Origin of the sequence: Stakelama flava, from assembly GCF_019351405.1 — a bacterium.
Lineage (GTDB): Bacteria > Pseudomonadota > Alphaproteobacteria > Sphingomonadales > Sphingomonadaceae > Sphingomonas > Sphingomonas flava_A.
Map to the genome: position 1 here is coordinate 114,080 of NZ_JAHWZX010000008.1, position 51,225 is coordinate 165,304.

Annotated in this window: 47 protein-coding genes and 1 pseudogene (1 of these 48 running past the window's edge); 27 read left to right on the plus strand and 21 right to left on the minus strand. The window is 62.6% G+C overall.

The genetic code is table 11. The features are described from left to right. From KY084_RS10105 to KY084_RS10115, 3 genes are all read left to right on the plus strand, one after another. Nucleotides 1-610, plus strand: the 3' portion of a protein-coding gene (locus KY084_RS10105) for a DsbA family protein (protein ID WP_219238333.1). It extends 134 nt beyond the left edge of the window; the window shows 610 of its 744 coding nt (coding positions 135-744); its start codon lies off the left edge, out of view; the stop codon is at nucleotides 608-610. A gap of 76 nt (nucleotides 611-686) precedes the next feature. Continuing rightward, entirely contained in the window at nucleotides 687-1,625 is a 939-nt protein-coding gene (locus KY084_RS10110; RefSeq protein ID WP_219238334.1) for an ABC transporter ATP-binding protein, read from the plus strand. Next, nucleotides 1,622-2,398 (plus strand): ABC transporter permease, encoded by a 777-nt coding sequence (locus KY084_RS10115; RefSeq protein WP_219238335.1) that lies wholly within the window; start codon nucleotides 1,622-1,624, stop codon nucleotides 2,396-2,398. Before KY084_RS10110 ends, KY084_RS10115 begins: the two co-directional genes overlap by 4 nt. On the opposite strand, the gene KY084_RS10120 is transcribed toward KY084_RS10115, so the two are convergent. The 5 genes from KY084_RS10120 to KY084_RS10140 form a co-directional block, all read right to left on the minus strand. Next, the gene (locus KY084_RS10120; RefSeq protein ID WP_219238336.1) at nucleotides 2,388-3,125 is read right to left on the minus strand and encodes a CPBP family intramembrane glutamic endopeptidase; all 738 of its coding nucleotides are present in this window, start codon (nucleotides 3,123-3,125) and stop codon (nucleotides 2,388-2,390) included. The two genes, KY084_RS10115 and KY084_RS10120, sit on opposite strands and share 11 nt — an antisense overlap. Next, nucleotides 3,122-4,090: a class II fructose-bisphosphatase gene (gene glpX, locus KY084_RS10125; protein WP_219238337.1), complete on the minus strand. Its 969-nt coding sequence runs from the start codon at nucleotides 4,088-4,090 to the stop codon at nucleotides 3,122-3,124. The genes KY084_RS10120 and glpX overlap by 4 nt, the downstream gene beginning before the upstream one ends. A gap of 74 nt (nucleotides 4,091-4,164) precedes the next feature. Further along, nucleotides 4,165-5,457 (minus strand): homoserine dehydrogenase, encoded by a 1,293-nt coding sequence (locus KY084_RS10130; RefSeq protein WP_219238338.1) that lies wholly within the window; start codon nucleotides 5,455-5,457, stop codon nucleotides 4,165-4,167. A gap of 189 nt (nucleotides 5,458-5,646) precedes the next feature. Beyond that, nucleotides 5,647-6,600 (minus strand): isopenicillin N synthase family dioxygenase, encoded by a 954-nt coding sequence (locus tag KY084_RS10135; RefSeq protein ID WP_219238339.1) that lies wholly within the window; start codon nucleotides 6,598-6,600, stop codon nucleotides 5,647-5,649. 77 nt (nucleotides 6,601-6,677) lie between these two features. After that, complete coding sequence (locus KY084_RS10140; RefSeq protein ID WP_219238340.1) at nucleotides 6,678-7,199, minus strand: hypothetical protein; 522 nt, start codon at nucleotides 7,197-7,199, stop codon at nucleotides 6,678-6,680. Nucleotides 7,200-7,312: 113 nt separating this feature from the next. Here KY084_RS10140 and KY084_RS10145 point away from each other — a divergent pair, with 113 nt between their 5' ends. The 4 genes from KY084_RS10145 (at nucleotide 7,313) to KY084_RS10160 (ending at nucleotide 10,622) form a co-directional block, all read left to right on the plus strand. After that, nucleotides 7,313-8,545, plus strand: a complete 1,233-nt coding sequence (locus KY084_RS10145) for a multidrug effflux MFS transporter (protein ID WP_219238341.1) — start codon at nucleotides 7,313-7,315, stop codon at nucleotides 8,543-8,545. Between the two features lie 80 nt (nucleotides 8,546-8,625). Then, nucleotides 8,626-8,967 (plus strand): DNA primase, encoded by a 342-nt coding sequence (locus tag KY084_RS10150; protein ID WP_219238342.1) that lies wholly within the window; start codon nucleotides 8,626-8,628, stop codon nucleotides 8,965-8,967. Between the two features lie 109 nt (nucleotides 8,968-9,076). Further along, entirely contained in the window at nucleotides 9,077-9,727 is a 651-nt protein-coding gene (locus KY084_RS10155) for a hypothetical protein (RefSeq protein WP_219238343.1), read from the plus strand. A gap of 82 nt (nucleotides 9,728-9,809) precedes the next feature. After that, nucleotides 9,810-10,622 (plus strand): MliC family protein, encoded by an 813-nt coding sequence (locus KY084_RS10160; protein ID WP_219238344.1) that lies wholly within the window; start codon nucleotides 9,810-9,812, stop codon nucleotides 10,620-10,622. Nucleotides 10,623-10,689: 67 nt separating this feature from the next. Here the strand turns inward: KY084_RS10160 and KY084_RS10165 are convergent, their stop codons facing one another. The 5 genes from KY084_RS10165 to KY084_RS10185 all read right to left on the minus strand — a co-directional run bounded on the left by KY084_RS10165 (nucleotide 10,690) and on the right by KY084_RS10185 (nucleotide 15,626). Beyond that, nucleotides 10,690-11,049, minus strand: a complete 360-nt coding sequence (locus KY084_RS10165; RefSeq protein ID WP_343227997.1) for a glycine zipper 2TM domain-containing protein — start codon at nucleotides 11,047-11,049, stop codon at nucleotides 10,690-10,692. A gap of 519 nt (nucleotides 11,050-11,568) precedes the next feature. After that, nucleotides 11,569-14,244 carry a phosphoenolpyruvate carboxylase gene (ppc, locus tag KY084_RS10170; protein WP_219238345.1) on the minus strand — a complete coding sequence of 892 codons (2,676 nt, stop codon included), beginning with the start codon at nucleotides 14,242-14,244 and terminating at the stop codon, nucleotides 11,569-11,571. Between the two features lie 74 nt (nucleotides 14,245-14,318). Next, complete coding sequence (locus tag KY084_RS10175; protein WP_246587045.1) at nucleotides 14,319-14,747, minus strand: septal ring lytic transglycosylase RlpA family protein; 429 nt, start codon at nucleotides 14,745-14,747, stop codon at nucleotides 14,319-14,321. A gap of 84 nt (nucleotides 14,748-14,831) precedes the next feature. Then, nucleotides 14,832-15,407, minus strand: a complete 576-nt coding sequence (locus tag KY084_RS10180) for a septal ring lytic transglycosylase RlpA family protein (RefSeq protein ID WP_246587046.1) — start codon at nucleotides 15,405-15,407, stop codon at nucleotides 14,832-14,834. A gap of 33 nt (nucleotides 15,408-15,440) precedes the next feature. Continuing rightward, nucleotides 15,441-15,626 (minus strand): hypothetical protein, encoded by a 186-nt coding sequence (locus KY084_RS10185; protein WP_219238346.1) that lies wholly within the window; start codon nucleotides 15,624-15,626, stop codon nucleotides 15,441-15,443. 35 nt (nucleotides 15,627-15,661) lie between these two features. Here KY084_RS10185 and KY084_RS10190 point away from each other — a divergent pair, with 35 nt between their 5' ends. Genes KY084_RS10190 through KY084_RS10200 form a run of 3 tightly spaced genes read left to right on the plus strand, consistent with a single transcriptional unit; the run spans nucleotide 15,662 to nucleotide 19,516 of the window. Next, nucleotides 15,662-16,810, plus strand: a complete 1,149-nt coding sequence (locus KY084_RS10190; RefSeq protein WP_219238347.1) for an aldose epimerase family protein — start codon at nucleotides 15,662-15,664, stop codon at nucleotides 16,808-16,810. Then, nucleotides 16,810-18,630 (plus strand): IlvD/Edd family dehydratase, encoded by a 1,821-nt coding sequence (locus tag KY084_RS10195; protein WP_219238391.1) that lies wholly within the window; start codon nucleotides 16,810-16,812, stop codon nucleotides 18,628-18,630. The genes KY084_RS10190 and KY084_RS10195 overlap by 1 nt, the downstream gene beginning before the upstream one ends. A 10-nt stretch (nucleotides 18,631-18,640) precedes the next feature. After that, nucleotides 18,641-19,516, plus strand: coding sequence for an SMP-30/gluconolactonase/LRE family protein (locus KY084_RS10200; protein ID WP_219238348.1), 876 nt, complete (start codon nucleotides 18,641-18,643; stop codon nucleotides 19,514-19,516). A 5-nt stretch (nucleotides 19,517-19,521) separates the two neighbouring features. On the opposite strand, the gene KY084_RS10205 is transcribed toward KY084_RS10200, so the two are convergent. The 4 genes from KY084_RS10205 to araD1 are packed head-to-tail and all read right to left on the minus strand — an operon-like array spanning nucleotide 19,522 to nucleotide 25,373. Beyond that, nucleotides 19,522-21,864 carry a glycoside hydrolase family 127 protein gene (locus tag KY084_RS10205; RefSeq protein ID WP_246587047.1) on the minus strand — a complete coding sequence of 781 codons (2,343 nt, stop codon included), beginning with the start codon at nucleotides 21,862-21,864 and terminating at the stop codon, nucleotides 19,522-19,524. After that, the gene (locus KY084_RS10210; protein WP_219238349.1) at nucleotides 21,864-23,417 is read right to left on the minus strand and encodes an alpha-N-arabinofuranosidase; all 1,554 of its coding nucleotides are present in this window, start codon (nucleotides 23,415-23,417) and stop codon (nucleotides 21,864-21,866) included. Before KY084_RS10210 ends, KY084_RS10205 begins: the two co-directional genes overlap by 1 nt. A gap of 43 nt (nucleotides 23,418-23,460) precedes the next feature. After that, nucleotides 23,461-24,381, minus strand: a complete 921-nt coding sequence (locus KY084_RS10215; protein WP_219238350.1) for a Gfo/Idh/MocA family protein — start codon at nucleotides 24,379-24,381, stop codon at nucleotides 23,461-23,463. After that, a complete protein-coding gene (gene araD1, locus KY084_RS10220; protein WP_219238351.1) occupies nucleotides 24,378-25,373 on the minus strand; it encodes an AraD1 family protein in 996 nt (331 codons plus the stop codon). Before araD1 ends, KY084_RS10215 begins: the two co-directional genes overlap by 4 nt. A gap of 405 nt (nucleotides 25,374-25,778) precedes the next feature. On the opposite strand from araD1, the gene KY084_RS10225 reads away from it, so the two are divergent. The 3 genes from KY084_RS10225 to KY084_RS10235 all read left to right on the plus strand — a co-directional run bounded on the left by KY084_RS10225 (nucleotide 25,779) and on the right by KY084_RS10235 (nucleotide 31,215). Further along, on the plus strand, nucleotides 25,779-28,661 hold the full coding sequence (locus KY084_RS10225) for a TonB-dependent receptor (RefSeq protein WP_219238352.1): 2,883 nt from the start codon (nucleotides 25,779-25,781) through the stop codon (nucleotides 28,659-28,661). A gap of 97 nt (nucleotides 28,662-28,758) precedes the next feature. Continuing rightward, nucleotides 28,759-29,850: an arabinan endo-1,5-alpha-L-arabinosidase gene (locus KY084_RS10230; RefSeq protein WP_219238353.1), complete on the plus strand. Its 1,092-nt coding sequence runs from the start codon at nucleotides 28,759-28,761 to the stop codon at nucleotides 29,848-29,850. Nucleotides 29,851-29,877: 27 nt separating this feature from the next. Further along, the gene (locus tag KY084_RS10235) at nucleotides 29,878-31,215 is read left to right on the plus strand and encodes a sugar MFS transporter (RefSeq protein WP_219238354.1); all 1,338 of its coding nucleotides are present in this window, start codon (nucleotides 29,878-29,880) and stop codon (nucleotides 31,213-31,215) included. Between the two features lie 40 nt (nucleotides 31,216-31,255). On the opposite strand, the gene KY084_RS10240 is transcribed toward KY084_RS10235, so the two are convergent. Next, nucleotides 31,256-32,038, minus strand: coding sequence for a FadR/GntR family transcriptional regulator (locus KY084_RS10240; protein ID WP_219238355.1), 783 nt, complete (start codon nucleotides 32,036-32,038; stop codon nucleotides 31,256-31,258). A gap of 175 nt (nucleotides 32,039-32,213) precedes the next feature. Between KY084_RS10240 and gyrB the strand changes: the two genes are divergently transcribed. Both gyrB and KY084_RS10250 read left to right on the plus strand, forming a co-directional pair. Then, the gene (gene gyrB, locus KY084_RS10245) at nucleotides 32,214-34,691 is read left to right on the plus strand and encodes a DNA topoisomerase (ATP-hydrolyzing) subunit B (protein ID WP_219238356.1); all 2,478 of its coding nucleotides are present in this window, start codon (nucleotides 32,214-32,216) and stop codon (nucleotides 34,689-34,691) included. A 42-nt stretch (nucleotides 34,692-34,733) separates the two neighbouring features. Then, a complete protein-coding gene (locus KY084_RS10250) occupies nucleotides 34,734-35,657 on the plus strand; it encodes a DUF4886 domain-containing protein (RefSeq protein ID WP_219238357.1) in 924 nt (307 codons plus the stop codon). A gap of 194 nt (nucleotides 35,658-35,851) precedes the next feature. On the opposite strand, the gene dnaN is transcribed toward KY084_RS10250, so the two are convergent. Then, a complete protein-coding gene (gene dnaN, locus KY084_RS10255; protein WP_219238393.1) occupies nucleotides 35,852-36,964 on the minus strand; it encodes a DNA polymerase III subunit beta in 1,113 nt (370 codons plus the stop codon). A 151-nt stretch (nucleotides 36,965-37,115) separates the two neighbouring features. Further along, on the minus strand, nucleotides 37,116-37,772 hold the full coding sequence (locus KY084_RS10260) for an outer membrane protein (RefSeq protein ID WP_219238358.1): 657 nt from the start codon (nucleotides 37,770-37,772) through the stop codon (nucleotides 37,116-37,118). A 138-nt stretch (nucleotides 37,773-37,910) separates the two neighbouring features. On the opposite strand from KY084_RS10260, the gene KY084_RS10265 reads away from it, so the two are divergent. Genes KY084_RS10265 through KY084_RS10280 form a run of 4 tightly spaced genes read left to right on the plus strand, consistent with a single transcriptional unit; the run spans nucleotide 37,911 to nucleotide 40,722 of the window. Beyond that, nucleotides 37,911-38,552 (plus strand): histidine phosphatase family protein, encoded by a 642-nt coding sequence (locus tag KY084_RS10265; protein WP_219238359.1) that lies wholly within the window; start codon nucleotides 37,911-37,913, stop codon nucleotides 38,550-38,552. Then, nucleotides 38,549-39,052 (plus strand): hypothetical protein, encoded by a 504-nt coding sequence (locus KY084_RS10270; RefSeq protein ID WP_219238360.1) that lies wholly within the window; start codon nucleotides 38,549-38,551, stop codon nucleotides 39,050-39,052. Before KY084_RS10265 ends, KY084_RS10270 begins: the two co-directional genes overlap by 4 nt. A 54-nt stretch (nucleotides 39,053-39,106) precedes the next feature. Beyond that, the gene (gene rlmN, locus KY084_RS10275) at nucleotides 39,107-40,291 is read left to right on the plus strand and encodes a dual-specificity RNA methyltransferase RlmN (protein ID WP_246587048.1); all 1,185 of its coding nucleotides are present in this window, start codon (nucleotides 39,107-39,109) and stop codon (nucleotides 40,289-40,291) included. Next, nucleotides 40,288-40,722, plus strand: coding sequence for a lysozyme inhibitor LprI family protein (locus KY084_RS10280; protein WP_219238362.1), 435 nt, complete (start codon nucleotides 40,288-40,290; stop codon nucleotides 40,720-40,722). Before rlmN ends, KY084_RS10280 begins: the two co-directional genes overlap by 4 nt. A 21-nt stretch (nucleotides 40,723-40,743) precedes the next feature. Here the strand turns inward: KY084_RS10280 and KY084_RS10285 are convergent, their stop codons facing one another. Continuing rightward, nucleotides 40,744-40,902: a hypothetical protein gene (locus tag KY084_RS10285; RefSeq protein WP_219238363.1), complete on the minus strand. Its 159-nt coding sequence runs from the start codon at nucleotides 40,900-40,902 to the stop codon at nucleotides 40,744-40,746. A 190-nt stretch (nucleotides 40,903-41,092) separates the two neighbouring features. Here KY084_RS10285 and KY084_RS10290 point away from each other — a divergent pair, with 190 nt between their 5' ends. Next, nucleotides 41,093-41,848, plus strand: coding sequence for a sulfite exporter TauE/SafE family protein (locus tag KY084_RS10290; protein WP_219238364.1), 756 nt, complete (start codon nucleotides 41,093-41,095; stop codon nucleotides 41,846-41,848). Here the strand turns inward: KY084_RS10290 and KY084_RS10295 are convergent. Then, complete coding sequence (locus KY084_RS10295) at nucleotides 41,839-43,110, minus strand: DUF2254 family protein (protein WP_219238365.1); 1,272 nt, start codon at nucleotides 43,108-43,110, stop codon at nucleotides 41,839-41,841. The two genes, KY084_RS10290 and KY084_RS10295, sit on opposite strands and share 10 nt — an antisense overlap. A gap of 16 nt (nucleotides 43,111-43,126) precedes the next feature. Continuing rightward, a complete protein-coding gene (locus KY084_RS10300) occupies nucleotides 43,127-43,732 on the minus strand; it encodes a flavin reductase family protein (protein ID WP_219238366.1) in 606 nt (201 codons plus the stop codon). A 144-nt stretch (nucleotides 43,733-43,876) separates the two neighbouring features. Here KY084_RS10300 and KY084_RS10305 point away from each other — a divergent pair, with 144 nt between their 5' ends. The 7 genes and pseudogenes from KY084_RS10305 to KY084_RS10335 all read left to right on the plus strand — a co-directional run bounded on the left by KY084_RS10305 (nucleotide 43,877) and on the right by KY084_RS10335 (nucleotide 50,873). Next, nucleotides 43,877-44,593: a cytochrome b/b6 domain-containing protein gene (locus KY084_RS10305; protein ID WP_219238367.1), complete on the plus strand. Its 717-nt coding sequence runs from the start codon at nucleotides 43,877-43,879 to the stop codon at nucleotides 44,591-44,593. Continuing rightward, on the plus strand, nucleotides 44,590-45,357 hold the full coding sequence (locus tag KY084_RS10310) for a molybdopterin-dependent oxidoreductase (protein ID WP_219238368.1): 768 nt from the start codon (nucleotides 44,590-44,592) through the stop codon (nucleotides 45,355-45,357). The genes KY084_RS10305 and KY084_RS10310 overlap by 4 nt, the downstream gene beginning before the upstream one ends. Before the next feature lie 49 nt (nucleotides 45,358-45,406). Next, nucleotides 45,407-46,669 (plus strand): SAM-dependent methyltransferase, encoded by a 1,263-nt coding sequence (locus KY084_RS10315; protein ID WP_219238369.1) that lies wholly within the window; start codon nucleotides 45,407-45,409, stop codon nucleotides 46,667-46,669. A 93-nt stretch (nucleotides 46,670-46,762) separates the two neighbouring features. Beyond that, complete coding sequence (locus tag KY084_RS10320; protein WP_219238370.1) at nucleotides 46,763-48,100, plus strand: MATE family efflux transporter; 1,338 nt, start codon at nucleotides 46,763-46,765, stop codon at nucleotides 48,098-48,100. A gap of 38 nt (nucleotides 48,101-48,138) precedes the next feature. After that, on the plus strand, nucleotides 48,139-49,371 hold the full coding sequence (locus KY084_RS10325; RefSeq protein WP_219238371.1) for an argininosuccinate synthase: 1,233 nt from the start codon (nucleotides 48,139-48,141) through the stop codon (nucleotides 49,369-49,371). Between the two features lie 81 nt (nucleotides 49,372-49,452). Beyond that, complete coding sequence (locus tag KY084_RS10330; protein WP_219238372.1) at nucleotides 49,453-49,710, plus strand: hypothetical protein; 258 nt, start codon at nucleotides 49,453-49,455, stop codon at nucleotides 49,708-49,710. A gap of 146 nt (nucleotides 49,711-49,856) precedes the next feature. Continuing rightward, nucleotides 49,857-50,873, plus strand: a pseudogene (locus tag KY084_RS10335) (IS110 family RNA-guided transposase). A 127-nt stretch (nucleotides 50,874-51,000) separates the two neighbouring features. Here KY084_RS10335 and KY084_RS10340 read toward each other — a convergent pair. After that, nucleotides 51,001-51,225, minus strand: a 225-nt coding sequence (locus KY084_RS10340; RefSeq protein ID WP_219238373.1) for a hypothetical protein, incomplete at its 5' end; no start/stop codon positions are given.

Consider the following 51,225-nt stretch of genomic DNA (forward strand, 5'->3'; position numbering starts at 1 on the left):
GCACGTCGTCCACGACTATGTCATGGCGCACCCCGAAATCATTCCCGACGCGATGGATGTCCTGCGAGCGCGCGAAGCGGCGCAGGCGGTGGCGGACAATCACGATGCGATCTTCCATCCCTTTGCATCGGCCTGGCGCGGCGCGAAGAACCCGGCGGTCGATGTCGTCGTGTATATGGATTATGCCTGCGGCTTCTGCCGGGCGAGCCTTCCCGAAATCGACAAGCTGGTTAAGGCCGAGCCCGATATCCGGATCGTGTATCGCGAACTGCCCATATTGAGCGAGGAGAGCCGCACCGCCGCGCTGTGGAGCCTGGCGGCGGCGCAGCAGGGCAAGTTCCAGACGTTCCACGACACATTGTTCGCGGCGGGCGCGCTGACCGATGCCAATGTGCAGCAGGCCGCGCAAAAGGCGGGACTGGACATGGATCGGGCGCGTACCTTCGCCGCCTCTGACGCTGCGGCGGCCGAGGTGCGCAAGAACCTATCGGTCGCGCAGCAGATCGGGGTGACGGGTACGCCCGCCTGGGTGATCGGCGACGAGGTGCTGTCGGGCGCGCAATCGTTCGACATGCTGAAGGACGCGGTGGCGCAAGCGCGCGCGGGTTGACGCCGTCCGCGCTTGTTCGGCGCGGCCACGCTTCCTACCTTACCGGTTCCGTTTCCTCCCGCCGGAGCGCACCCCCATGGACACCATCCTTTCGCTTGCCGGTGTCGGCAAGACCTACAAATCCGGCCATCAGGCGCTGCGTTCGGTCGATCTGAACATTCGCCGTGGGGAAATTTTCGCGCTGCTCGGCCCCAATGGCGCGGGCAAGACGACGCTGATCGGCATTGTGTGCGGCACCATTTCGCCGACCAGCGGCACGATCACCGTCGACGGGCATGACGCGGTGCGCGACTATCGCCCCGCGCGCGCAAAGCTGGGCCTCGTCCCGCAGGAACTGTCGACGGACCAGTTCACCTCCGTCCGCCATACGATGGAATTCAGCCGCGGCCTGTTCGGTCGCGCGCCCGATCGCGCCTATATCGACCAGTTGCTGAAAGACCTGGCGCTGTGGGACAAGCGCGACAACAAGCTGCGCGAACTGTCCGGCGGCATGAAGCGGCGCGTGCTGATCGGCAAGGCGCTGGCGCACGAACCCGACATCCTGTTTCTCGACGAACCCAGTGCTGGCGTCGATGTATCGCTGCGCCGCGACATGTGGCGGCTGATCGCTCGGCTGCGCGAACGCGGCACCACGATCATCCTCACCACCCATTATATCGAGGAAGCAGAGGAGATGGCCGACCGGGTGGGCGTCATATCGAAGGGCGAATTGCTGCTGGTCGAGGAAAAACAGGCATTGATGAAAAAGCTGGGCAAACGCGAAATGGACATCCTGCTGGTCGAACCGCTTGCCGCCATCCCGCCCGAACTGTCCGAATGGGATTTGTCGCTTGAGGAAGAAGGCCACAGCCTGCGCTATGCCTTTGACGCGCAGGCGGAGCATACCGGCATCCCGTCGCTGCTGCGCAAGCTTCCCGAACTGGGGATTGCGTTCAAGGATCTGGAAACGCGCAAAAGCAGCCTGGAGGATATTTTCGTCGGACTGGTGTCCGATCAGCGGGAGCAGGCGGCATGAGCGTGGGCGCGTTTAACGGCCATGGCGTCTGGGCCATCTATAAATTCGAAATGGCGCGCGCGCTTCGCACGATCTGGCAATCCGTCGCGACCCCGGTAATCACCACATCGCTGTATTTCATCGTGTTCGGCGGTGCGATCGGCAGCCGTATGCAGCAGGTAGGCGGCGTCGATTACGGCAGCTTCATCGTACCAGGGCTGATCATGCTGACGCTGCTGACGCAAAGCATCGCCAATGCCTCGATCGGCATCTATTTTCCCAAATTCACCGGCACGATCTATGAATTGCTTTCCGCACCGGTTTCGGCGCTGGAAACCGTGATCGGCTTTGTCGGCGCGGCGGCCACCAAATCGCTGGTGATCGGCCTGATCATCCTTGGCACGTCAACGCTGTTCGTCGATCTTCATGTCGATCATCCGGCGGCGATGATCGCATTCCTGCTGTTAACCGCGCTGACGTTCAGCATGTTCGGGTTCATCATCGGGATATGGGCCGACGGGTTCGAACAGCTCAACATCGTGCCCGCGCTGCTGGTGACGCCGCTCACCTTTCTGGGCGGCGCATTCTATTCGATCGACATGCTGCCCGAACCGTGGCGCACGGTCAGCCTGTTCAATCCGGTCGTCTATCTGGTGAGCGGGTTCCGCTGGAGCTTTTTCGGCCAGGGCGATGTCAGCATCGGGGTGAGCCTGGGCTTTATCGGTGCGCTGCTGCTGCTGTGCCTCGGCGCGATCACCTGGATCTTCAGGACGGGCTACCGGCTCAAGCCCTGATGCCGAGAACGAACGGGCGGATCACCAGCCCGTTCAGATCGACCGCGGCGTGGAGCAGCATCGTCATCCACAGGCTGCCCGTCATCCAGTAAAAGCCGGTGAAGACCAGCGCCAGCGCGGTCGATCCGATCATACCGATCGCACCCTGATAGCGATGGGCGAGCACGAACAGCAGCGCCGACAGGACAAAGCCGAGCAGCGCCGATCCGCTGACCAAGGCGATAAGCAACGGAAGCAGGAGGCGGAAGAACAGCTCTTCGCTCACCCCCGCCGCCAGCGCCACGGCAGCGGCGGCGGGCAGGTCACCTCGCTTTCCCGGCAGGACCGCGCGCAGATTGCCCATCATCCATGGCGCACGACCGCGCCTGCGCCGCCATTGCGCCATTAGCGCGCCCAGCAACGCCCCGCCGAACAGGCCGCCAGCGACCGTCAGCAGAAAGGCAGTATCGCGGGCGAGGCCGCCTGGCACCAAGCCCAGCGTGCCAGCCGCCACGGCGAATATATCGGGCATCGCGAACAGCGCCTCGCCCCGACCGAGGATCGCGAGAATGACCAGCGCCGGCGCGATGAACAACACCGCGCTCTTCACAACCCAGAAGCGATAGAGCGCACGCCGCCCGCGCGCGCTCACCCCGAACCGGTCGGCAAGACGGCCCTTCAGGAACAGCCAGTAACAGCCGAGCGCGGCGAAGAGCAGCAGCCAGTCGAGCACCGGCGAACGCGTCAATCGATCCGGTGTTCGCCCTTCACCCAGCGAACGGTGCCCGAACTGGCGCGCATGACGACGCTGTCGGTGGTCATCTTGCCATGCACGCGCTTCACCCCTTCGAGCAGCGACCCGTCGGTCACGCCGGTCGCCGCAAAGATGCAATCGCCGCGCGCCAGATCGTCGAGCGTATAGACGCGGTCGAGATCATCGATTCCCCATTTGCGCGCGCGTTCGCGCTCATCATCATTGCGGAACAGCAGCCGACCCTGAAACTGCCCGCCGACGCAGCGCAACGCGGCGCAGGCGAGTACGCCTTCGGGCGCGCCGCCGATGCCCATATAGATATCGATCGTGGTGTCGGGATCGGTGGTGGCGATCACGCCTGCGACATCGCCATCGGGGATCAGTACGATGCCGCACCCGATTTCGCGCAGTTCGGCAACGATCTTTTCATGCCGCGGCCGATCGAGAACGCACGCGATGATCTCGTTGGGCTTCACGCCCTTCGCCTTTGCCAGCGAACGGACATTCTCGCCCGGCGATTTGGCAAGGTCGATCACACTGTCGGGATAGCCCGGCCCGACCGCGATCTTTTCCATGTAGACGTCAGGCGCATTGAGCAGGCAGCCCGCTTCCGCCGCCGCCAGTACGGCCAGCGCGTTCGGCCCCGCCTTGGCGGTGATCGTGGTGCCCTCCAGCGGGTCGAGCGCGATGTCGATCTTCGGTCCCTTGTCAGGTGCGCCCCCGACCTTTTCGCCAATATACAGCATCGGCGCCTCATCGCGCTCGCCTTCCCCGATCACGACCGTGCCGTCGATATACAGCGTGTCGAACGCTTCGCGCATCGCGCCGACCGCAGCCGCGTCGGCGGCCTTTTCATCGCCGCGTCCGACCAAGCTTGACGCCGCGATCGCCGCCGCTTCGGTGACTCGCACCATTTCAAGGACGAGAACGCGATCGAGAATCTTGCTCGGGGACGTCATGAACCTGGCACCTCTTCCGGTTGACTGCTCATCCGGCGATAAGCGAGCGGCATGACGTTGTCGAGGCAGCACGCCTATTCGCCCAGAATATGCATCCACATCGCATCGCCGATCAGGCTGGAAGAGCCGCTCAACGTTTTCAGCGCCTGCGCGACGCATCGTTCCGGCCCGTTATGCGTGACGATGACGACCATCACGCTGCCGTCGACCGCCGCGCCGCGCTGAATCAGGCTTTCGATCGAAACGCCAGCATCGCGCATCGCCGCCGCGATCTCGGCAAGCACGCCGACCTTGTCGACCACATTCAGCCGGACATAGGCGCGCCCCGTGCGTTCGCCGCTGTCGGCGCGCCGCTGATCGGCGAGCGATTCGGCGGGCATTGCGTAGGGCGGCCCGAATTCACCGCGCGCAATGTCGATCAGGTCGGCCACGACCGCGCTCGCCGTCGGGCCGTCGCCCGCGCCAGCGCCCTGAAAGAACAGTCGGCCGACATAATTGCCCTCCGCCACCACGGCGTTAAGCGAATCCTGCACATGCGCGAGCGGATGGCGCATCGGCACCAGATAGGGGTGGACACGCTGGAACAGCCCGCTTTCGTCCGCTTCAGCAATGCCGACCAGCCGGATGCGATAGCCCAGCGCCGCGGCCTCGGCGATGTCGGCGGCGATGACGTGGCGCACCCCGCCGATCGCGACATCATCGAAACTGGGCCGCGTGCCAAAGGCCAGGCTGGCGAGGATCGACAGCTTATGTGCGGCATCGACGCCGTCAATGTCGAACCCCGGATCGGCTTCGGCATAGCCCAGCGCCTGCGCCTCGGCGAGAACCGCGTCGAAATCGCTGCCTTCGCTTTCCATCTTTGACAGGATGTAATTGCAGGTGCCGTTAAGGATGCCGTAGACGCGCGCGATTTCGTTCGCCGCCGCGCCTTCGCGCAACCCCTTGATGACCGGCACGCCGCCAGCGACTGCCGCTTCGAACTTCATCGCCGCATGCTGCGCCTCCGCCTGCCGCGCGAGTTCCAGGCCGTGATGCGCGATCATCGCCTTGTTGGCGGTGACGAACCCCTTGCCCGCTTCCAGCGCGGCGCGCGCCAGCGCCAGTGCAGGGCCGTCCGATCCGCCGACGAGTTCGAGGACGACATCGGCGCGCGGATGCTGCGCCAGTTCGACCGGATCGTCGACCCAGTCGAACCCCGATATATCAATGCCGCGATCCTTTGCCCGGTCGCGCGCAGAAACCGCGACCACCTCGATCGGGCGGCCCGCGCGGCGGGTAATCAGCGGGCCGTTCGATTCGAGCAGGCGAATGACGCCCGCTCCCACGGTTCCCAGCCCAGCAATCGCCACGCGCAATGGTTCGCTCATCAGCTACTCCCGATCGGTTTCCCACAGGCCGCTGGTCACCAATGCAGTCGAAGGGCGCGTGTCTCCCTGACGCGAACGAGCAGGAACGGCGCTTCGACCGCCCCGGCACCAGCGGCGGTTACCGGCCGCTGTAGCGGGACGATGCCTGTCGAAACAAGCGCGCGGGGGCGAAAGAATACTTTGCCGCGATCAAGCCTTGATCAGGCCGATTTCGACCAGCCGTTCGTGCAGATAGTCATGCGCGGTGATCGGATCAGGATAGCGGTCGGGATTTTCCTCGCTTTTACAGGACGGCAGCGTCTTGATCAGGAAATCGGGTGCTGGATGCAGGAAAAACGGCATCGAATAGCGCGATTGCCCGCGCCGTTCGGCCGGGGGATTAACCACCCGGTGGGTGGTCGATGGCAGGACATGGTTGGTCAGCCGCTGAAGCATGTCGCCGACATTGACGGCGAGCGCGCCTTCCGGCGGCTTGACGGGCAGCCAGCGCCCGTCGCGGTCGAGCAGCTCCAGCCCCGCTTCCTCCGCCCCCAGCAGCAGCGTGATGAGGTTGATATCTTCATGCGCGCCCGCGCGGACATTGGGCGCGTCCTCCGCGATCGGCGGATAGTGCAGCAGGCGCAGGATCGAATTGCCGTCCTTGATCGCACTGTCGAACCAGTTCGGCTCCAGCGCCAGATAGCGCGCGATCGCGCTGAGCAGGCGGCTGCCGGTATCCTCGAACGCAGCGAACAGCGTGGTAAAGGTTTCGCGAAAGCCCTCCGGCCGGTCGGGCCAGATATTGTCGGGCATGTCGGCGGCATAGGGATGCCCCTTCGCCAAATCACGACCGACATGCCAGAATTCCTTCAGGTCGACATGCTCCGCACCCTTGGCGATTTCGGTCTTGAACGGGGTATAGCCGCGCTGGCCCGCGCCGCCTTCGACGAAATAGCGGCGCTTTTCATCCTCGGGCAGCGCAAACAATGCTTCGGTCTGCGTCCAGGCACGATCGATCAGCGCTGGATCGATGCCGTGATCCTTTACCAGCGCGAAGCCATATCGTTTGAACGAATCGCCAAACGCCTGCGCAAATCCGTCGGGATCGCTCTGCGCCTGTTTCAGCGAAACGAGGGGGACTTCGGCAATCGAGGTATCAAGCATCGCAACGGCCTTTGGCAAAATTAAAAAAATCCTGCCACCCCAGATAAGGGTTTGCGCGCCCGAGTAACAGACGCGCCTTATCCGCGGATGTCGAGCTCACCATGCGTTCGGCCCGCCGCCGCCTGCGACAGCCGCAGGTCGAACCGGTCGCCGTCGCTGGTCGTGCCGGTGATGCGATCGCCGTCCTGACGGAAGTCGAAGCCGCGATTTTCGAATTTTCCGGTGAACCAGTCGCGGACAGTCGCAACCGGTGCGGGGCTGGTGAAACCGATATGCACCAGCCCCTTTTTCTCGTTGAGCGCGCCTGCGCTGGCATCGATATTCATGCTGTCGACCGACGAGCCGGGATACAGATTGACGCCATCAAGGTCGAAATCGTCCGAATCGAGCTGAATCCTGGGAAGTTTCACCTTGCCTTCAAACCCTGGCAGTTTGAGCGACATCTGCCCGCTATTGCCGTCCGCCCGCGCGATGGTGGTCTGACCGTTGTCATTCGAACTGCGGATCGCAATCGACGTGCCGTTTCCGCCCTCGCCGCTGCCATCGCCCCCGCACGCGGCGAGCAGACCGAGCGCGGGCAGGATGATCAAAGCGCGCATGTTAAACCGCTCCTTCGTGTGTTATTTACATAAGTCACTACCACGCCACTCGACATGGTCAAGCGAAAGCTGCGTGACGCGGACGCAAACTTCGTTCATGGGCGCGGTCAGCCATGGAACACCGGACCCAGCCCGCCCCCGATGCGCCGCCCATCGCGCTGCCCGAATTCGTCGCGCTCGTCGCGGCGATGATGGCGCTGACCGCGCTCGGCATCGATTCGATGCTGCCAGCGCTGCCCGCGATCGGCGCGACGCTGAACGTGGCGCAGGAAAATGACCGGCAGTTCGTCATCACCGCCTTCCTGCTCGGCTTTGCCGTCGCCCAGCTTGCGCATGGCCCGCTTTCCGATCGCTTCGGCCGCCGCCCCGTGCTCGCCTGCGGCCTGATCGCCTATGCGATTACCAACATCGTCGTCGCGCTGTCGGGCAGCTTCGCGCTGCTGCTGATCGGCAGGTTCGCCGCCGGAACGGCGGTAGCGGCCGCACGGGTCGTCACCATCGCGCTGGTGCGCGACTGTTTTTCCGGCCGGGCGATGGCGCGGGTGATGAGCCTCGCCTTCATCGTGTTCATGGCGGCTCCGGTGCTTGCCCCCAGCTTCGGCGAACTGGTGCTGCTGTTCGCGAACTGGCGCTTCATTTTCGGCGGCGTTGCGCTGGTCAGCCTGATCATCACGATCTGGTTCGTGCTTCGCATGCCCGAAACCTTACCCCCCGAAAAACGCCTGCCGCTCAGCCTCAGACGCCTGTTCGCCGGCTATCGCTTCATGCTCGCCGACCGCTATGCCGTGGGCTACACGCTTGCCGCGGCGCTGCTGACGGGGGGATTGTTCGGCTTTATCGGATCGGTTCAGCAGATCGTGTTCGAGGTGCTTCGCGTGCCGCATCTGCTCGTCGTCATCTTCGCCTCTATCGCAGGCACGATGGCGGTCGGGTCCTATTTCAATTCACGCATCGTCATGCATTTCGGCACCCGGCTGATCTCGCATTCGGCGCTGACCGGGTTTTTCCTGATTTCGGCGGTTCACCTGGCAGTCGCCTGGACAGGGCACGAAAATATCTGGACCTTCGCCGGGTTGCAGGCGCTGGCCATGGCGTGCTTCGGGCTGGCATCCTCCAATTTCTCGTCGATGGCGATGGAGCATATGGGAGAGATCGCAGGCACGGCGTCCAGTCTGCAGGGATTTACCGCGACGATGGGCGGGGCGTTGATCGGCGCTGCGATCGGACAGCAATATGATGGCTCGACCGTTCCGCTCTACACCGGATTCCTGATCACCAGCGGCCTTGCCTTTGTGGTCATTCTTGTCGCCGAGCGCGGCAGGCTGTTCCGTCCGGCCGAGCAATAACGGGAACGCTGTCGGTGCCTTCGCCGTTCAAGCGGGTGACAGCGATGTTGCTGCCGTACGAGACGGAAAAGAGGCATATCATGGGCGGCCACAGAGTACCCGAACAAGGCCCCGAGGACGATGGCTATGACGAGCGCGGCTATGATGAAAGCCAGCGCGCCGAGATATTGGAAACGACGCGCGGCGGCCCGCGCGACGGGTCGCTGGTCACCGATCTCGACCCCGATCGCAAAACCGCCTTCGAGGACGAAGAGGATGAGGACGCCATCGACATGACCGATGACGATATCGGCGATGTCGACGAACGACGGCGACAAACCCGCGCCGATCGCGATGAGGACGAGGCGCAGGACGACTGGGATGCCGGTCGCACCGGCGATGCAGGCCGCACCGATTCGGAAAGCGAAGCGATGAAGCCCTGACCTGGTCGGGCAAGTACCATCCTTTGCGCCGCAGAACCGCGCCGCACCGGGAACAGCCCGGCGCGGTGCGGCGTTTTTGCATGACCGGTTGACTGAAGGAGTTTGCGCCTTGCCCCCGATATCCGCCCGTTCGACGCTGTTTCTCGCGCTGCCCGCGCTGCTGCTTGCCGGATGCGAGGTGCGCGACGCCCCCGCCGACAATGCGCAGGGAAATTCCGATCCGTCCGCGGCGAACGACAGCGTCACGTTGACCGAAAACGTTATCGCGCCGGCCGACATGAACGCGCTGCCCCCGGCCGAGGTCAATGCCGTGGGGCCGTCGAACGTGGACGATTCGGCGCTGATCAATGCGCAGATGCCTGAACCCGCCGCCGGCAATCAGGGCACGAGCACCGCTGCAGCCGCACGATCGGCGGTGCAACGCTATTATGCGCTGATCAGCGCTGCGGATTACGACCATGCCCGCGCATTATGGGATGATGACGGCCAGGCGGCCCAGCGGAGCGCCGATGAATTCGCCCGTCGGTTCGATCGATATTCAAGCTATCAGGCGGATATCGGAGAGGCAGGGGCCGTGCGCAGTGAAAAGAATGATCGCTATGTCACCGTGCCGGTCACGCTGCACGGCACGCTGCGCGATGGAGCGAGCGCGTTTCGCACCAAGGCGAAGGTCATTTTGCACCGTAAAAGCGGTTCGGGCGATACGGCCGGCTGGCGGATTGCGCGAATCGAAACGCCGCAGGGTGCGACCGGGGGCTGACGCCTTGCCGATGCTTTCGTCCCCCCCTGCTTTCACGTAAGCTGGCTTGGCGACGACGCGCGCAATCAGGAAGGGGCAGCTTTTGTCGAAACCATTGCTGACGCTTACCACCGCCGCCCTGTTGTGCGGATGCGGGTCGGGCGGCACCGCTAATGATACTCAGCCGGTCGACGATGCTCAGGCGACGGCAACTCCCCTGCCGGTAGCGACGCCGTCTCCCACGCTTCGGAACGATGCGGAAGTCGCTGCTTCCCCATCGGGTGCGCAAGCCGTGAAGGTTCTGCAACGCTACTATGTTGCGATCGTCTCCGGCGATTATACGAAAGCCTATGGATTGTGGGACAATAACGGTGCGGCGTCAGGAATGAATGCCCGACAGTTCGCGTCCGCTTTCGAACCATATTCGGCGTACCGCGCTGATATCGGCGAACCGAGCGATGTGAAGATGCAGGGCAGCGACCGCTTCGTCGATGTGCCGATCATCCTCACTGGCACACGGTCCGACAGCGGCGCTTTCCGGAAAGAAGGGCGTGCGCGCCTCCACCAGACGGCAAGCGAAAGCGGTGCCACGAGGGATGCAGGCGAGTCCGACTGGCGAATAGCGTCAATCGACTTTGCTGCGTCACCAGCGGCGAACGCCACGCCGGTCGCAGCGCAAACCGCCGTCACGCGCACGCTAGACTGTATCGACGGGAGCAGCTTCACGGCGCGCTTCGATCCGCAGGACCGGAGCGTCACAATCAGCCAACAGGGAAGAAAAATCGCCACACTTGCCGGCCGGGACGTTGCCTCCGGCGTCTATTATCGCGGTGACGATTATGTTCTGCTCGGCAAGGGCGACCGGGTCACCTTTTCACAGCCCGATAAAGCGCCGGTGCCCTGCCACGCATCGTAAAAAAACGGCGGCCCGCGCGGGACCGCCGTTTTCCTGTAACACGCCGTGGGAGCGCGCTCCGCTTATCCTAGCGGCAGGTGACGTTGCCGCGATCGATTTCACGTCCAAGCAGGCCGCCGGCCGCGCCGCCCAGAACGGTGGTAAGCAACGTTGAATCGCCGCTTCCCAGCTGATTGCCGAGCACGCCGCCCAGCGCGGCTCCGATGATCAGGCCGGTGGTCCCATCGGAATGTTTGCAATAATAGCGACCATTGTCGCCGCGATAGATCCGGGTATTGCGCGTGACCCGCGTCGCCCGATGCCCGGCCTTATAATGCTTTTCCGGCTGATAATGATGATGCCCTTGGCTATGATGGCTCTGCGCCAGAACCGGCATTGCGGGAACGGTGAGGGCGGCGGCGGCCATCCCGAGAATTACATTGCGCACCAGAAATCTCCTATGCAGTTGACGCAGGGTAAAACCGTCGCGGAACCCAACCGTTGCATGAACCAAAAACAACGTTTCGTTCAGTCAACGAACGCGATGTGAGGAACGCGTCTACCGGCTTGTTTTGGACGGAAAATCGCTGTGCTGATCGATGGTATTAAAATATCCGATATTGCAAAAATGCCGGAGTTGAAGGTTATGCGCTGCACGTCTGGCGCGCTTGCCGGCCATGGCAGTGGCGGATCGTATATGGAAGCGACGCCGCCATCGTCGCGTCCTGTCACGCTGCGACCCACGCGGCGCCGTGTCGATCAGTTGCAGGAAGCGTAGTTGATGCCGCCAGCCGAAATCGTATCAGCCAGCGCCTCATCGCGCTTATCAAAGGGGCGGCGACCGGGCAGCGCCTTCATCACGCCATCGGCATGCGGCAGCAGACGATGGGCGCGCGCCCATCGTCTGCTTCTTATCCAAAGCAGGAAAACAACCGAACCGTGTTATTTTCGCATTACGCCCGCGCCGCTAGCCCGAATTTCGCAACGCGGTCGCGATCGCATTGATCGAGAGCAGGATGCCCTCACCGATGCGATCATCTTCCTCACCCGCGCGATGGCGCTTCAGCAGTTCGATCTGCAACAGGTTAAGCGGTTCGATATAGGGCAGGCGCAGCCGGATAGAGGTTTCCAGCGCGGGATGTTTTTCCAGCAATCGCGTCTGCCGCGTGACGTTAAGCAACCCGGCCTGCGTCAATTCCCATCCGTCACGGATGCGCCCGAAGATAGTGTCGCGGGTCGTGTCGTCCTCGACCAGCTGGGCATAGCGCGCGGCGATGCCCATATCGGACTTGGCGAGCACCATTTCCATGTTTTCCAGCGTCGCGGTGAACAGCGGCCATGCCTCCGCCATTTCCCGCAGCAGGCCCTTGTCCTCGAACCGGTCGATCGCCTGGCCCACCCCGTACCATCCGGGCAGCATGACGCGAGCCTGCGCCCAGGAAAAGACCCATGGAATAGCGCGCAAATCCTCGATCGCGTCGGACTTTTTGCGACTTGCCGGACGCGATCCGATCTTCAGCCCTGAAATCTCGGTAATCGGGGTCATCTGGCGAAAAAATTGCCGGAAACCATCGGTGTTGTAGACCAGCTCGCGATAGGTGCCGAACGCGGTGTCCGAAAGCTGGTCCATTGCACCCGCGAAGCGTTCGTAATCTGCATCGCTCAACCGTTCGGGCTCGAGGCTGGCAAGCAGCGTGGCGGACGTTATCGCCTCCAGATTGGTCTTGGCGCTCGCCTCGGTTCCGTATTTTGCGGCGATCACCTCCCCCTGTTCGGTGATGCGGATGCGCCCGTTGACCGTTCCGGGCGGCTGCGCCTTGATCGCGGAGAAAGCCGAACCGCCACCGCGCCCGACCGCGCCGCCGCGACCATGGAACAGTTGTATCCCGATGCCTGCTTCATCGAACACCGGCGCCAGCGCCGCCGATCCACGCGCAAGCTGCCAGGTCGAGGTCAGATACCCGCCATCCTTGTTCGAATCGGAATAGCCGATCATGACTTCCTGATGGCCGCGTGCCTGTGCGATCGCCGAAATTTCGGGAAGGTTGAAATAGGCGCGCATGACGTCCGGCGCGGCTTCCAGATCGGCGACGGTTTCGAACAGCGGAACCGCCATGACATGCGCGCGCGGCGGATCGCCGGGAAGGTAGAGGCCCGCCTCCTTCAGCAGAAGATTTACCTCCAGCAGGTCGGAGACCGAGGTCGCCATCGAGATGACATATTGGGTGATGCAGCCGCGGCCATAGGTCGCATGCGCGTTCGCCGCTGCGTGAAGAATATCCAGTTCGCCGCGCGTCTCTTCCGAATATTCGGCATAGGGGCTCGTTAGCGGGCGCACGCTCGCCAGTTCCCGGCGCAGCAGGGTGACACGCGCAGCTTCGTCCAGCGCGATATAATCCGCCTCCACCCCGGCAGATTTCAGCAATTCGGCCACCACGCGTTCATGCACCGCGCTGTTCTGACGCATGTCGAGCGTGGCAAGGTGGAAACCGAAGGTTTCGACCGCCCGGATCAGCCGACCCAGCGCACCACCCGAGGTAAGCGAGCGGCTGCCATTGGCGGACAGCCCCCGTGCGAGCGTGACCAGATCGGCGCGAAGGTCCGCCGGATCGGCATAGGGTTCGCCGGTAAGCTGCGACGGGCGCGGCGGCTTCTTCCCCGCCAGCTTTTCATGCGTTGCCGACAGCCGCGCGTAAATGCCGCCGATTGCGCGGCGATAGGGTTCGTCCTCCCGGCTTTCGGCGGTGTCGCCGCTCGCCTCTGCTAGCGCCAGAACACCATCGTCCACCGGCACCTGCTTGGTGGATATCGACAGTTCGGCACCCAGCGAATGCAGCGCATCCAGATAAAAGACGATCACCGTTTCCGCCGCGCGCGCCATGGCGTAGCGAAGCGAATCGGCGGTTACGAACGGATTGCCATCGCGGTCGCCGCCGATCCAGCTTCCCGGTTTCAGGAAAGCGGGCACCCGCTCGCCCAGCGCACGGTCCCAGCGTGCATACAGAGCGGGCAGAACCGGCAGGAACACGTCGCGCAGATAGGACAGCGCGGTTTCCACTTCGTCCGTGACGAACAGGCGTTCGTTGCGAAGCACGCGGGTTTGCCACAGCAGCGCGATCTGGCGCAGAATGGCGTCGTCGACCCGGTCGCCTTCGGGCGTTTCCTCTTCGCCGGCATCGCGCATCGCCATCAGTTCGGCGATCCGGTTCTTGTGGTCGATCATGCTCTTGCGCCGCACCTCGGTCGGGTGCGCGGTGAGCACGGGAACGATCAGCGAAGAACCGAGCAGTCCCATGACGGTATCGCGGTCGATGCCGTCCGACTGCAGCTTTTTCAGCGCATGCGCGACATCGGCATCCTGCTCCGACGAAACGCCCTGTCGGTCCTCGGCAAGATTGGCAAGCATCGAAAACAGCATGAACCCGCGCGTGAAATCCAGCGTCTCATCAAGCGAAAGCCGGTCGAGACCCGGATCGATCGCGTCCGCGCCTGCGATGCCGCGATGCCGGTCAACCGATGTCGAGCGGATATATTCGATTCGTTTGAAAAGCGCTTCGCCGCCATAGTCTCTGATGACGTCGCCCAGCACGCGGCCGAGAAAGCGGATGTCGGGATTGTTCGTTATCGCGGGTAAACTTGCCATAGGCTCCATCTGCTGCATTGCATCAGAGCAACCGTCAACCGCTGTTTGGGTCGATCGTTCCGGGCAGACGCCGATCAGTCGCCCAGTAACGCCAGCGAAACCTGTCCACGCCCGCGTGCACGCAGCCCGATCTGTTCGGCGGCAGCGCGAGACAAGTCGATCAGCCGCCCGCGCGCATAGGGTCCGCGATCGGTGATCGTGACCACCACCGTCTTGCCGTTGGACAGGTTGGTGACCCGCACCCTGCTGCCGAATGGCAGGTCGCGATGCGCGGCGGTAAGGCTGTCGGGATCGCACGGCGCGCCGCTCGCCGTCGGCTGGCCTGCGATTTCATCGCCGAACCAGCTCGCCATGCCTTCACCCAATTCGGCGGCCGGGGCAATATTTCCACGCGGCAGCGACGCATCGGGCAGCGCAGCGTCGCCTGCCCAGGCCGGACTCGCCATGGCCAGTGCCGCCAGCGTCAAAACCAGTCCTGTGGTCGGATATCGTCCCTTCCCCATGGCCGATAGGCGTAGCCGCAACCCAAACGCACCGCCAAGCAAGCGAGCGGCGAAACGCGCCCAGCCGCCCTGACGGACCGACGATCAGACACTTTCGTTGATCAGCAGGCGCAATTCCACACGGCCGACCCCCTGTTTCATCAGGCCGATTCGCCGCGCCGCCGCGGTGGATAGATCGATCACCCGGCCTTTGACGAAAGGTCCGCGATCGTTGATCCGGACGACAACGCTGCGCCCGTTGGTTGGGTTGATGACGCGAACCCTGCTGCCCAGCGGCAGCGTACGATGGGCAGCGGTCAGCCTGCGCGGGTTGAACGCTTCGCCGCTTGCGGTCGGATTGCCCTCCAGACCGGGGCCATAATGGCTAGCCCTGCCGAATCCCATCGACCGACTGATCCGGCGAAGCGTTTCCATCGGGGTTGGGCGAATCTGGCGAACCGGCTTCGCAGCGGCGGCAAGCGCGGGATCGACCCCCGCCAGCCCGTTACCAAGCGCTACCTGTTCCATGGCATTGGCACGGTGCCACCAGCCGAAACCGAGCGCCAGCACGCCAAGCAACAGCACCGCAACGCCCATCCGCAGCATCCGTGCCTCCAGCTTGAGCCGGACAAAGGCGCGCAGACGCTGGCGCCGGTTCGGAAGCGCTGAACTGTCAGTCATGCAAAAACCAATGCGCCGCCCGCACGGATTGTTTCATGCGGGTTGTTTCATGCCGGCGCCCAAAACGTCTCCGCCCGCCTGCTCCACCTGCCAGGCCAGAGCGGTAGGCACGGCGGCATTCCATATGCCATGATGGATCAGGCCGCCAATCGCGATATACGGATCAATATGACGGCAACCGCGGGTTTTCTCCTTGAGATTCGGGTGTTTCGCTGCCATTTGTCTGAGTTATGACAATATTAGGGGACGATGTGATGAAAAGCTGGTTTCGAGGCGCCGGATTTCTGGCAGGCACGGCTTTTGTGCTCGGCATGGCAAGCGCCGCACATGCCGCCGATGCGAAGCGCGGACAGTTCGGCAAGCTCGATGACGGCACCATGATCGAAACGGTGACGCTGACCAACGATCACGGTATGAGCGTTACCACCATGACGCTCGGCGCTTCGGTGCAGACGCTGTCGGTGCCCGATCGCGACGGCAAATCCGACGATATCGTGCTGGGCTATGACAGCCCGGCAGAATATCTGGCCGATCCGCAATATTTCGGTGCGACGGTGGGTCGCTTCGCCAACCGGATCGACAAGGGTCGCTTCACGCTGGATGGCAAGCAATACCAGCTCGAAATCAATGACGGCCCCAACACCCTGCACGGCGGCAGCCAGGGGTTCGACAAGCGCGTATGGACGATCGATTCGGTCAAGAGCGGGCCCACGGCCAGCGTGACCTATCGCTACAAAAGCGTTGACGGCGAAGGCGGCTATCCGGGCACGCTGAACGTCACCGCCACCTATTCGCTGGGTGAGGACAACGCGCTGCACATCAGCTATCGCGCCACGACCAACGCTCCGACCATCGTCAATATCAGCAATCACAGCTACTGGAATCTGGGCGGTGCTACCGCTAACACTGGGTCGATGGACGACCTTTTGACGATCAACGCTTCGGCATTCACGCCGGTGAGCGATACGCTGATCCCCACCGGCGAAGTTCGTCCGGTCGATGGGACGCCTTTCGATTTCCGCACGCCGACGCGGATCGGCGATCGGGTGCGCGACGGATCGAGCGAACAAATCCGTTATGGCCACGGCATCGACCATAATTTCGTGATCGACGGAGAGGCGGGCACGATGCGTCGCATGGCGCGGGTCGAGGACCCGGACAGCGGCCGCGTGCTCGAAATCTGGGGCGATGGCCCGGCACTGCAATTCTATTCGGGCAATTTCCTTGACGGTACGATGCTGGGCAAGGGCAAGCATATCTATCGCGAGGGCGACGCGCTGGTGTTCGAACCGCAACTCTATCCGGATGCGCCGAACCATCCCAACTTCCCGAGCGCGCGGCTGGACCCCGGCGATACCTACAGCAACGACATAATCTTTAAATTTTCAACGGCGGACGAATGATGAGCGACGACGGCGTAAAGAAGGAAGACATCACCAGCGGGCGCGTATTGCGTTCGCGCGCCTGGTTCGACGATCCCGGCAATGCCGACATGACGGCGCTCTATCTGGAGCGCTACATGAATTTCGGCCTGACGCTTGAAGAGCTTCAGTCGGGCAAGCCGATCATCGGCATCGCACAGACTGGCAGCGACCTCAGCCCGTGTAACCGGCACCATATCGTTCTTGCCGAACGCACCCGCGAAGGCATTCGGCAAGCGGGCGGCATCGCCATCGAATTTCCCGTCCATCCGATTCAGGAAACGGGCAAGCGGCCGACGGCGGGCCTCGACCGCAACCTCGCTTATATGGCGCTGGTCGAACTGCTCTATGGCTATCCGCTCGACGGGGTGGTGCTGACGACGGGATGCGACAAGACCACGCCTGCGTGCCTGATGGCGGCGGCGACGGTGAACATCCCGGCGATCGCACTGTCGGTCGGACCGATGCTGAACGGCTGGCACAAGGGCGAGCGCACGGGATCCGGCACGATCGTGTGGAAAGCGCGCGAGATGCTCGCCGCCGGAGAGATCGACTATCAGGGCTTTATCAAGCTCGTGGCATCGTCCGCCCCCTCGACCGGCTATTGCAACACCATGGGCACGGCGACGACGATGAATTCGCTTACCGAGGCGCTGGGCATGAGCCTGCCCGGGCAGGCGGCGATCCCCGCCCCGTATCGCGACCGGCAGGAGGCGGCGTACCGCACCGGCCTGCAAATCGTCGAAATGGTCGCGGAAAACCGCAAGCCATCGGACATCCTGACGCGCGATGCGTTCATCAACGCTATCCGGGTCAACTCGGCGATCGGCGGGTCCACCAACGCGCCGATCCATCTTAACGCCATTGCGCGCCATATCGGGGTCGAGCTTTCGGTGGACGACTGGCAGACCTATGGCCGCGAAATCCCGCTGCTCGTCAATCTGCAGCCGGCGGGCGAATATCTGGGCGAGGATTATTACCATGCCGGCGGCGTTCCCGCGATCGTCGCCGAACTGATGAAGCAGGGCCTGATCAACGAAGACGCGCTGACCGCCAATGGCAGGACGATGGGCGACAATTGCCGCGATGCGACGATCGAGGATGATCGTGTCATCCGCACCTTCGACAATCCCATGCGCGAAAATGCCGGTTTTTCGGTGCTTCACGGCAATCTTTTCGACAGCGCGATCATGAAGCGGTCGGTAATTTCGGACGAGTTTCGTCAGCGCTTCCTGTCCGATCCGGACGATCCCGATGCGTTCGAAGGGCCGGTGATCGTATTTGACGGGCCTGAGGATTATCACGCCCGAATCGATCAGCCCGATCTGCCGATCACCGACCGTACGATCCTTATCATGCGCGGGGCGGGACCGATCGGCTATCCCGGCGCGGCGGAAGTCGTGAACATGCGCCCTTCGGCCGACCTCATCAAACGCGGTATCCATTCGCTGCCGTGCATGGGCGATGGACGGCAATCGGGAACCAGCGGCAGTCCGTCGATCCTCAACGCCTCACCTGAGGCCGCGGCGATGGGCGGGCTTGCCCTGCTTCAGACCGGCGATACGGTGCGGATCGATCTGAAAAAGGGGACCGCCGACATTCTGATCGGCGCGGACGAACTGGCGAAGCGCCGCGCCGACCTGGAAGCGAAGGGCGGCTATCCCTATCCCGAATCGCAAACGCCGTGGCAGGAAATTCAGCGCGGCGTGACCACCCAATATGACACCGGCGCGGTGCTCGAACCGGCGGTAAAATATCAGCGGATCGCCCAGGTCTATGGCGTTCCACGCCATAACCATTAAAGGTCAGGGCATGGTCGGGCATGTACGGGTGATCGAGCGCGGCGGCGCTCGCGATGAACTGGGCGAGGGGCTGTTCTGGTCGGTGCGCGAACAGGCGCTTTACTGGACCGATATCCTGTCGCGCAGACTCAATCGGCTCACCCTTGGCGATGGCAACGTCAAAAGCTGGGACCTGCCCGAAATGACCGGCTGGGTAATCGAACGCGCCAATGGCGACGGGTTCGTCGCGGGTATGCAGACCGGGTTTCACCTGCTGTCGATCGACGGGGATCGCGTGCGCACCGCGCCGATCGCCAACCCGCATCCCGACCTGCCCGACAATCGCATGAACGATGCGAAAGCCGATCGGGCCGGGCGCATCTGGGCAGGATCGATGCCGCTTAGCGCCGACAGGCCGAGCGGCGGCCTTTTCCGGCTGGACCCCGACCATTCGATGCACGTGATGGAAACCGGCTACACCATTGCCAACGGTCCGACGATCAGCCCCGACGGCGCGACCTTCTATCACACCGATACCGCGCACGGCCTCGTATATCGCTATGCCTTTGCCGATAACGGAAGCCTTGGCCCGCGTGAGACATTCGTCCGGTTCGAGGAGGATTGGGGCCGCCCCGACGGGATGACGGTGGATGAAGATGGCGGCGTATGGATCGCGCATTGGGGTGGCGCCTGTGTCAGCCGCTTCACCCCGCAGGGAGAGCGCGAGCGGATCATCGCGCTTCCGGCGAGCCAGATCACCAATGTCTGTTTCGGCGGGGCCGACCTGAACCGAATGTTCGTCACCTGCGCGGCTGAGGGAAAGCATGACGAACCGCTTGCCGGGTCGCTGTTCGAAGTCGATACCGGCGGCGTGAAGGGCGTCACGCCCGGCCTGTTCGGCGGCTGAACCGTTCAGGCGGTTCGACCGGTTTCCGCCGCCAGCATCCGTACTTCATACACTCGGCAGTCCGTGCCGCGTGTTTCGAAACGGATGCGGACACTGTCCTTCCCTTCGGTCCATTCCGGCGGAACGGGATAGTCATTCGACACCCATTGTTTCACCGGCGGGACCGAACGATGCTCCTCTACCAGTTGCTTGCCGTCGATTTCGATCACGAAATCCTTGTCGACCTCCTGCCCCCAATATAGCGCGCGAAGCACCATCGGGCCGGGACGCACGGCAAGCGTGAATTCGATGTAGTTGCCGCTGCCCCAGGGGAGCAGCCGCCCGCTCTTGCCAGCCCAGCTTTGCAGATCGGCATGGTTCATCGCGAAATCATGGTCGCGCTCGGGCTGCTGCTCGCCAATGTCGATCTGATCGACAGTGCGTTTCTTCAGCGCCTGTGCGGCACGTTGCGCCGCGATGAAGGACGCTTCCTCCCGCTTCCATCGCGCCGGGGTGAAACTTGGGAAATAGACGGCGGTGCGCCGGTCATACTGGTTGAAGAACGGCACCAGCGTTACCGCATCGGGCTTTGCCCCGGCGATGCGGAAGCGATGCGCCGCGGCATCGATCGGCGTGGCGGCCGCTTGCGGCGAAGCGCCGACAAGCGCGGGCGGCAGGCTGTCCCAATCCGCGCTTGCGGGGCCGAGGTCGGCGGCAAGCACCACCGGGCCATGCGTATAGGCGACAATGCCCGGATCGTCGGGCGTCGGTTCGATGTCCAGCGTCATCGGAAGCGTGAGTTCGATCCGGTCCCCGGCGCGCCATTCGCGGCGCAACAGCGCATAGCCGCCGCGCCGGTCGAACCGCGCCGTTTCCCCGTTGATGGCGATGCCCGGCGCCTTGGCCCAACCCGGCAGACGTATGGCAAGCGCACGGGTCATCGGCGCCTTCACCATCAGGGCGACCGTGTCGGCAAAGGGGTACTCCGTTATAAGGTCGATCCGCGCCCCGTCCCAGTCGAGCGTCGAGGGGATGAACAGGTTCACATACAGCGTGTCGGCATCGTGCCAGTAGATCGAATCGCCGTGCTTGGCATGGCTCTCCATCCCCGATCCGACGCAGCACCAGAAGCTGTCGTCATGCGTCGACCAGGTCCGCTTCGCCCCCGCCGACAGCGGCATGAAATAGGCGAACATGCCGGTTTGCGGATTCTGGCTGGCGAGAACATGGTTCAGGTGGACGCGCTCGTAGAAATCGAACAGCGCGGCATCGGGCGCCCAGCCATATTGGTGCCGGGTGAGCTTCAGCATGTTGTAGCTGTTGCAATGTTCGCAGGTCCGTTCGGTAATCGCCTCGCTTAGCTGGTCGGGCGGGCCGAAATGTTCGGCCTCCGAATTGCCGCCGATCACATAGCTGTGATGCGCGACCACGGTATCGCGAAAGAAGTGCGCAGCGGTCCGATCGCGCGGCTGTCCACCCAGTTCATGGATGCGCGCAAGCCCGATCAGCTTGGGAATCTGGGTATTGGCGTGCAGCCCGGCGAGTTGGTCGGTTTCCGCCGCCAGCGGATCGAGCACGCGATGATCGTAGATTTTCTCCGCCACACGCAGCCAGCGCGGATCGCCGGTAATCGCATGGGTGTTGGCATAGCTTTCGTTCAGGCCGCCATATTCGGCCTGAAGCAGCGTCTGCATCTGCGCCTCGCTCAATCCTTCGAGGATCGTTGCGAGATAGCCCGCCATGCCCAGCATCACCGGCAGCGCGCGCTCCACCTTCCCCGTCTGGAACGCGTCGATCAGCCCGGCATGGACCTTGTGCCAGGTATAAAGCGGCACCCATCCGCCATTGACGTCGAACCCGCCGGTGCGGATGTCGCCGCGGCGCACTTCCTCAAAAACGACCTTGCCATCGACGGTTTCGTCGGCACGCTCCACCGTGGTGCCGCCGATATAGCCGTCGCCATGCGCCGCCTGACAGAGCGCGAGTTCATCGATGATATAGGCAATGCGGCCACGCACCGCCTCGTCACCCGTCTGGGCGTGCATCAGCGAACAGGCGGAGAGATAATGGCCCAGCGTATGGCCGGCGATGCCGCGCGCTTCCCAGCCGCCGTAAACCGGCGCGCGTGGCGTCAGCCCCGCGCTCGCCCGGAAATTGTGGAGCAGCCGGTCGGGATCAAGCGACAGCAGATATTCGCGGTTGCGTTCAACGGCGTCGCGATACGGCCCCGGCTTCAGCCGGACCGCCGACAGCGGCACCGGGGTTACCCGGATGCGCGGCGATGGCGGGCCAACCGCAGTTCGCGCCGCAACCGGCCCGGCCAGCGCGACCACGCTTGCCGAGACCAGAAATGCGCGGCGCGAAAGCATCAGCGTTGGTCCACCGCGACTACCGCGATCGATTTTGCGGGCAGGTCGAAGGCGAGTTTCCCGCCATCGCTGGTGCCGCGATAGGCGACCGGATGGATCGTATTCGGCGCGTCGAACGTGTTGTGCGTGTCCATTGCGGGGCCGGTCAGGATGCGGCCGGTCGCGCTGCCAGACATGCCGGTCACGACATGCGCGGCACGGTCGGGGTCGGTATTGACCAGCGCAAGATACAGCTTGCCATCCTTGCCCCGCGCCGCCGACACATCGACCATGTTCAGCGAAATGTCGCCGTTGACGTAATCCGGGCCGTTCACTTCGGCCTTCAGCGGCGTCGCGCCCATGAACGGCTGATACATGTCGAACACGTAATAGGTGGGGGTCAGCAGCATCTTGTCCCCGCGTGTCAGGATCATCGCCTGAAGGACGTTCACCATCTGCGCGATGTTCGCCATCTTCACCCGGTCCGTATGCCGGTGGAAGATGTTGAGCGTCAGCGCCGCGACCTCTGCATCGCGCAGGGTATTCTGCTGGTACAGAAAGCCCGGATGCGATCCCGGTTCCTGGTCGTACCAGGTGCCCCATTCATCGACATACAGCCCGATCCGCTTTTTGGGATCGTATTTGTCCATGATCGCGCCATGCTTGCGGATCAGTTCATCCATGAACTCGGCATGTTTCAAGGTTGATGCCCATTTGTCCTCGGCAAAGCCGGTCGCAGGGCCCTTGTCCTCCCAGCTTCCCGGAAAGGTGTAATAATGAAGGCTCAGCGCATCCATCATATTGGATGCATCCTTCATCATCGTTTCGGTCCAGCGATAATCGTCGACATTCGCACCCGATGCGACCTTGGTGATCGGCGGCGCTTCGTCCGGCTTCCACACAAAAGTGGCGTAGCGGCGGTGCAGGTCGGCGGCATATTCGGGCTTCATATTCCCGCCACAGCCCCAGCTTTCGTTGCCGACACCGAAATATTTAAGGTTTTTCCATGGCTTGTCGCGGCCATTCGCGCGCCGTTCCTTCGCCAGCGTCGTATCGCCGTCGGCGGTGATATATTCGATCCATTGCTGCATCGCATGCGGGGGCAGCGACCCCATATTTCCGGCGATATAGGCTTCGGCGCCCAGCGCCTCGCTATAGTTCATGAATTCATTGGTGCCGAAGCTGTTGTCATAGGTGACGCCGCCCCAGGTGTAGTTGATCCGCTTCGGTCGCTTGTCGCGCGGCCCGATGCCGTCGCGCCAGTCATACTGGTCGGCGAAACAGCCGCCGGGCCAGCGGATGACGGGTGGATGCAGCTTTTGAATCGCCTGCATCACATCGGTGCGATAGCCGTTGGTGTTGGGAATCTTCGAATCCGGCCCCACCCAGATGCCGTCGTAAATGCCGCGCCCCAGATCCTCAGCGAACTGGCCGTAAATCTCCGGCGCGATCACCGGCCCGGCTTGATCCATTTCGATCTTTACCGACACATCGGCGCGGCTTTGCGCGTGGGCCGACGTTCCGGCAAGCGCCGCAGCCGCGATCGGCAACAGCAATTTCGTCACCCGTTTCATTGCATTTCTCCCCGTTCCCGGCGCGAAGCCGGGGGCAGTTCCATTATTCTTCGAAAGCGCCGACTTCGCGCCGACGGCCGAGCAGAAAGGCGTCGGCGACATGACGAAACGGCGACAGATCGGCATCGCTCTGCCGCGAGTCGAGCAATTCGGCGAAATGGCGATAGAGGCGGGTATATTCGCTCTCATCGCCGACCTCGACCGGTTTGCCGTCGATCGCGAGTTGCGATGCGCCCTTGGACAGTTTCAGGTGCCCGCCATCGGTTTCGATGTCGATATCCCAGGTCTGCGGCCCGCGCTGATCGAAATCGAATTCGACGCGCACCGGCGCCTGTCCGTGATCGAAGTCGAGATCGACGGCGATCGGCGCATCGCGGTTGGCGGGAAAGCGAAGCTCCGCCGATTTCAGCATCAGCGGTTCGGGCAGGATATGGGTCAGCACCGACAGCGCGTTGATCCCCGGATCGAACACGCCGATCCCCGGTTCCCATATCCATTCCTGGCCGGGATGCCAGACGCGGACATCCTCTTTCCAGTTGACGTCGACGCGGTGGATTTCCTTGCCGTTTAACCATTTGCGCGCCGGTTCGACGCCAGCCGCCTCGCGCGAATGCCAGGTGGCGTAGAAGATTCGCCCCGCTTTTTCGGCCATGCCGGCGAACGTCGCCGCTTCGCTTATCGTCGCGGCGGGCGGCTTTTCGATCATCACGTCCAGATCATGGGCAAGCGCGTCGGCGATCACCTTCATCCGTCCGCGCGGCGGGGTGCAGATCGACACCGCCTGAACGTCGGGATGCGCCTCCTTCATCTGCGCGATGGTGCGATATCCCGGAACGCCTTCGGGCGGTTCATGCCCGGTGACGGCGGCGACCAGTTCGAACCGGTCGCTCGCCGCGATGGTGGGGACATGCTGGTCGCGGGCGATCTTGCCGATCCCGACCAGCGCGATTTTCGTAACAGTCATAGCGACAGCACCTCTATTTCCTCGGACGTGGCGGCGGCCGCCCGCGACAGCGGGTTGCGCACCTTCATGGTGAAGGGGGCCGCCTCCACTTCGAATATATCGCCTTCGCGCGTCGTCACATTGTCGGCGAAGGACAGCGTTGCCGTGCCGAAGAAATGGACATGGACGTCGCCGGGGCGGCGGAACAGATCATATTTGAAATGATGATGTTCCAGATTGCGCAGCGAATGCGACATATTGGCTTCGCCCGACAGGAAAGGCTTTTCCCACAGCGTTTTGCCGTCGCGAACGATCCGGCTGGTGCCGCGCACATCGTCGGGAAGGTCGCCCAGCAGCAATTCGGGACCAAGCGATGCCTGCCGCAATTTCGAATGGGCGAGCCACAGATAGTTGCCGCGTTCGGTCACATGGTCCGAAAATTCATTGGCGAGCGCGAAGCCCAGCCGGCGCGGCCGGCCGCGATCATCGATGATATAGATTCCGGCGATTTCCGGCTCTTCGGACCCGTCGAGCGCAAAATCGGGCGATTCGAATGCAGCCCCCGGCGCGACAAGGCAGCTTCCGTCGCCCTTGTAGAACCATTCCGGCTGGACGCCGGTTTCGCCCGCGCCCGGCTTTCCGCCTTCCAGCCCCATGTTGAACATCCGCATCGAATCGGTCATCTGCCCGCCGGCCGCGGCCTGATGCATCTTGTTACGCCCCTCGGCCGAGCCGAGATGGGTAAGGCCGGTGCCGGTCAACAGGCAGTGCGCGGGATCGGGATGGTCGATCGGCGACAGGAGGCGACCCTCGGCCATCATCGATTCAATGTCCACCGCCTCGCCCACCGCGCCGCGCGCCGCCTCGGCCAGCGAAACGCCGCGTGCGATCGCATCGCCGGCCAGATCGTAAGTGCTCGCAATGCCCTTCAGGCGGACGGACGTCGCGCCTTCGTCATCCAGCATTGCGACCGCCCGCGCGCCGTTCGGCTCGCGAAACTGAATCAAACGCACGTAATTTTTCTCCTGATCATGAACCCCGACGGGCGGGTCGGATTATATTGTTTCCGTCCAGCCTCCGGCCACCGCCCTGTTACACGCCGTTTCCGATCAACGCGCAAATCGGGGCATCGGCAGACCACTGATAGCATAGCGATTAACGCTCTCCGGTCATTGTCGAAACAGATTACTCAGACATTTAAGATAGAATCGCAAGGTCATTCCATTGCGCGGTGCAGCATCGCACCCTGCCCTGGCGTTGAACATCGGTTCAGTTGAGCGATCGGCACTTCGCGAGACAATTTGTCCGAGAAAACGCATTTACGCTCTTGCAGCACGGGAAAACCCGCTCTAGGTCCTATTGTCTGAGTAATAACTAGATGCGCTCAGCGCACGACACAAGGTAGGGGAGATCGGCAAATGCTTAACAAGGCCATGATTCTGTGCTCCGCATCGCTTTTTGCGGTCGCAATTGCGGGCCCGGCCCGGGCGCAGGACACAAATCAGGATAATCAGGCGCCCGCCCGGCAGAATGACCGGACCAGCGACGACAGCCAGAACGACACTTCGACACAGCCAGCCGCGCAGGCCCCGGTCGCGCAGGACATCGTGGTCACCGGCGTCCGCGCCAGCCTCAGCAAATCGGTCGAGATCAAGCGCGATTCCACGCAGATCGTCGATTCGGTGGTCGCCACCGATATCGGCAAACTGCCCGACAACAATGTGGTAGAGGCGCTCCAGCGGCTTAGCGGTGTTCAGGTGACCGACCGCGGCGGCGGCGAGACATCGACGCTGTCGATCCGTGGCCTTACCGATCCGCTGACCACCTGGAACGGGCGCGACGTATTCACCGGATCGGGGCGCTCCTTCTCGTTGCAGGATATTCCCGCCAGTCTGCTGAGCCGGGTCGATGTTTACAAGACGCGCGCCGCGGACCAGATTCCCACCGGCCTTGCCGGGCAGATCGACGTCATCACCCGCCGCCCGCTGGATTTCGACGGACTTGCCGTCAGCGCGGTAGCGCGCGGCATCTATGACGAGAGCGCGGAAACCTTCAACCCGAACCTGAACGCCACGATCAGCGATCATTGGGAAACCGGAATCGGCGATATCGGCGTGATGGTGAGCGGCAGCTATTCGCGCACCAAATATCGCGACATGAGCGTGACCGCAGGCGCGCTGGTCCCATTCGCGACTGAGAACCCGCCGGAGGGCAGCCCGTACACCCCGCTTGAGCGCATTTTCCCCGGCTCCGACACCTGGCAGGCCGGCACCAAGGCGGGGTTGCCCTACGAACCCGGATCAACGCTCGACATCAATGGCGTCGAGACGCCCTATTATCTGTCACGCGACGCTGTGTTCAGCAGCGATCTGCACGGCAAGCGCGAGCGGCCTTCGGTCAATGCGGCGCTGCAATGGGCGCCTGACGAGAACCAGACCTATACGGCAGAGTTCATGTGGACCGGCTTTCGTCAATCCACCTTCAACAATCTGATGTTCAGCTATGTCGACTGGTGGGGCGATCTTGGTGATGATCCGGGATCGACCTTCACCCTGTACGACGGCACCAATATCATAAAATCGCGTACGGTCGGCAGCGTGTATGGATTCAATAGTTCCGATTACACAAAATCGAAGACCGACACCTTTGTCTATGCACTGAATGGGCAGTGGAAGGTCAATGATGGCGGCACGATCACTGCCGATCTGTCGTATCAGGACTCCAAATATTCGACCGACTTTTTCGCGATGCGGACCTTCCGCACCGCCGACAGCATCACCGCCGATTTCAATGCAGGCGGCGGGGTCGCCTCCTATCACTTCGGGGATGACAGCCTGCTGACCGATCCGAACCAATGGACGATCGGCGAATTATACGACAACTCGAACACCAACTCCGGCAAAGCCTATACACTGAAAGTGGATGGCGTGCAGGAAGTTGATGGCGGGTTTTTCAAAAGCTTTCAGGCGGGCATTCGCTATGATGACCGTAAGGCGAGCGCTGCCACGCGCAGCTCTGACGCCGGCATACTCGGCCTGCCGCTGACCGCACTGGGCGAAGAAGCGCTCTACACGAACTCCGACTTTTTCAACGGCAGGGCCGATGTGCCTACATCGTGGGTCGTGCCAAACGGATCGTGGCTCTATAAAAATGCCGATACCATCCGGCAGCTCTATCTCGATACCTTGGATACGACGAACGGCATTGCCGTGTCTTCCGACCAGCAGATGATCAACGTCTTCAATATCGACGAGATCACCATGGCGGCCTATTTTCAGGCGAATGCACAGATCAATATCTTCGGGCGCCCGCTCAAATTGCAGGCCGGTGCGCGCTATGTCGATGTAGATACCGATGTGCGTTTCACCGATCAGTACACGCTGGAAACGACGTCGGCATCGGCCACGACCGCGAAAATGCTGCCCAGCTTCACCGCCCGGTACGACATCACGCCGAATTTGCTGATCCGCTTCAACTACGGACAGACGTTGCGGCGTCCGGCATTTGCCGACCTGAACCCGAATTACACGCTTACCGGTGATCTCACCGAAGTCGGATATGGCACCGGATCGCGCGGCAATCCCGATCTGCAACCGACCGAATCGACCAATTACGATCTGTCGCTTGAATGGTATTTCGCGCCCGACAGCATGGTGTACGGCACGCTGTTCCGCCGTGATGTGGAAGGTCTGGTAGTAACCACCACCGCGCTCGAAACGGTAAACGGTACCGGTCTCAATACCAATGTGTTTAACGTGTCGCGGCCGACCAATTCGTCAAACGGGGTGCTGAAAGGCATTGAGGCCGGGTTCGTCGTTTTCCCCGACCTGCCGGGACTCCTCAACGGGCTTGGCGCGCAGGGCAGCCTGACGGTGCTCGATTCCTCGCAGAACGTCCCCTTCGACGTCGACATGAATACCGGCGAGGTGTTGAGCGAGGTCAAGACTGACTTTTTCGGCGTTTCCGATTTCTCCTACAACATCACCGGGGTCTATCAGCACGGGCCGCTCAGCCTGCGGCTCGCCTATGTCTGGCGAAGCAAGTTCCTGTATTCGAACGAAGCGGCGCTTTTTGCCAATCCGATCGGCATCTGGCGCAAACCCGAATCGAGCCTCGATTTCCAGCTTACCTATGACATCACCCCGCATCTCGGCTTCACGCTGGACGCGGTCAACCTGACCAAGCAAACGCAGCAGAACTATTACAAGTTCGAAGATGCCGGCGGGCCGGAGATGTTCAATCTGGGCACGACCATTATTCCGCGCACCTTTGCGATCGGCGTGCGCTACCGGTACGACTGATCCGTTCTTTCGGGAATATCATGCTCGCCGGAATCGGGAAGCGCCTTCCGGTTCCGGCGGGCTTGCCGCCATTCGGCACAAATGAAAGCGAGAGAAGATGACGCCATCGCGCATCGCAACCTGCTCATTTTATGCCGTCGCGCTCACGCTTGCCGGTTGCGCAAGCGATGCCGCCGCCCCTGCCGCCGCTTCCGCCCCGAATGACGGCGCGTCGTCGCAGGTGCCGGTTACGGGCGATATCGTGCCGGTCCACGATCCGGAGATGCTTCGCGACGGATCGACCTATTATCTGTTCACCACAGGCCATGTCGGCAGCCCGCAGGGATTGCTGCCCATGCGCACGTCGCATGACCTGCACGAATGGAAATTCGCCGGCCCCGCCCTTGCCGACATCCCCGCCTGGGCGAAAGAGGCCGTGCCGGGGACGAGCGGCACCTGGGCCCCGCATATCGTGAAGATCGGCGGGCAATACCGGCTATATTATTCAATCTCGACCTTCGCCAAAAATCGCTCGGCGATCGGTCTTCTGACCAATAATGTCCTCGATCCCGACGCTCCGGCGCGCGGATGGCAGGACCGGGGCGCGGTCGTCACGACAAACAGCGACGATGATTACAATGCCATCGACCCGGCGGTGTTTACCGATGCGAAGGGACGCGAATGGATGGCGTTCGGCAGCTTCTGGGGCGGGCTGAAAATGGTCGAACTCGATCCCGCCACCGGCAAAAGGCTGGCAGGCAACCCGCAGGTCTACAGCATCGCAGCACGGCCGCGATTGCGTGCGGATGCAACCGCCCCCGGCGCGGGTAGCGAACCGGGGTCCGGTGCAATCGAAGCGCCGTTCGTGATCGCGCATGACGGGCGCTATTATCTGTTCGCTTCGTTCGGATTTTGCTGCCGGGGCGCGAAGAGCACCTACAGCACCGTGGTCGGCCGGTCCGACACCCCCACCGGCCCCTATATCGATCGCGACGGCACGCCGATGATGCAGGGCGGCGGCACCGAAATCCTTTCATCGGGTCAGGGCGACGACAGCCGTTTCGTCGGGCGCGGCCATGTTTCGATTCTACAGGATGCGGATCAGGACTATATCATCTACCACGCATACGATAGGCAGGCGAACGGCGCACCGACGTTACGGATCCGGAGGATCAACTGGACCGATAACGGCTGGCCGGTAGCCGACTGAAAAGATAGATGAGGAGCAGCGACGTCGATGGTATCTGGAGCACCTGCGGGACCAACTGGAGCCGCGCATCCGCGCAAAACCTATACCGCCGCCCTGTCGGTTCTTGCCTCGCTATTCTTCATGTGGGGCTTCATCACCGTCCTTAACGATATTCTGATCCCGCATCTGAAAATCGTTTTCGACCTGAACTATACCAAAGCGCTGCTGGTGCAGTTTGTATGGTTCATCGCCTATTTCGTGATGTCGATCCCCTCGGCCAAGCTGCTCGAACGCACGGGCTATAAATGGTCGATCGTCATCGGCCTTGGCATCATGGCGATCGGCGCGCTTGGCTTCCTGCCCGCCTCGCAATTCGTATCCTATGGCTTCTTCCTCGCCGCACTGTTCGTGCTGGCGTCTGGAATCACGCTGCTTCAGGTCGCGGCGAACCCGTATGTGTCGGTGCTCGGCCCGCCCGAAACCTCCTCCTCGCGCCTCAATCTTGTTCAGGCGATGAATTCGGCCGGTACGATGGTGGCACCGCTGTTCGGCAGCCTGCTGATCCTTGGCCGAAGCAGTTCCGGATCGGTCGAAGGGGGCGACACCGTCGCTGCCAAGCTGACCGAGGCGCAAAAGCTTGCCGACGCGCAGTCGGTTCAGCTTCCCTATCTCGGCATCGTCGCGGTGCTGTTGATCCTCGCCGTCATCTTCGCGCTGATCAAGCTCCCCGATCTGGGCAGCGACACCCGCCGCCTGGCGCGTGAGGAACGCCGGAAGCACAGCCTTTGGAAACATCGCAACCTGGTGTTCGGCATCCCGGCGATCTTCATCTACCTGATCGCGGAAATCGGCGTGGGCAGCCTGCTCATCAGCTTCATCACCATGCCCGATATCGGCGCGCTGACGCCCGAACGGGCGGGCACCTATCTCACCCTGCTATGGGGCGGGATGATGGTGGGCCGCTTTGCCGGCAGCGTTCTGATGCGCTTCATCCGTGCCGAAATGATGCTGGCGGGCGCGTCGGTCGGTGCGTTCACGCTGCTGATGGTCGTCATCTTCGCCACCGGGCATGTATCGATGTGGGCGCTGGTGCTGGTCGGCCTGTTCCATTCGATCATGTTCCCGACGATCTTCACGCTCGGCATTCGCGGGCTCGGCCCGCTTACCGAAGAAGGGTCCGGACTGCTCATCATGGCGATCGCTGGCGGCGCGCTGGCGACCGGTCAGGGCTGGGTCGCGGATCATTTCGGCCTGCAATGGTCGTTCCTGCTGCCCGCGGCATGCGAACTGTACGTGCTGTTCTACGCTTTGTGGGGCAGCAGACCGACAAATGCGCTGGAAGCCGAACAGCCGCTCGAAGCGGCACCCGCCGGCGTTCCGGAATAAGGATGGATCGGGGGCGCCGGGAACGTACCGGCGCCCTTCGCTACAGGGTTTTTTCGCCATCCATTATCGCGCGCTTTCGCTGCGGCGCGCGCGATTGCTTGGTATCCAGAAACGCCATATCGACCAGTTCGACCATGGCATGGTGCGCGGCGTCGGCATCGCCCGCCGCGACCGCTTCATACACCTTGCGATGATCGGGCAGGGGATCGCGCGGCAACGGGCTGTTGCGTTGCTTGAACACGGTTGTCCACGCCACCGCCGCGCCGACGCCGCTGGTCAGCGTGGTGAGGAACGGGTTCGCCGAAGCCTCCAGCATGGCGGCGTGAAATTCCTGGTCGGCGACGCGTCCCGCTTCGGTCGCGAGCGTGTGTTCGCCCATCGCATCCAACGCAGCGGCCATGCGTTTGACATGCGGCTGCTCACGACGCCGGGCGGCCAGCGCCGCAGCCTGCGGTTCAACGATCCTGCGCAGTTCGAACAGGCTGGCGACCAGCGCATCGTCCGGTTCGGATTCGAATATCCATGACAGAACGTCGGGATCGAGCAGCTGCCATTTCCCCCGCTCACTGACGCGGGTGCCGGTTTTCGGGCGAGATTCGACCAGTCCCTTTGCCGCCAGAATACGCACCGCTTCGCGATAGGCGGTGCGCGAGACGTGCAACCGATCGCTCGCCGCGACTTCGCCGTTCAGCGTTTCGCCGGGTCGGTAGACCCCGGATACGATCTGAATGCCGATGTCGCGCGCAATGGTGCCGTGGATACGCAGCGACTTGCGCCGCGACTGCGCGTCGGGAAGATCATTCGACTTGTCTTTCGACGTCATCTTGCTCTTCTAGCGTGATGTCCGCGCTTAACAACAGTTCCATTTCCGTTCGGACTTTGCGACTTGGACGAAACGTCGGGCGGCATGATCCGTATAAGCACATCGGCGCAAAGCGCGGCGGTGCCGGCCGTGCATTTCGCTTCCGTTTGCGCCCTGCTTTTCCTATATGCATGGCATGGCAACCGACCCCAAGCAGAATGATTACGGCGCAGAATCGATCAAGGTCCTCAAAGGACTGGACGCGGTGCGCAAACGCCCCGGAATGTATATCGGCGATACCGATGACGGTTCGGGGCTTCACCACATGGTGTTCGAAGTTTCGGACAATGCGATCGACGAAGCGCTGGCCGGGCATTGTGACCGCATCCTGATCGAACTGATGCCCGACGGTTCGGTCGCGGTGGAAGATAATGGCCGCGGCATCCCGACCGGCATCCACAAGGAAGAGGGCGTGTCGGCGGCCGAGGTCATCATGACCCAGCTTCATGCCGGTGGTAAGTTCGAAAACACCAATGAAGGCAATGCCTATAAGGTGTCGGGCGGCCTGCACGGCGTCGGCGTGTCGGTGGTAAACGCGCTTTCCGATTATCTCGACCTCACCATCTGGCGCGATGGCGAAGAGCATTATATGCGCTTTCGCAGAGGCGAGGCCGAGGCACCGCTGAAAGTGGTCGGCGATGCGGGATCGCGCACGGGCACTCGCGTGACGTTCCTGCCTTCGCCCGAAACGTTCAAGATCACCGAATTCGATTTCGACAAGCTGGAACATCGCTATCGCGAGCTCGCTTTCCTCAATTCGGGCGTCCGACTGGTGCTGCGCGACAGCCGCCACGAAGAACCGCGTGAGGTGGAGCTGTTCTACGAAGGTGGGATTGCCGCGTTCGTCAAATATCTCGATCGCAACAAAACTTCGCTGCTCCCCGATCCGATCGCGATCGTCGGCGACCGCGACGATGTCGGCATCGACGTCGCGCTGGAATGGAACGACAGCTATTACGAAAACGTCCTGTGCTTCACCAACAACATCCCACAGCGTGACGGTGGCACGCATCTGGCCGCGTTCCGCGCCGCGCTGACCCGTACGCTGAACGGCTATGCCGACCGGTCGGGAATGCTGAAAAAGGAAAAGGTCAGCCTTACCGGCGACGATATGCGTGAAGGCCTGACCGCGATCGTGTCGGTGAAGCTGCCCGACCCCAAATTCGGATCGCAGACCAAGGACAAGCTGGTGTCGAGCGAGGTGCGCCAGCCGCTCGAAAGCCTGATGGCCGACAAGCTGGCCGAATGGCTGGAGGAAAACCCGCAGCCTGCAAAGATGGTGATCCAGAAGATCATCGATGCTGCGGCCGCGCGCGAAGCGGCACGCAAGGCGCGCGACCTTACCCGGCGTAAAGGTGCCATGGACATCGCTTCACTGCCCGGCAAGCTCGCCGATTGTCAGGAACGCGATCCGTCCAAGTCCGAACTTTTCCTGGTCGAAGGCGATTCGGCCGGTGGTTCAGCAAAACAGGGCCGCGACCGGCATTTCCAGGCGATCCTGCCGCTGCGCGGCAAGATCCTGAATACCGAGCGCGCGCGGTTCGACCGGATGATCGGATCAAAGGAAATCGGCACGCTGATCCAGGCGATGGGCACCGGCATTCGCGACGAGTTCAACCTTGAAAAGCTGCGTTATCACAAGATCGTCATCATGACCGACGCCGATGTCGACGGCGCACATATCCGCACGCTGCTGTTGACCTTCTTCTATCGCCAGATGCCCGAGATCATCGAGGCGGGGCACCTGTATATCGCGCAGCCGCCGCTGTATAAGGCGTCGCGCGGCCGGTCCGAGGTGTATCTGAAGGACGACGCCGCGATGGATAATTATCTGGTCGAAAACGGCGTCGGCAACGCGGTGCTCGAAACGCAAAGCGGATCGCGATCGGGCGCGGACCTTCGCGCGCTGGTCGATCATGCGCGGCGGATGCGCACATTGATGCGCTATGTTCCGCGCCGCTACGACGCGTCGATCATCGAGGCGCTGGCGATCGCCCGCGTGCTCGACCCCGAAGCGACCCGCGATCAGCGTGGCGAGCGGTTGCAGGCGGTGGCCGAGCGACTCGACATGACCGACGCCGATGCGCGCTGGTCCGCCGGGCTGACCGATGACGGCGGCATTCACTTCCAGCGTTTCTGGCGCGGCGTGACCGACCATCACATCATCGAACCCGCATTCCTGTCGAGCGCGGAGGCGCGCAAGCTGCACGGCCTGGCGACGGAAGAAGCGGCAAGCTATGCCGCGCTTGCCAAGCTGGTGCCGATCAAGCAGGCCGAAAAAGAAGAAGGCGAAGCGCTTTCCGGCGAAGAAGACGAAGTCGTCGCCGGCAAGGGCGAAACCCTGATCGCACGTCCGTCCCAGCTTCTTGAGGCGATCCTGCTCGCCGGGCGCAAGGGACTGTCGGTACAGCGGTACAAGGGGCTGGGCGAAATGAACGCCGAACAGCTTTGGGAAACGACGCTCGACCCGACCAACCGGTCGATGCTGAAGGTTGAGATCGAACAGGCCGATGTCGCCGACGAAATCTTCACCCGGTTGATGGGCGACGTCGTCGAGCCGCGCCGCGAATTCATTCAGGACAACGCGCTGAATGTCGCCAATCTGGACGTCTAGGCCCGCCGCACGCCTTTTGGCGAAAGAAATCAGGATACCAGCATGAGAATCGGCAAGGCGATCATTTTCGCAGGGGCGATGTTCGCCGCCGCCCTCCCGGCGCAAGCGCAGCAAAGCGCCGACGCCCGCCCGCAAAGCGTTCTGTTCATCGGCAACAGCTTCACCTTCGGCGCGCATTCGGCGGCGAAGGGGTATCGCGCGGGGACCGTGGAGGACCTCAACCGCGACGGGATCGGTGGCGTGCCCGCGCTGTTCAAGCTGTTCACCCGCGAGGCCGGGCTTGACTATCGGGTAAGCCTCGAAACATCGCCCGGCAGGACGCTGCAATGGCATTGGGACAACAAGCGCGCCCTGGTCGACCGCAAATGGGACCATGTCGTGATGCAGGAATACAGCGTACTCGACCCCGAAAAGCCGGGTAATCCTGCAAAGCTGATCGATTATTCGGCGAAGTTCGCGCGGCTGTTCAAAGCGAAAAATCCCGATGTCGATATCTCGCTGACCGCAACATGGACACGGCCCGACCAGACGTTCCGGACGGGCGGGCACTGGTACGGCCAGTCAGTGTATAAAATGGCGCTCGACCTTGAACGCGGATATGACCGCGCGGCGGCCGCCGACGGCGCGATCGACCGGGTGAACCCGGTCGGGCGAGCGTTCAACTGCGCAATTCAGGCCGGGTTCGCCGACGCCAATCCCTATGACGGCATCGCCTTCGATCAGGTCGATCTATGGGCGTGGGACCATTATCATGCGGGCACGCCCGGCTATTATCTGGAAGCGCTGACCGTGTTCATCAGCATCACTGGCCATGACCCGCGCAGCTTTGGCGGGAGCGAGAAGGCGGCGGAAGATCTGGGGCTTTCGCCGAGCGAAGCGATCCGGCTGCAGAATGTCGCATGGGCGAACATGCATGGCGGTGACTGCACCACACTGGCCCAGCAAACGGCGACGTCCGCCCCCTGACCGGTCCGCGGCGGCCGCGCGGCGCATTATACCAAGCTGCATCGATCTGAACCCATCGTAATATCGTCATTGCGAGTCGACGAAGGGCGCGGCGATCGAGATGCGCGATAGGCCGATGGCGGCTGGATCGCCGTATTCCTGCGCTCCCAGCAATGACGCCACGTTCAGTCAGTCGCGCTTAGCGCACTTTGGTATTACACCCGCATCGGCATCAGGACATAGAGCGCGGGCGAGCCTTCATTTTCGCGAATCAGCGTCGGCGCGGCGGCGTCGGCCAGATGCACCTCCACCATATCGCCTTCGATCTGATGCAGGATGTCGAGCAGATAGCGGCTGTTGAAACCGATCTCGAACCCCTGCGCGGCATATTCGCCGGGCACTTCCTCGGCCGCCGCGCCGTTTTCGGGGCTGGTCACCGACAATGTGATCTTGTCCCGGTCGAGCGCCATTTTCACTGCGCGGGTCTTTTCGGTCGCGATGGTGGACACACGGTCGACGCCCTGCATGAACGCGCGCGGGTCAAGCTTCAGCAGCTTGTCGTTCCCGGTCGGGATCACCCGCGTATAATCGGGGAACGTCCCGTCGATCAGCTTCGATGTCAGGATTGCCTGCCCCAGATCGAAGCGGATTTTCGACGGCGAAAGCGACACCCCGACCGATCCGTCGACTTCATCCAGCAGCTTGCGCAGTTCGCCGATGCATTTGCGCGGGATGATGATGTCGGGCATGCCTTCGGCGCCGTCCGGCCGCACCACCGTCACGCGCGCCAGCCGGTGGCCGTCGGTCGCCGCTGCTTTCAGGACCGGCTGGTCGTCATCGGCGACGTGCCAGAAAATACCGTTCAGGTAATAGCGCGTTTCCTCGGTCGAAATTGCGAAGCGGGTCTTGTCGATCATCTGCTTCAACGTTTCGGCCGGAAGCTCGAACGTGGTCGGCAAATCGCCTTCCGCGATGACCGGGAAGTCGTCGCGCGGCAGCGTGGGCAACGACGAGGAATAGCGACCGGCGCTGATCTTCAGCTTCCCTTCCGCCGCGCTCAGTTCGACCTGCGCGCCTTCGGGAAGTTTACGGGCGATGTCGAACAGCGTGTGCGCCGAGACCGTCGTCGTTCCCGCCTGGTCGACGGCCGCCGCCACCGTTTCGTCGATCTGCAGGTCGAGGTCGGTCGCCATCAGGCGAATCGACCCTTCGCCGCTGGCGTCGATCAGCACGTTCGACAGGATCGGGATCGTGTTGCGCCGTTCCACCACCGACTGAACGTGGCTCAGCCCCTTTAGCAAGGTTGCACGTTCGATCGTCGCCTTCATCATTACCCCCGGGGGACAGTCTGTTCGTTCGGTCGCCAGCGTGTGGCGGCGAAATGCTTAAGAAATATCTCTAACGCGAAAAAGGGCCGGAGCAAGCGGCTCCGACCCTTTGCGCATCAAATTGAAACGCGAAACCGCGCTTTTTTTGAAATCAGAAGCGCATGCCGACGCCGGCGACTACCTGATGACGGTCGGTATCGACATCGAAATTATCGGTGTTGTCGCCATTGGCATATTCCAGACGCGCATCGCCATAGTTGGAATAGCGATATTCGATCTTGGCATACAGGTTGCCGTTGAACTGATGCTCGACGCCGGCGCCGACGCGATAGCCGTCAAGATTGAAGTGGTTGCCGGTCTCGGTCTCGCCATCCTGCGCCGTGATGTCGAGGCGCGCATTGGTGTATCCCACCTTGCCGTAGACGAGCGTCGAGGGATTGACGAGCGCACCGGCGCGCACGCCCAGATACAGGTCGCGTCCGGTCTTCACCCGGCCATAGCCGAAATAGCTGGCATCACCGTCATACGGATCGACCTTACCCGTCGAATCGGCGACTTCGCCTTCGACGCCGATCACGGCGCTGCCCAGATTGACGTCATAACCGGCATCGACACCATACTGGAAACCGTCGACCGTCTGGTCGTCGCCGTCGATGTCGCTGTCTTCGCTGCTGCCGGGACGGATGCCGTCATAGCCGGCGATCACGCCGATGCGCGGACCGTTGAACGGAATGTCCTGCGCCATGGCGGGGGCGGCGAAAGCGCCCGTGGCGACGGCGGCAATGGCGGTCATGGCAAGCGTACGCATACTGAAACTCCTTGATCTATCTTAATCCCGTTTGGTCGGGGGATGCGGTAATGCGCAGAAGATGAAAGACGTTGCATGAACCGGAGATAAACGCGGAAAACCGTTGCTTTTGCGCCACAGGGGCTTGAAAGGATCAGCATGGAATCCAGGCGGGAACGGCGCGGGCGCGACTATATCGCGCGGCACGGCGAAACGGTGTTCAATGCCGGGCGTCGATTGCAGGGCGAGCATGTCCATACCCCCCTCACCCGTACAGGCTTCGCCCAGGCGGAGGAGATGGGCCGCGCACTGCGTGCCGAGCTGGGCGAACGCCCCGCCCTCACCTTATGGGCATCGCCCACGGGTCGCGCGCTGCAGACGCTGGCGGTGATCGCCGAACATCTTTGCCTCGACTGGCACGACGCTCGCACCGACCCCCGACTCGTCGAGATCGGGATGGGCGGCTGGGGCGGTCGTTATTATGTCGATGTGGTCGCGCAGGCAGGGCCGGTGATCGATCCGCTGACCGGCCTGCTGCGTCCCGCCCCGGACGGCGAACGCTATCACCAGATCGCCGCACGGGTCGGCGCATGGCTGGATGACAGCGAAAGCGATGGCGACCGGCTGATCCTCATGCATGGCATATCCAGCCGCGTCCTGCGCGGGGTGATGACCGGGGCCGATTCGCACCCCGAATATAGCACGCCGATCGCGCCGGGCCTTCCGCAAGGGTCGGTGGTCCGTATCGAGCGCGGGCGCGAATCGGTACTTCATGAAGGCACCGGCGGGTCGCCCGCATGACCCGCGCCCTGTTTATTGCGCTCTCCATGGTCGCGCTGGCGACGCCTGCCGCGGCGCGCGATTCGCTCGGCATCTATTCGGGATGGGGGGCGTTCCGCGATGCGTCGCCGGCGCGCTGCTACGCCATCGCAAAGCCGGTTCGACCACGCGGGTCGAACGGCTTTGTCGCCATCGCCGACTGGCCCGACGATGGCATACGCGGCCAGCTTCATGTCCGGCTCAGCCGCACGCGCAATACCCGCGCCGCCATCACCCTGTCGATCGGCGAACGGCGGTTCGAACTGATCGGCGGGCCGCGCGACGCATGGGCGCCCGACGCCGATACCGACGCGGCGATCGTCGGCGCGATCCGGTCGGGCCGGTCGATGAGCGTGGAGACGGTCGGGGTCAGCGGCAGGGCCTTTGCCGATGTCTATGCGCTGCAGGGCGCGGCGAGCGCCATCGACGCCGCCGCGCTGGGCTGTTTCGCCCGAAACGGGGCAGCGCCCGCGCGCTGGTAATTGCACGCGCGATCGCGTATAGACGCGCGCATGCAGACAGCGTCGCAAAGCCCCATGCCCATCCCCGGGCATATCGACCCCGTGCCCGTCCCGCGCGCCGCGCCCGCGCGCGAAGACGGCCGTATCGACCTTCTCGGCATGCCGAGGGAGTCGGTGCGCGAAACGCTGGAGGCCGCCGGATGGGAACCAAAGCAGGCGAAGCTGCGCGCCAAGCAGCTATGGCACTGGATATACAATCGCGGCGTCACCGATTTTTCCAAGATGACCGATATCGCCAAAGCGCAGCATCCATGGCTTGCCGAACGGTTCGTCATCTCCCGTCCCGAAACGGTCGAAGCGCAGGTGTCGACCGACGGCACGCGCAAATGGCTGCTCCGGTCACCCGACAGGCAGGATTACGAAATGGTGTTCATCCCCGATGCCGACCGGGGAACGCTGTGCGTGTCGAGCCAGGTGGGGTGCACGCTGAACTGCCGGTTTTGCCATACCGGCACGATGCGGCTGGTTCGCAACCTGACCGCGGGCGAGATTGTCGGACAGGTCATGCTGGCGCGCGACGCGCTGGGCGAATGGCCCAGCCAGCCGGAGGGGCGGATGCTCACCAACATCGTGATGATGGGTATGGGCGAACCGCTGTATAATTTCGAAAACGTCAAATCGGCGCTGAAGCTGGTCATGGACGGCGAAGGTCTTGCGCTGTCGAAGCGGCGAATCACACTGTCGACCAGCGGCGTGGTGCCGATGATGGAACGCTGCGGCGAAGAGATCGGTGTGAACCTTGCCGTGTCGCTGCATGCGACCAACAAGGATGTGCGCGACGAAATCGTGCCGCTGAACAAGAAATACGGGATCGAGGAGGTGCTTCAGGCGTGCGCCGACTATCCCGGCGCGAACAATGCGCGGCGTATCACGTTCGAATATGTGATGCTGAAGGACAAGAACGACAGCGACCACGATGCGCGCGAACTGGTCCGGCTGCTGCGCAAATATCGGTTGCCTGCGAAGGTGAACCTCATCCCGTTCAACCCCTGGGCGGGCGCGCCCTATGAATGTTCGGACCCCGCCCGGATCAGGTCGTTCAGCAATATCGTGTTCGAAGCGGGCATATCGGCACCAGTTCGCACCCCGCGCGGGCGCGATATCGACGCTGCGTGCGGACAGTTAAAAACCGCCAGCGAAAAGAAGAGCCGCGCCGAACGCGACCGGATGGCGGCAGAAGCCGCGCCGCAAAAGGCATGATCGCCGCGCTTGCCCTGCTGGCGCTGGTGCAAACGCAGGCCGAAGGCGATCCCTGTCAGGGAAGCACGACCATCGCGGTCAATCAATGTCTGGCGAACGATGTGGATACCGCTCAGGCGGAACTCGATCGCTATCTGGCTGCCGCGCGAGAACGGGTAGGGCAGACAGAAGACGATCCGCTAGCCGCTACCAAAAAAGAACTGCTCACCGGGTTCGATGCCGCGCAGGATGCGTGGGAAAAATATCGCGATGCGCAATGCGACAATATCTACCGCTATTGGCAGGGCGGCACAATCCGGGGCGCGATGGCGCTGGGTTGCAAGCTGGAGCTGACGCAGCAGCGCACCCATTTCATTTGGGAAAGCTTCCTGACCTATCCCGATTCGACGCCGCCGGTCCTGCCCGAACCGGTGCTGCCCGACAGAAAATAGACCCTAGCGGCGGACGCTGACTTACAGGCGAGGATTGTCCGTCATGGCGCGTTCGCAGCGCGGCTCTGCCTGCAGGACAGGCGCCAGCGCCGGCTTGGCGCGCGTGCCGTACAATGCTTCCGCCGCGACGCGCAGCGATGGGGAATAACGCCGCTGTCCGGGTTCGCGCTGGCCGTTCATCACACACTCCAAAAACACGCTTCGATACAAGAGGCTCCTGCCAGCGATTTGTTGTGGCGGGATGACAGCGTAAAGCCTTCAATAGCAGCGATGTTCCTCGATCGGCCGCGCCGACCGATATTTTCTGGCGAACCGAACGCGTCAAGCGATGGGTCGCCAAGCGGACGCATCGCCCCTAAAGCGCGACGCCATGGACATCGCCACGATTCTTCTGGCGGTCGGTGGCGGATTTCTGGGCGGGGCGATGAACGCGCTGGCCGGGGGCGGCAGCTTCGCGACCATGCCGACGCTGATCGCGATCGGCCTTCCCGCCACCAATGCCAACGCGACGTCCAATTTCGCGCTGCTCCCCGGCGCGGGGGCCAGCGCATGGACGTTTCGCGATGAACTGGGTCCGATCGGCGGGGCGCGGCCGCGCCAGCTCGCCGCGATCACCTTCGCCACCGCGCTGATCGGCAGCGCGCTGCTGGTGGTGACGCCGACCGATGTCTTCGACCTTATCATCCCGTGGATGCTGCTGCTCGCCTTTCTGATTCTGCTGGTCGGCAAGCACGCGGCGGCCTGGCTTGAACAACGGGTCACGATCGGGCGCCGATCGCTGTTCGTCGCGCAGGGGCTGCTTGGCGTATATGGCGGATATTTCGGCGGCGGCATCGGGATGATGACGACCGCGACCTATGGCCTGCTGGCGGGCGCGCATCCGCGCGAGATGTTCGCGGTGCGCACGCTGATGCTGGCGATCGCCAACAGCGCCGCCGCGTTCATCTTCATCGGTTTCGGCATGATCCGGTGGTGGGCGTGCCTCCCGATGCTTGCCGGCGCGCTTGTTGGGGGATGGAGCGCGGCCGCTTTGGGTCGCCGGGTGCCCGCGACGCCGATCCGAATCTGGACGTTGCTATGGACGGCAACCGTGACGATCGCGTTCTTTGTCCGCGCCTATCGCTGAGCCGCCTGGGTAAGCGCGCGGCGATCGGTGTCGGTCTCCGCCCTGGCGCGGGCATGGGCAAGCAGCACGTCGCGATGGTGGACGATCAGTTCGCGCACCACAGGATCGATATCGCGCGCGAGCACCCTGCCATAGATATCGAGCAGGCGCGAGGCCACCGAGGGATAGGGTGCCGCCGCCTGACGAAGCGCCGCGAGCGGCGCGTCGAAAATCGCCGTAAACCGTTGCGGCAGGACAAGCAGCCGCGCCTTGCCTTCGCGATCGCCGATCCATTGCGGCGCCTGCGGCAAAGCGCCGTGCGCCATCATCGCCGCGCCCAGCGTATCGGCACAGGCGCGCGCGGTGTACAGATCGTTCACCGCAGGCGACAGCGCGCGCGCGGCGATTTCCACCAGCAGCCTGACATAGAAAACCGCCCCCTGTGGCGCGCTTCGGAACGATCCGATGGCGAATTGCCGCCCGATGCGACCGTGCCAGCGTGCCTCGCAATCCATGGCGGTACCCAGCGTATCGCCCGCCATCACGAACGCGCCCTGCCCCTTTTCCAGCCGGAAACATCCGCCCGCGCGCCGGGCGATCTCGGCAATGGCGCGAAGATCGATGGTTTCGACATATCCGGCCCGCCGCGCGACGACCGGCTCCCCGTCATCCCAGTCGGGATCGGGACCGGAGGAGCAGCGGTTCGCATAGGGCTGCGCCTCCGCGACGGTATCGGCCCCCAATGCGGCGATCGCGGTGTCGACATGGATGGTGCGCCCCAGATCATGCAGCGCGTAGGACAGCCAGCACAGCAGCGGCACCGTGCCTAATGCGAGCGTTGTGACCGTCAATCGGGCGGTGCGAGCGCCGGTCGCATCAGGATCTATCGCCAGCAGTGCGAGCAACGCCCACACCAGCCCCGCAAGCAGCAGGCCAAGCGTGACCCGCGTCGTCCGCCGCGAAATCCACCGGTCGATCAACCGGACGCCCAGATTGCTTGCCGCCAGCGTGAGCACCAGCAGGCTGATCGAAAAATACAGCGTGACCAGCGCGCTATAGAGCGTGACCAGCGCACTCGCCAGTTCCTGCGCAACGCCGCCGCCGAAATCGAACGGCCAGCCGAGGGTCGCGAGCCAATCGCCCGCCCCGGCCGCATCGCCATATAGCAGCAGCGCGACAAGCGGCACCGCCAGCGTCACCAGAAGCGTGGGCAGCCCCCAATAGCTGCGCCACAGCAGCGCCGCGATCCAATGCGCGGGAGTGCGCGAATGCGGCCGGTTCAACGAAGCGACGCCGCGATCATCGGGGCCGAAACATTTCGAACTTTTCGCCCGGTTCGAAATAGTCGCCCCGGCCGCCGCCGCGCATGATCGGTCGCGCCTTCGCGGTGTCGTAGACGCCATCGACGATCAGGTCGCGATCGATATGGATGCCGACGACTTCCCCCAGTACCAGCCAGCTTTCGATCGCGCCGCCCGATGCGTCCGCAAGCTGAACGACCTGGCTGGTGCGGCATTCGAACTGGACGTGCGATGCGGCGACCCGGCCGGGCTTCACCAGCCGCGAGGCCGCCTGCTCCAACCCCGAAAAAGCGAACTCGTCAACCTGCTCCGTGGTCGATGTCGTATTCATCGCCTCCGCCACGTCGCGAGTCGCAAGATTCCAGACGAATTCGCCCGTATCTTTCGCGTTCGCAACGCTGTGCTTCCACCCGACCGAGCAAAATCCGATGATCGGCGGGCGATAGTTGAACAGGTTGAAGAACGAATAGGGCGCAAGGTTGCGCACACCATCCGCGCTCAGCGTGCTTACCCAGCCGATGGGTCGCGGCGCGACGATGGCGTTCAGCGGATCATGGGCAAGGCCATGCCCGTCGGCGGGTTCGTAAAAATGCATGTCAGCCATGGCCGTACTGGTCGCCGCTTTGTCCGGCATAATCAAGCACCGACAAGCGCTCCGCCCGTGCGGCAGCCGTTCCGCACCGACACGACGGGTTCTAATCGGCGCGGCTTGGTATAAGGAAGCCATTCACAGCAATCGGGAGAAGGCATGAGCGAGCGAAAGGACCGGCGCGGCATCTATCGCCACCGGCTCGCCACGCGGCTCTGGCATTGGGTCACCGCAGCGACGATATTCGTGATGCTGGGATCGGGACTGATGATCCTGAACGCGCATCCGCACCTGTATTGGGGTCAGTATGGCGCGAATTTCGACCATCCGTGGATCAGCTTTTCGCGCTTTCCCGGATGGATGACGATCCCGTCCACCTATAATCTGGCGCTCGCCCGGCGCTGGCACCTGACCTTCGCGCTGCTGCTCGCCTTCGCGCTGCTCGCCTTCATGATCGCAAGCCTGATCAACCGCCATTTCCAGCGCGACCTGCGCGTGGCTCCGCGCGAACTGGCGCCGGGGCATTTATGGTGCGACCTGAAGGCGCATCTCGCCTTTCGCTTTCACGATCCTGCCCGGCCGGGTGCCTTCAACACGCTGCAGAAACTGTCCTATGTCGCGGTCATCTTCGTGCTGCTTCCGCTCATCATCGGTACAGGACTCACCATGTCGCCGGGGATCAACGCCGCCTGGCCGTGGCTGCTCGACCTGTTCGGGGGGCGGCAGTCGGCACGATCGATCCATTTCATCACCGCGACGCTGATCGTTGCGTTCATCATCGTCCACCTGACGCTGGTCATCCTTGCCGGTCCGCTGGGCGAGATACGATCGATGATCACCGGCTGGTGGCGGGTGCCCGCGGGAGACGGCGAATGACGAAGCTGATCACACGCCGGCACGCGGCCGGCGGGCTGATCCTCGGTGCGGGCGGGCTGCTTTCGGGCTGCGATGCACTGGGCGACAACCAGACATTCCGCAAGGTTATCTATTCGGGCGACGGCATCAATCGCCGGCTGCAACGACTGGTGAGCGATCGAGGCGCGCTCGCCCGCGAATATTCCCCGCGCGAAATGTCGCCGCGCTTCCGCACCAACGGCACGCGCGATCCCACGAACCCGGAATATACGGCGCTGGCGAAGGGTGGTTTCGCGAACTGGAAACTAACGGTCGACGGGCTGGTGGAACGTCCGCTTGCCATCAGTCTGAACCAGTTGCGTTCGATGCCCGCGCGCTCCCAGATTACGCGGCATGACTGTGTCGAGGGGTGGAGCGCGATCGGCAAATGGACCGGGCCGCGCCTGTCGCTGATCCTCGACATGGCGCGCTTGAAACCGGCGGCCCGATACATCATTTTCCATTGCGCCGACGCGTATCGCGGGGGCACCGAACCTTATTATGAATCGATCGACCTGATCGATTCTTTCCACCCCCAGACGATTCTCGCCTGGGCTATGAACGATTCTCCGCTGTCGATCGGGCATGGCGCGCCGGTGCGGCTGCGGGTGGAGCGACAATTGGGCTACAAGCACGCCAAATATGTCATGCGGATAGAGGCGGTTGCCTCGCTCGACCATATCCGCGGCGGCAAGGGCGGCCTGTGGGAGGACATGGCAGGATATGACTGGTACGCCGGAATCTAGGCATCGGAACGGGCTGGAAACGTTCGGGCGAAAGGGGTAATCGCACGACATGGCTCTGATCGATCGATTTCTTGAACGCATGGTCAAGCGCGGTGAGTTGACCGTTCAATTTCCCAACGGCAGGCAGCGCACTTTCGGCAGCCCCGACCCGGTTCTGAGGCCGGTCACCCTGCACATCACCGATCGCAAGGTACTTTCGCGGATAGTGGCCGACCCTGCGCTGGGCGCGGCCGAAGGCTATATGGACGGTAAGCTGAAAGTGACTCGCGGGGACATTCGCGACCTTGTCGTGCTTGCCCGGATCAACAGCACCTGGGAGCATAAGCGCAGCGCGCTGAACGCCAGCATGTCGCGCAAGCTGCTCAACGGCATCGCGCACCGTATTCAAAGCCATAATGCGGCGCGGACGTCGAAACAGAATGTCGCGCATCATTACGACCTGTCCGACCGGCTCTACGATCTTTTCCTCGATACCGACCGGCAATATAGCTGCGCCTACTGGATCGATCCCGACAATGAATCGCTCGAACAGGCGCAACTCGACAAAAAAGCCCATATCGCCGCCAAACTGTATCTGAAGCCGGGTATGAAGGTGCTCGACATCGGCTGCGGCTGGGGCGGAATGGCGCTTTACCTGCACGAAAAATTCGGCGTCGACGTGCTCGGCGTGACGTTGAGCGAGGAGCAGATCAAGGTCGCGCGGCGCCGTGCCGAGGAAGCCGGCGTTTCCGATCATGTAAAGTTCGAGATCATCGATTATCGCGATATCGACGGCAAGTTCGACCGGATCGTTTCGGTCGGCATGTTCGAACATGTCGGCACGCCGCAATATCCGGTGTTTTTCAGCAAATGTCGCGAACTGCTGAACGATGACGGCGTGATGCTGATCCACACGATCGGCCGGATGGGCCCGCCCACCGTTACCGACAGCTTTACGCTGAAATACATCTTTCCCGGCGGTTATATCCCCGCCCTGTCGGAGATGATCGCGCCGAACGAACCCAATTACATGTTCGTCACCGATGTCGAAGTGCTTCGCCTGCACTACGCCTATACGCTGAAAAGCTGGTATGATCGCACCGTCGCGGCGAAGGATGCGATCATCGACCTGTATGACGAACGCTTCTACCGCATGTGGCTCTTCTATCTCGCCGGGGCTGAAACCGCGTTCCGGTACGGCGACCTGGTCAATTTCCAGGTGCAATATGCCCGCGATCGCAACACCCTGCCGATCACGCGCGACTACATGCTGGAAACCGAAGCGTCGTTGAATCAGGCCGTACCAACGGCGCGGCATCAGGCGGCCGAATAGCAACCGGGCGGGGCCGCCGGTCCCGCCTTTTGCGGCTTCCCGTTCATCTGCGCGCTGTTCATTCGTATCGCGCGCCCATAAGGCGGAGCGGCCATGACCGCTCGCCCGCTTTCCCGCAGCGCCATTTTCGCACAGGCCTGGCCCATCATATTGGGGCAGACCACGGTGCCGCTGGTCGGACTTGCCGATACGGTGGTGATCGGCCGCACCGGTGATGCCGCCGCACTTGCCGGCGTGGCGCTTGGCACCACGGTCATCAACTTCCTGTTCTGGACCTTCGGCTTTTTGCGGATGGGAATGACCGGCATGACCGCGCAGGCACAGGGCGCGGATGACGAGGACGAAGTGCGCGCGATGCTGATCCGCGGGCTGGTGCTTGGCCTCGCCATCGGAAGCGCGCTGTTCGTGCTGCAATGGCTGCTGATTCCGGCCGCCTTCGCGCTTCTGGCGGGCGGTGAGGCGATTGACGCGTCGGCAAAGGGCTATGTCGCCGCGCGCTTCTGGGGCGCGCCCGCCTCGCTTGCCGTTTTCGCGATCAATGGCTGGCTGCTCGGCCTGGGGCGCACCCGCGCGGCGCTGGTGCTTCAGATCGTCATGAATCTCATCAATGTCGTGCTTGATATCCTGTTCGTATGGAAGCTGGATATGGGCGCTGCCGGTGTCGGTCTGGGCACCGCGCTCGCAGAATGGTCGGCGCTGGTCACGGGACTCGTCATCGCGGCGCGGGTGCTGGGGCCGGGTATGGCGCGCAGCATCGGCGAGCGGCGAAAGGAACTGTTCACCCGGCCCGCGCTGCGGCGGCTGTTCGCGGTGAATGCGAATATCATGATCCGAACGGTCGCACTGCTGATGATGTTCGCCTGGTTCGCCAATGCAGGCGCGCGACTGGGCACCGTTCCCCTCGCCGCGAATCAGGTGATGATGCAGTTCGTCAGCGTTTCGGCTTTCGTCCTGGATGGGTTCGCCTTCACTGCCGAATCCCGGATCGGCGGCGCGATCGGGCGCGGATCGCGTGACGACTATCTGCGCGCGATCCGGCTGACGGGCGAATTCACACTGGCCGCCGGATTGCTCTTCGCGGGCCTTTTCTTCACCTGCGGCGATGCCGTCATCGATATGGTCACCAACAATGAAGCGGTGCGCGATCAGGCTTCGGCGCTGCTTCCCCTCACCGCGCTGGTGCCGCTGATCGGCGCGCCCGCCTGGCTGTTCGACGGCATCTTCATCGGCGCGACGCGCGGGGCCTCGCTTCGCAACGCTGCGCTGGTTTCGACATGCGCCTATATCCTCACCGATCTCGCGCTGCGGCCTGCCGGAGCGCAGGGCGTGTGGATCGCGCTGCTGGCGGGATACGGCTATCGCGCGCTGGCGCTCGGCTGCTATCTGCCCGCACTCACGCGAAGCATTGCGCAAGCGGACCGGGGGGCATAGAGCGGCGCGCGGTGTTTGCTGCAGCGTGAAGGAACGACATGGCCGACAAGATCGATCGCCCGGATATCAAGAAAGTCGTGCTCGCCTATTCGGGCGGCCTCGACACGAGCGTGATCCTGAAATGGCTGCAAACCGAATATGGGTGCGAGGTTGTTACCTTCACCGCCGATCTGGGCCAGGGCGAGGAACTCGAACCGGCGCGCAAAAAGGCGGAACTCGCGGGCGTGAAGCCCGAACATATCTATATCGACGATCTGCGCGAAGAGTTTGTACGCGATTTCATCTTCCCGATGATGCGCGCCAATGCGCTGTATGAAGGGCTGTATCTGCTCGGCACGTCGATCGCGCGCCCGCTGATTTCCAAACGGTTGATCGAAATCGCCGAAGAGGTCGGTGCCGACGCGGTCGCCCATGGCGCAACGGGCAAGGGCAATGACCAGGTCCGCTTCGAACTGTCGGCCTATGCCCTCAATCCTGACATCAAGGTCATCGCCCCGTGGCGCGAATGGGATCTGACCAGCCGCACCGCGCTGATCGATTTCGCCGAAAAGCATCAGATTCAGGTGCCCAAGGACAAGCGCGGCGAAAGTCCCTTTTCGACCGATGCGAACCTTCTGCACACCAGCAGCGAGGGCAAGGTGCTGGAAGACCCGTGGGAGGAAGTGCCCGATTACGTCTTCTCGCGCACGGTGAACCCGGAAGACGCGCCCGACGAACCCGAAATCATCACGATCGATTTCGAAAAGGGCGACGGCGTCGCGCTGAACGCGCAGGCGATGAGCCCGGCAAGCCTGCTCACCGCGCTCAACGACCTTGGCCGCAAGCACGGCATCGGCCGGCTCGATCTGGTCGAGAACCGCTTTGTCGGCATGAAGAGCCGCGGCATGTACGAAACGCCGGGCGGCACGATCTATGCCGCCGCCCATCGCGCGATCGAACAGGTCACGCTCGATCGCGGCGCAGCGCATCTGAAGGATGAACTGATGCCGCGCTATGCCGAACTGATCTATAACGGCTTCTGGTACTCGCCCGAACGCGAAATGCTGCAGGCCGCGATCGACCATAGCCAGGAAAAGGTCGCCGGGACCGTTCGGCTGAAGCTTTACAAGGGCGGTATCCATATCATCGGCCGTAAATCGCCCTATTCGCTCTACAGCGAAAAGGTGGTCACGTTCGAAGACGATGAAGGCGCCTATGATCAGCGCGACGCGGAAGGCTTTATCAAGCTGAACGCACTTCGCCTGCGCCTGCTCGGCCGCCGGGACGGATAAGCGGGCAGGCATCGGTCGCCGGAAGGATATATTAACCCTGTCGGTATAGGGTATTGCTGCATTTTGGATGAGCAGCGCCCTATGCCGACACAGTATCGTGAAATCAGAAGCGCCGCGCTGCTGATTGCGATCCTTTCGGTCTATTACGGCGCTGTTGTTGCGAGCGGCCGGGTAGCTTCGGATGAACTGATAAAGCTCAGCGCCGTTTATCTCGGCGGGGCGGCGGCGTTATGGGCGGTTCTCGGTCTCATCGGCCTTTTGGCAATGCTGGCACGTCATGGCATTCTTCCGACCGCCGGACAGCGCCCTCTCCTCCAGCACTTATTTTGCGATATCTGAACGAACGTTGGCACCGTGACTATGCAACGTCACTGGTGCTGCCACCGATATTAATGGCATTGTGAGGTATTGGGTTGGACGGCTCCCAACGGCATCGCGATGTGCCAGGGTGATGTCGTTGTAGGACTCACACGATGGAACCGCCCATGGAACAGATTATCCGCATAGGCATGGACACGTCAAAGAACGTTTTTCAGCTGCATGGCGTCGATGGGGCGGACAGGCCGATCCTGCGCAAGAGGCTGAGGCGCCGGGAGATGATGCGATCTTTCGAGAAGCTGCTGCCGACCGTTGTCGCCATCGAGGCCTGCGGCAGCGCGCATCACTGGGCGCGCCTTCTCGGTTCATTCGGCCACGAGGTAAAGTTGATCGCGCCGCAGTTGGCGAAGCCCTACGTCAAGCGCGGCAAGAACGATGCAGCGGATGCCGAAGCCCTGTGCGAGGCGATGAGCCGACCGACAATGCGGTTCGTGCCGGTAAGAGTGCCGACCAGCAGGCTGCGCTCATGCTTGTGGGCATGCGCACTAGGCTCATCAAGAAGCGCACCCAGCTTGCCAATGCGATCCGGGGCTTCGCTGCGGAATTCGGGATCGCCGCAGCAACGGGCATGTGCCGGATCGAGCCCCTGCTCGATCGCATAGCGGCTGACGAGCGCCTTCCTGAACTTGCGCGCGAACTGTTCGCGCTTCATGGCCAGGAGTACGCGCAGCTTCTGCACGAAATCGAGCGGGTCGAGGCGAAGGTTATGGAATGACATCGCAACGACGAATGCAGCCAGCGGCTCGCAAGGATTCCCGGCGTCGACCCGATCGGTGCATCCTTGCTGATGATGAAGGCTCCGGACCCGCGCATGTTCAAGTCCGGGCGAGACTTCGCAGCTTGGATCGGTTTGATGCCCAGAGATCATCCGACTGCTGGCAAGGTCAGGATCGGAGGCATCACACGATGTTGGCGATGAACTCTTGCGGAGCACGCTGGTGGTTGGAGCAACCGCCGTTCAGCATGCCCATCGCACCGGAGGTAAGAATGCCTCGCCCTGGCTGCTGGGAATGCTCGAACGCAAGAAACCCAAGCTCGTTGCGGTTGCGTTCGTCAACAAGATCGCCTGGAAGCTAATGGTGAGCGACCGAAGGACAGATCAGCCGTCCGCTGCAGCTGCATAAAGGATTGGCCAGACACGACGAGCAACGGCTGATGCTGTCGCGCTGAGCTGATGCCGGATTTTGCAAGAGAAGAGCAGATGGTGCGATTGATCGAACCCAGGCGACATTCCATTGAGTAGCCCTATCATTACAGTTGCAATTTGGTTGTGAGGTGAGCCGGTTTTGCTGCGGCTTGATGAACTCGCCTCCAGCATGACCAGGCGATGATGCAGGCAGGCTCGATCCGGCGTTGAGCGAGTTTGACGGCGATGCGCCGGACCTCCTGAACGGACCAGCGGATCAACTCCTGATGGCGGGCATCTTCGGTCTTTTTGGGGGCGTGGTGTTGTTGGCGCGGTATCGGACTACAGCC

Excerpts from the sequence above, each read along its gene's own strand:
- KY084_RS10110 (WP_219238334.1), top strand. The coding sequence starts at position 687 with ATGGACACCATCCTTTCGCTTGCCGGTGTCGGCAAGACCTACAAATCC.
- KY084_RS10115 (WP_219238335.1), top strand. The coding sequence starts at position 1,622 with ATGAGCGTGGGCGCGTTTAACGGCCATGGCGTCTGGGCCATCTATAAA.
- glpX (WP_219238337.1), bottom strand. The coding sequence starts at position 4,090 with ATGACGTCCCCGAGCAAGATTCTCGATCGCGTTCTCGTCCTTGAAATG.
- KY084_RS10130 (WP_219238338.1), bottom strand. The coding sequence starts at position 5,457 with ATGAGCGAACCATTGCGCGTGGCGATTGCTGGGCTGGGAACCGTGGGA.
- KY084_RS10135 (WP_219238339.1), bottom strand. The coding sequence starts at position 6,600 with ATGCTTGATACCTCGATTGCCGAAGTCCCCCTCGTTTCGCTGAAACAG.
- KY084_RS10140 (WP_219238340.1), bottom strand. The coding sequence starts at position 7,199 with ATGCGCGCTTTGATCATCCTGCCCGCGCTCGGTCTGCTCGCCGCGTGC.
- KY084_RS10145 (WP_219238341.1), top strand. The coding sequence starts at position 7,313 with ATGGAACACCGGACCCAGCCCGCCCCCGATGCGCCGCCCATCGCGCTG.
- KY084_RS10150 (WP_219238342.1), top strand. The coding sequence starts at position 8,626 with ATGGGCGGCCACAGAGTACCCGAACAAGGCCCCGAGGACGATGGCTAT.
- ppc (WP_219238345.1), bottom strand. The coding sequence starts at position 14,244 with ATGGCAAGTTTACCCGCGATAACGAACAATCCCGACATCCGCTTTCTC.
- KY084_RS10175 (WP_246587045.1), bottom strand. The coding sequence starts at position 14,747 with ATGGGGAAGGGACGATATCCGACCACAGGACTGGTTTTGACGCTGGCG.
- KY084_RS10180 (WP_246587046.1), bottom strand. The coding sequence starts at position 15,407 with ATGACTGACAGTTCAGCGCTTCCGAACCGGCGCCAGCGTCTGCGCGCC.
- KY084_RS10185 (WP_219238346.1), bottom strand. The coding sequence starts at position 15,626 with ATGGCAGCGAAACACCCGAATCTCAAGGAGAAAACCCGCGGTTGCCGT.
- KY084_RS10190 (WP_219238347.1), top strand. The coding sequence starts at position 15,662 with ATGAAAAGCTGGTTTCGAGGCGCCGGATTTCTGGCAGGCACGGCTTTT.
- KY084_RS10195 (WP_219238391.1), top strand. The coding sequence starts at position 16,810 with ATGAGCGACGACGGCGTAAAGAAGGAAGACATCACCAGCGGGCGCGTA.
- KY084_RS10200 (WP_219238348.1), top strand. The coding sequence starts at position 18,641 with ATGGTCGGGCATGTACGGGTGATCGAGCGCGGCGGCGCTCGCGATGAA.
- KY084_RS10205 (WP_246587047.1), bottom strand. The coding sequence starts at position 21,864 with ATGCTTTCGCGCCGCGCATTTCTGGTCTCGGCAAGCGTGGTCGCGCTG.
- KY084_RS10210 (WP_219238349.1), bottom strand. The coding sequence starts at position 23,417 with ATGAAACGGGTGACGAAATTGCTGTTGCCGATCGCGGCTGCGGCGCTT.
- KY084_RS10215 (WP_219238350.1), bottom strand. The coding sequence starts at position 24,381 with ATGACTGTTACGAAAATCGCGCTGGTCGGGATCGGCAAGATCGCCCGC.
- KY084_RS10225 (WP_219238352.1), top strand. The coding sequence starts at position 25,779 with ATGCTTAACAAGGCCATGATTCTGTGCTCCGCATCGCTTTTTGCGGTC.
- KY084_RS10230 (WP_219238353.1), top strand. The coding sequence starts at position 28,759 with ATGACGCCATCGCGCATCGCAACCTGCTCATTTTATGCCGTCGCGCTC.
- KY084_RS10235 (WP_219238354.1), top strand. The coding sequence starts at position 29,878 with ATGGTATCTGGAGCACCTGCGGGACCAACTGGAGCCGCGCATCCGCGC.
- KY084_RS10240 (WP_219238355.1), bottom strand. The coding sequence starts at position 32,038 with ATGACGTCGAAAGACAAGTCGAATGATCTTCCCGACGCGCAGTCGCGG.
- gyrB (WP_219238356.1), top strand. The coding sequence starts at position 32,214 with ATGGCAACCGACCCCAAGCAGAATGATTACGGCGCAGAATCGATCAAG.
- KY084_RS10250 (WP_219238357.1), top strand. The coding sequence starts at position 34,734 with ATGAGAATCGGCAAGGCGATCATTTTCGCAGGGGCGATGTTCGCCGCC.
- dnaN (WP_219238393.1), bottom strand. The coding sequence starts at position 36,964 with ATGAAGGCGACGATCGAACGTGCAACCTTGCTAAAGGGGCTGAGCCAC.
- KY084_RS10260 (WP_219238358.1), bottom strand. The coding sequence starts at position 37,772 with ATGCGTACGCTTGCCATGACCGCCATTGCCGCCGTCGCCACGGGCGCT.
- KY084_RS10265 (WP_219238359.1), top strand. The coding sequence starts at position 37,911 with ATGGAATCCAGGCGGGAACGGCGCGGGCGCGACTATATCGCGCGGCAC.
- KY084_RS10270 (WP_219238360.1), top strand. The coding sequence starts at position 38,549 with ATGACCCGCGCCCTGTTTATTGCGCTCTCCATGGTCGCGCTGGCGACG.
- rlmN (WP_246587048.1), top strand. The coding sequence starts at position 39,107 with ATGCCCATCCCCGGGCATATCGACCCCGTGCCCGTCCCGCGCGCCGCG.
- KY084_RS10280 (WP_219238362.1), top strand. The coding sequence starts at position 40,288 with ATGATCGCCGCGCTTGCCCTGCTGGCGCTGGTGCAAACGCAGGCCGAA.
- KY084_RS10285 (WP_219238363.1), bottom strand. The coding sequence starts at position 40,902 with ATGAACGGCCAGCGCGAACCCGGACAGCGGCGTTATTCCCCATCGCTG.
- KY084_RS10290 (WP_219238364.1), top strand. The coding sequence starts at position 41,093 with ATGGACATCGCCACGATTCTTCTGGCGGTCGGTGGCGGATTTCTGGGC.
- KY084_RS10300 (WP_219238366.1), bottom strand. The coding sequence starts at position 43,732 with ATGGCTGACATGCATTTTTACGAACCCGCCGACGGGCATGGCCTTGCC.
- KY084_RS10305 (WP_219238367.1), top strand. The coding sequence starts at position 43,877 with ATGAGCGAGCGAAAGGACCGGCGCGGCATCTATCGCCACCGGCTCGCC.
- KY084_RS10310 (WP_219238368.1), top strand. The coding sequence starts at position 44,590 with ATGACGAAGCTGATCACACGCCGGCACGCGGCCGGCGGGCTGATCCTC.
- KY084_RS10315 (WP_219238369.1), top strand. The coding sequence starts at position 45,407 with ATGGCTCTGATCGATCGATTTCTTGAACGCATGGTCAAGCGCGGTGAG.
- KY084_RS10320 (WP_219238370.1), top strand. The coding sequence starts at position 46,763 with ATGACCGCTCGCCCGCTTTCCCGCAGCGCCATTTTCGCACAGGCCTGG.
- KY084_RS10325 (WP_219238371.1), top strand. The coding sequence starts at position 48,139 with ATGGCCGACAAGATCGATCGCCCGGATATCAAGAAAGTCGTGCTCGCC.
- KY084_RS10330 (WP_219238372.1), top strand. The coding sequence starts at position 49,453 with ATGCCGACACAGTATCGTGAAATCAGAAGCGCCGCGCTGCTGATTGCG.